At 36.5% G+C, this 49,539-nt stretch carries 42 protein-coding genes and 1 pseudogene; 18 read left to right on the forward strand and 25 right to left on the reverse strand.

Going from position 1 to position 49,539, the window contains the following annotated elements; genetic code table 11:
• Positions 1-717 precede the first annotated feature (717 nt).
• The 7 genes from PY093_RS16315 to PY093_RS16345 all read left to right on the forward strand — a co-directional run bounded on the left by PY093_RS16315 (position 718) and on the right by PY093_RS16345 (position 7,588).
• The gene (locus tag PY093_RS16315; RefSeq protein WP_275646917.1) at positions 718-1,794 is read left to right on the forward strand and encodes an iron-siderophore ABC transporter substrate-binding protein; all 1,077 of its coding nucleotides are present in this window, start codon (positions 718-720) and stop codon (positions 1,792-1,794) included.
• Positions 1,795-2,829 (forward strand): FecCD family ABC transporter permease, encoded by a 1,035-nt coding sequence (locus PY093_RS16320; protein WP_275646918.1) that lies wholly within the window; start codon positions 1,795-1,797, stop codon positions 2,827-2,829.
• A complete protein-coding gene (locus PY093_RS16325) occupies positions 2,826-3,857 on the forward strand; it encodes a FecCD family ABC transporter permease (RefSeq protein ID WP_275646919.1) in 1,032 nt (343 codons plus the stop codon). Before PY093_RS16320 ends, PY093_RS16325 begins: the two co-directional genes overlap by 4 nt.
• Complete coding sequence (locus PY093_RS16330; RefSeq protein ID WP_275646920.1) at positions 3,857-4,678, forward strand: ABC transporter ATP-binding protein; 822 nt, start codon at positions 3,857-3,859, stop codon at positions 4,676-4,678. The genes PY093_RS16325 and PY093_RS16330 overlap by 1 nt, the downstream gene beginning before the upstream one ends.
• Before the next feature lie 719 nt (positions 4,679-5,397).
• Positions 5,398-6,087 carry a DNA-binding response regulator gene (locus tag PY093_RS16335; RefSeq protein ID WP_275646921.1) on the forward strand — a complete coding sequence of 230 codons (690 nt, stop codon included), beginning with the start codon at positions 5,398-5,400 and terminating at the stop codon, positions 6,085-6,087.
• Between the two features lie 860 nt (positions 6,088-6,947).
• Entirely contained in the window at positions 6,948-7,211 is a 264-nt protein-coding gene (locus tag PY093_RS16340) for a hypothetical protein (RefSeq protein ID WP_275646922.1), read from the forward strand.
• Positions 7,208-7,588, forward strand: a complete 381-nt coding sequence (locus PY093_RS16345) for an aspartyl protease family protein (protein ID WP_275646923.1) — start codon at positions 7,208-7,210, stop codon at positions 7,586-7,588. The genes PY093_RS16340 and PY093_RS16345 overlap by 4 nt, the downstream gene beginning before the upstream one ends.
• 260 nt (positions 7,589-7,848) lie before the next feature.
• On the opposite strand, the gene PY093_RS16350 is transcribed toward PY093_RS16345, so the two are convergent.
• Positions 7,849-9,516 carry a glycerol-3-phosphate dehydrogenase/oxidase gene (locus tag PY093_RS16350; protein WP_275646924.1) on the reverse strand — a complete coding sequence of 556 codons (1,668 nt, stop codon included), beginning with the start codon at positions 9,514-9,516 and terminating at the stop codon, positions 7,849-7,851.
• A gap of 493 nt (positions 9,517-10,009) precedes the next feature.
• Positions 10,010-13,336 carry an SNF2 helicase associated domain-containing protein gene (locus tag PY093_RS16355; RefSeq protein ID WP_275646925.1) on the reverse strand — a complete coding sequence of 1,109 codons (3,327 nt, stop codon included), beginning with the start codon at positions 13,334-13,336 and terminating at the stop codon, positions 10,010-10,012.
• Positions 13,337-13,635: 299 nt separating this feature from the next.
• Here PY093_RS16355 and PY093_RS16360 point away from each other — a divergent pair, with 299 nt between their 5' ends.
• Positions 13,636-14,379: an HI0074 family nucleotidyltransferase substrate-binding subunit gene (locus tag PY093_RS16360; RefSeq protein ID WP_481769313.1), complete on the forward strand. Its 744-nt coding sequence runs from the start codon at positions 13,636-13,638 to the stop codon at positions 14,377-14,379.
• 266 nt (positions 14,380-14,645) lie between these two features.
• On the opposite strand, the pseudogene PY093_RS16365 reads toward PY093_RS16360, so the two are convergent.
• The 11 genes and pseudogenes from PY093_RS16365 to gloA2 (PY093_RS16415) all read right to left on the reverse strand — a co-directional run bounded on the left by PY093_RS16365 (position 14,646) and on the right by gloA2 (PY093_RS16415) (position 28,671).
• Positions 14,646-15,286: pseudogene (locus tag PY093_RS16365) on the reverse strand (tRNA-dihydrouridine synthase).
• Positions 15,287-15,787: 501 nt separating this feature from the next.
• Complete coding sequence (locus PY093_RS16370) at positions 15,788-17,269, reverse strand: plasmid pRiA4b ORF-3 family protein (RefSeq protein ID WP_275646927.1); 1,482 nt, start codon at positions 17,267-17,269, stop codon at positions 15,788-15,790.
• Between the two features lie 145 nt (positions 17,270-17,414).
• Positions 17,415-18,431, reverse strand: coding sequence for a Gfo/Idh/MocA family oxidoreductase (locus PY093_RS16375; RefSeq protein WP_275646928.1), 1,017 nt, complete (start codon positions 18,429-18,431; stop codon positions 17,415-17,417).
• 86 nt (positions 18,432-18,517) lie between these two features.
• Positions 18,518-19,597 (reverse strand): D-xylose ABC transporter substrate-binding protein, encoded by a 1,080-nt coding sequence (gene xylF, locus PY093_RS16380; RefSeq protein ID WP_275646929.1) that lies wholly within the window; start codon positions 19,595-19,597, stop codon positions 18,518-18,520.
• A gap of 272 nt (positions 19,598-19,869) precedes the next feature.
• Positions 19,870-21,411, reverse strand: coding sequence for a response regulator (locus tag PY093_RS16385; RefSeq protein WP_275646930.1), 1,542 nt, complete (start codon positions 21,409-21,411; stop codon positions 19,870-19,872).
• Positions 21,404-22,843, reverse strand: a complete 1,440-nt coding sequence (locus tag PY093_RS16390; protein WP_275646931.1) for a sensor histidine kinase — start codon at positions 22,841-22,843, stop codon at positions 21,404-21,406. Before PY093_RS16390 ends, PY093_RS16385 begins: the two co-directional genes overlap by 8 nt.
• Entirely contained in the window at positions 22,840-23,814 is a 975-nt protein-coding gene (locus PY093_RS16395; protein ID WP_275646932.1) for a sugar ABC transporter substrate-binding protein, read from the reverse strand. Before PY093_RS16395 ends, PY093_RS16390 begins: the two co-directional genes overlap by 4 nt.
• A gap of 172 nt (positions 23,815-23,986) precedes the next feature.
• A complete protein-coding gene (locus PY093_RS16400; RefSeq protein ID WP_275646933.1) occupies positions 23,987-25,162 on the reverse strand; it encodes a sugar ABC transporter permease in 1,176 nt (391 codons plus the stop codon).
• 12 nt (positions 25,163-25,174) lie between these two features.
• A complete protein-coding gene (locus PY093_RS16405; protein WP_275646934.1) occupies positions 25,175-26,695 on the reverse strand; it encodes an ATP-binding cassette domain-containing protein in 1,521 nt (506 codons plus the stop codon).
• Between the two features lie 86 nt (positions 26,696-26,781).
• The gene (locus PY093_RS16410) at positions 26,782-27,891 is read right to left on the reverse strand and encodes a sugar ABC transporter substrate-binding protein (RefSeq protein ID WP_275646935.1); all 1,110 of its coding nucleotides are present in this window, start codon (positions 27,889-27,891) and stop codon (positions 26,782-26,784) included.
• Positions 27,892-28,284: 393 nt separating this feature from the next.
• Positions 28,285-28,671, reverse strand: coding sequence for an SMU1112c/YaeR family gloxylase I-like metalloprotein (gene gloA2, locus PY093_RS16415; RefSeq protein ID WP_275646936.1), 387 nt, complete (start codon positions 28,669-28,671; stop codon positions 28,285-28,287).
• A gap of 345 nt (positions 28,672-29,016) precedes the next feature.
• Between gloA2 (PY093_RS16415) and PY093_RS16420 the strand changes: the two genes are divergently transcribed.
• The 4 genes from PY093_RS16420 (at position 29,017) to PY093_RS16435 (ending at position 31,816) form a co-directional block, all read left to right on the forward strand.
• Positions 29,017-29,487 (forward strand): DUF6978 family protein, encoded by a 471-nt coding sequence (locus PY093_RS16420; RefSeq protein WP_275646937.1) that lies wholly within the window; start codon positions 29,017-29,019, stop codon positions 29,485-29,487.
• 17 nt (positions 29,488-29,504) lie between these two features.
• Complete coding sequence (locus PY093_RS16425) at positions 29,505-30,296, forward strand: DUF1829 domain-containing protein (protein ID WP_275646938.1); 792 nt, start codon at positions 29,505-29,507, stop codon at positions 30,294-30,296.
• A 251-nt stretch (positions 30,297-30,547) separates the two neighbouring features.
• On the forward strand, positions 30,548-30,925 hold the full coding sequence (locus PY093_RS16430) for a hypothetical protein (protein WP_275646939.1): 378 nt from the start codon (positions 30,548-30,550) through the stop codon (positions 30,923-30,925).
• Between the two features lie 72 nt (positions 30,926-30,997).
• A complete protein-coding gene (locus PY093_RS16435) occupies positions 30,998-31,816 on the forward strand; it encodes a transposase (RefSeq protein WP_275646940.1) in 819 nt (272 codons plus the stop codon).
• 124 nt (positions 31,817-31,940) lie between these two features.
• On the opposite strand, the gene PY093_RS16440 is transcribed toward PY093_RS16435, so the two are convergent.
• From PY093_RS16440 to PY093_RS16475, 8 genes are all read right to left on the reverse strand, one after another.
• Positions 31,941-33,236: a hypothetical protein gene (locus PY093_RS16440; protein ID WP_275646941.1), complete on the reverse strand. Its 1,296-nt coding sequence runs from the start codon at positions 33,234-33,236 to the stop codon at positions 31,941-31,943.
• Between the two features lie 159 nt (positions 33,237-33,395).
• Positions 33,396-35,051 (reverse strand): LysM peptidoglycan-binding domain-containing protein, encoded by a 1,656-nt coding sequence (locus tag PY093_RS16445; RefSeq protein WP_275646942.1) that lies wholly within the window; start codon positions 35,049-35,051, stop codon positions 33,396-33,398.
• Between the two features lie 325 nt (positions 35,052-35,376).
• Complete coding sequence (gene gloA2 / locus PY093_RS16450) at positions 35,377-35,763, reverse strand: SMU1112c/YaeR family gloxylase I-like metalloprotein (RefSeq protein WP_275646943.1); 387 nt, start codon at positions 35,761-35,763, stop codon at positions 35,377-35,379.
• A gap of 149 nt (positions 35,764-35,912) precedes the next feature.
• Positions 35,913-37,586, reverse strand: a complete 1,674-nt coding sequence (locus PY093_RS16455; RefSeq protein WP_275646944.1) for an SWIM zinc finger family protein — start codon at positions 37,584-37,586, stop codon at positions 35,913-35,915.
• Positions 37,587-37,664: 78 nt separating this feature from the next.
• On the reverse strand, positions 37,665-37,994 hold the full coding sequence (locus PY093_RS16460; RefSeq protein WP_275646945.1) for a hypothetical protein: 330 nt from the start codon (positions 37,992-37,994) through the stop codon (positions 37,665-37,667).
• Positions 37,991-38,380, reverse strand: coding sequence for a hypothetical protein (locus PY093_RS16465; protein ID WP_275646946.1), 390 nt, complete (start codon positions 38,378-38,380; stop codon positions 37,991-37,993). Before PY093_RS16465 ends, PY093_RS16460 begins: the two co-directional genes overlap by 4 nt.
• Positions 38,381-38,771: 391 nt before the next feature.
• Positions 38,772-38,978, reverse strand: coding sequence for a hypothetical protein (locus PY093_RS16470; protein WP_275646947.1), 207 nt, complete (start codon positions 38,976-38,978; stop codon positions 38,772-38,774).
• A 214-nt stretch (positions 38,979-39,192) separates the two neighbouring features.
• Positions 39,193-39,813, reverse strand: a complete 621-nt coding sequence (locus PY093_RS16475; protein ID WP_275646948.1) for a DUF3298 and DUF4163 domain-containing protein — start codon at positions 39,811-39,813, stop codon at positions 39,193-39,195.
• Between the two features lie 583 nt (positions 39,814-40,396).
• Here PY093_RS16475 and PY093_RS16480 point away from each other — a divergent pair.
• From PY093_RS16480 to PY093_RS16505, 6 genes are all read left to right on the forward strand, one after another.
• Complete coding sequence (locus PY093_RS16480) at positions 40,397-40,738, forward strand: hypothetical protein (protein ID WP_275646949.1); 342 nt, start codon at positions 40,397-40,399, stop codon at positions 40,736-40,738.
• 267 nt (positions 40,739-41,005) lie between these two features.
• Entirely contained in the window at positions 41,006-42,457 is a 1,452-nt protein-coding gene (locus tag PY093_RS16485; protein ID WP_275646950.1) for a transposase, read from the forward strand.
• 169 nt (positions 42,458-42,626) lie between these two features.
• Complete coding sequence (locus PY093_RS21470; RefSeq protein WP_481769314.1) at positions 42,627-43,148, forward strand: DUF4747 family protein; 522 nt, start codon at positions 42,627-42,629, stop codon at positions 43,146-43,148.
• Positions 43,115-43,963: a hypothetical protein gene (locus tag PY093_RS16495; protein ID WP_275646952.1), complete on the forward strand. Its 849-nt coding sequence runs from the start codon at positions 43,115-43,117 to the stop codon at positions 43,961-43,963. Before PY093_RS21470 ends, PY093_RS16495 begins: the two co-directional genes overlap by 34 nt.
• A 224-nt stretch (positions 43,964-44,187) precedes the next feature.
• Positions 44,188-44,385, forward strand: a complete 198-nt coding sequence (locus PY093_RS16500; protein WP_275646953.1) for a hypothetical protein — start codon at positions 44,188-44,190, stop codon at positions 44,383-44,385.
• A 115-nt stretch (positions 44,386-44,500) separates the two neighbouring features.
• The gene (locus PY093_RS16505; RefSeq protein WP_275646954.1) at positions 44,501-45,544 is read left to right on the forward strand and encodes a restriction endonuclease PLD domain-containing protein; all 1,044 of its coding nucleotides are present in this window, start codon (positions 44,501-44,503) and stop codon (positions 45,542-45,544) included.
• A 21-nt stretch (positions 45,545-45,565) separates the two neighbouring features.
• On the opposite strand, the gene PY093_RS16510 is transcribed toward PY093_RS16505, so the two are convergent.
• The 4 genes from PY093_RS16510 to PY093_RS16525 all read right to left on the reverse strand — a co-directional run.
• On the reverse strand, positions 45,566-46,810 hold the full coding sequence (locus tag PY093_RS16510) for a DNA cytosine methyltransferase (protein WP_275646955.1): 1,245 nt from the start codon (positions 46,808-46,810) through the stop codon (positions 45,566-45,568).
• Complete coding sequence (locus PY093_RS16515) at positions 46,794-47,915, reverse strand: DNA cytosine methyltransferase (protein WP_275646956.1); 1,122 nt, start codon at positions 47,913-47,915, stop codon at positions 46,794-46,796. The genes PY093_RS16510 and PY093_RS16515 overlap by 17 nt, the downstream gene beginning before the upstream one ends.
• Complete coding sequence (locus PY093_RS16520; protein ID WP_275646957.1) at positions 47,908-48,129, reverse strand: helix-turn-helix domain-containing protein; 222 nt, start codon at positions 48,127-48,129, stop codon at positions 47,908-47,910. The genes PY093_RS16515 and PY093_RS16520 overlap by 8 nt, the downstream gene beginning before the upstream one ends.
• Positions 48,130-48,942: 813 nt before the next feature.
• Positions 48,943-49,539, reverse strand: a 597-nt coding sequence (locus PY093_RS16525) for a group II intron maturase-specific domain-containing protein (RefSeq protein ID WP_275644170.1), incomplete at its 5' end; no start/stop codon positions are given.

Here is a 49,539-nt window from a genome sequence, read left to right on the forward strand (position 1 = left end):
TATTGAAATTTGAAATACTGAGAAAAACAGAGAAAACAAGAGAAAAACCTTACTTTAATGAGGGAGTATAAAAATTTGTACCAAGTTTTAGTGTCAAGCTCCGGGCGCCATCGACTCTATGGTATAAGCGTGTCAAGCTCCAGCGCCTAGAAACGAGGGGAAACTTCAACTCCTCCTGCAGAAGCAAAGAACGCTTCTTTCGTCGGAGTCTCCGAAGCACACGATGTGCAAGTGTCGACAATGCCACAGGACGTGGCGTTCTTGTCGACCAGTTTTCTCGTTTCTACCAAGGCGCTTACGCACTTCGAACAATCCGTTCGGAAGGTAAAGAACAACCTTCCAGCCGGCTCGTCTTATGCTTGTCGCCGATAGGCGCGCGCCCTGCGCTTTTCTTATGATTCCCCCGCGGAGCGAAAAGGAGCGGTTCAAAGTTAAAAACAACAACCTTTTAGAAAAGATCCTAAAAAAATGCTCTATGAATTTTTTCAACTTGTTTCATTTGTCAAATTATTATTGAAAACAATTATTATTGTCATTATAATTGTTTATATTGAGAATTATTATCGGTACGTATTCTAGTAATCTTATATCAAAAAACTAATTGACATCCTTAAAAAAATACATTAAAGTGATAATGAAAATCGTTATCAGTTTGATGTTAATGAAGTATACAATCGACTGATAGATAAAATAATTATAGATAGGTAGGGCTCAAATATGAAAAACACAAAATCATTTCTACTAGTGCTAACGTTAATGATTATTGCTACATTAACATTAGTAGGCTGTTCTAGCCTGTCTTCAACAGATGAAGCAGAAAAAACAAAGTCAGCAACTACAACTGAAACAGAATCATCAACTGCAACTGCAACTGAAACAGATTCACAATATCCAATTACGATTAAACATGCTCTAGGTGATACTGTTATTGAAAGCAAACCTGAACGCGTTGCTACTATTTCATGGGCAAACCATGACGTTGTTCTTGCTCTTGATGTTGTGCCTGTTGGTTTCTCAGCTGCAAACTACGGTATTCTAGATGATAGCGGAATGTTACCTTGGACTGCCGATAAATTAAAAGAACTTGGTGAAGAAAACCCAAATATCTTTCAAGATACTGACGGTTTAGATTTTGAAGCAATAGCTGATGCTGATCCAGATGTAATTCTTGCAGCTTACTCAGGTATTACTCAAGAAGAATATGACACATTAAGTGAAATCGCTCCAGTTATTGCATATCAAACTAGCCCATGGGTAGCTTCATGGCGTGAGCAAGTTTTATACAATTCAATGGGTATGGGTATGGAAGAAAAAGGTAAACAACTTATTGCAGATACAGAGAAATTAATTGAAGAGAAAGCAAGTGCACACTCTGAAATTAAAGGTAAAAAAGCTGCATTCGTAAGTCTTAACGCTGCTGATTTATCTAAGTTCTACATCTATTCACCAACAGATCCACGTGGTGCATTCCTTACTGAGTTAGGGATGGAATACCCTGAAAGTATTACAAGTCAAATTACTGATGGTAGTTTCTATATTGAAGTAAGTGCTGAAAATGCAGATATGCTTAATGATGTTGATATTTTCGTATCATATGGTAATGATGATACACTTGCAGCTCTACAAGCTGATCCAATCCTTGGCAAAATTCCAGCGGTAGAGAGAGGTTCAGTTGTGATTATTGGAGATAATACTCCACTTGCAGCAGCAGGAAATCCAAACCCACTTTCAATTGCATACTCAATTGACGAATACTTAACTCTACTCTCAGAAGCTGTAAGCAAAGTTAAATAAATGAATACTACATCCGTTACAGAGAATAAGCAGTTACTTATACCGAAAAACTTCATAAAAATATTCATACTTTCTATTGTCTTACTTGGTATAAGTATATTGGCTTCTCTTGCTTTTGGGTCTCGTACAGTTGGATGGAATGAACTAATGAATGGTTTATTCCATCCTGAAGTACAGTCCCATGGAGCAAATGTTGTTCGCCAAAGGATTCCTAGAACTGTATTTAGTATTATGTGTGGTATAGCATTAGGAGTTTCTGGGGCTCTAATGCAATCAGTCACTCGCAATCCTATTGCAGACCCTAGCATATTAGGAGTTAACACAGGGGCTGCACTATTCGTCGTCTATGGAATTTCCTTTTTAAATATTGGTACTGCAAGTCAATACATTTGGTTTGCATTAGCAGGAGCGACCATAACAGCCATTTTTGTTTACGGAATTGGTTCGATGGGGAGTGGTGGTGCCACGCCCCTCAAACTCGTTTTAGCGGGTGCTGCTACAAGTGCTGCGTTATCCTCTCTCGTAATGGCCATCATGATTCCCCGCTCAAATGTTATGGATCAATTTAGATTTTGGCAGGTAGGTAGTGTTGGAGCAGGAAACTGGGAGTCTATCACGATTTTTATTCCTTTTCTTACGGTTGGAATACTAATTGCCCTGTTCTCTGCTCCAGCTCTAAATGCAATAGCATTAGGTGATGAATTAGCTACAGGATTAGGTGTACGTACAGGCACACTAAGACTTTTTGCTGCATTGGGAGGAGTGCTGTTATCCGGTGTAGCAACAGCTCTCGCAGGTCCTATTGGCTTTATAGGTTTAATAGCAACACACATGGTTCGACTCATTATTGGTCCTGATATACGATACATTATCCCGATGTCAGCGATATCAGGTGCAATTATATTAACTATATCAGATGTATTTGGTCGGGTTTTAGGAAGTCCTGGTGAGCTTGAAGTTGGTGTTGTTACAGCATTTATTGGAGCTCCTATCTTAATCTTAATAACTATGAAAGCGAAAATGCGTGCGTTATGATGAATAAATCAATGAATCTTATTATAGTAGGCATAACAAAGAGACGTCGTCGATATAAACTTGTGACTTCCTTACTTGCAATCATTTCATTTGCACTTTGCGTCACGATGCTTATGCTAGGGAACACGATCTATCCCGTTCAAGATGTAATACGTGTTCTACTTGGTGAAGACGTAAAAGGGGCATCATTTGCAGTGGGTACAATACGTTTTCCGAGAATGATGGCAGGTGTTTTTGCAGGATTTGCTTTCGGAGTTGTTGGTCATGTTTTTCAGACAATGTTACGCAATCCTTTAGCAAATCCAAATGTCATCGGAATAACAGCTGGTTCAAGTGCAGCCGCTGTCTTTTGTATCATTGTTCTTCAAGCAAGTAACATGGTTGTTTCTATTGCTTCTGTTGTGGGTGGGCTTGCAACAGTATTAGTTATCTTTCTATTATCAAAAGGAACCTCATTTTCTATTGGTAGATTAATATTAATAGGCATTGGAATTCAAGCCATGCTAAACGCTATCATTTCCTATTTATTACTTATTGGTCAACAACACGATGTTCCTACCGCAATGAGGTGGCTTAGTGGTAGTCTAAATGGTTCTAAAATGGAGAATATTTATCCTCTTATCATTACCGTTCTCATCTTTACACCAATTATCATCGCACTTGGAAAACGATTAGATATGTTGGAACTTGGAGAGCAAGCCGCAACAACGCTCGGAGTCAATACTGATAAGACAAGACTTATACTTATTATCAGTTCTGTACTTATCATTGCGTTAGCTACCGCTACAACAGGACCAATCGCATTTGTCGCATTCCTTTCCGGACCAATCGCAAAAAGACTAGTTGGTGTTGGATTTTCGACCATCATTCCAGCAGGTCTTGTTGGGATCATTTTAGTTTTAGCATCAGATCTTATTGGACAATTCGCTTTCGTGGCTAGATACCCTGTTGGTGTAATTACAGGCATCCTTGGTGCGCCTTACTTGATCTACTTGCTAATCCGAATGAATCGAAAGGGTGATTTATAATGAAACCAACACATACTTTTCAATCTGAAGGTATCACAGCAGGATATAATAATCGAACAATTCTACATGATGTGAGTGTTTCAATTCCAAGTAATAAAATAAGCATTATTATTGGAGCTAATGGTTGTGGTAAATCCACACTACTTAAAACGATGGCTAGGCTTATCAAACAGACTGCTGGTCAAGTTACCTTGGACGGAAAATCTATCCTTAAAATTCCACCAAAACAGTTGGCTCGTTTGTTGGGGCTTTTGCCTCAATCACCCATTGTGCCTGAGGGAATAACGGTTGCTGATTTAGTTGGGCGGGGAAGATTTCCACATCAAACATTTCTAAAAGGTTGGACTAAAAAGGATTATGAAGCTGTTGCTGAGGCAATGGACATGATGAATATCACTGAATTTGCCGATCAAAACATAGATGAGCTTTCAGGTGGTCAAAGACAGCGTGTATGGATTGCGATGGCTCTGGCACAACAAACAGACATATTGTTTCTTGATGAACCGACAACTTATTTAGATATTACCTATCAAGTTGAAATTCTTGACCTGCTGACAGATCTTAACCGAAAACACGGAACAACGATTGTCATGGTTCTTCATGATATCAACTTATCTGCACGTTATGCAGACCATATTTTTGCTCTTCATGAAGGAAAGCTGGTCGCAGAGGGTGAACCATCAAAGATTATTACAAGCAAATTGATTGAAGACATTTTTGGTCTCAATTGCACTGTAATAAAAGATCCAGTTTCAGGTTCTCCTACTGTGATACCAATTGGACGATATCATAATAATATGAGAATGTACTCTTTAAAATAAAGACAGAACCCCCTGCGAAGCAATCTTCCCCATGGGGCGTGGACAAATCCCTTCTCGATGAGGAGGGTTTTTTATAAGTAAGTGAGGTTTGTAGCCAAATGCCTCTCCTTAAGTTGGGGAGGCTAGATTATAATAAGTTTTCCTAACGGAAACATGGTATTGTCAAAATATAGAGAAAATAGATTGACAATTTTAATAATTCTATTAAACTAAGAATAGCTTTATCCTCAAATTCTTCCTTAATTATTCTATATTAGCTACCCTGCAAGTCTTTATTTGCCTTTTAATTTCTCCAATTTAATGCACATTCAACTTCTTTTTTTATCTCACATTACCACTCATTAATTTTAAAAATCTTTCCGAAGTTCAATTGAATATACGATGAAGATGATTCATTCGTGGCATCGAATATGTTTGCAGATTAAATGCCGATGTTGTGGATCTTTCTTATGAAAACGGAGTACATACCAACTTTATGCCAACCGACCAGAAAATTTTCAATTATCATTGAAGAGTATCAGGAAAAGCTGTGCCTGAATAGGACTTTATTGTTCCGATTCACTGAAGATAACATCAAAATTTGATAATAGAAATTATTGAGAAAGAAGTCATTTAGGCTAATTGCAGTTTTCCCACTAAGTTTGTTTAAATGATTATTTGGTAATAGTATATTAAGGGTCCTGTAAAAGACATGTCCATTGGTTAGGAGGAGAGATACTATGGGATTTGAAGAAGAATACCAGACCTTTTTAAATGCTCACTTGCAGGCAAGAACCGGCGAACGGTTGCGGCGCTTACAGGAAGGTCATAAACATGCTGAAATGTTGTTTTTGAAGCAAGTTTGGTGGCCCTTATTTCACCATTTTCGGTATCTGCATCCAGAATATGAGGTCAATGATTTCAAGGATGGCAAAAGGTACTTGGACTTTGCTTATATTCGTCCCACCATCCAGATTAGCCTTGAGATTGACGGGTACGGCCCTCACTTACAGAAAATAAGCAGATGGCAATTCTCCGACAGCCTGGAACGTCAAAACCAGTTGGTGATTGACGGATGGACCGTAATCCGCTTTTCATATGACCAAGTTAAAGAGAAGCCTCGTCGATGCCAACAAATTATTCAGCAAGTGAATGGCCGATGGCTGGGGGATGATCTGGATCAGACCACTCTGTCCTTAGTCGAAAAGGAAGTACTTCGGCTAGCGATCCGAAGCGGAGAAGCCATATCCCCTATAGAAGTCGAGAAGTATTTGAAGCTAAGTGGCAAGACGGTTAGAAAAGTACTTTCTCAACTAGTCGATAAAAAGATGTTGATTCCCGCATCTGGGACAGTAAGAGTTCGCTCTTATCGGTTAGGGGATCAGATTAGGCACTTTGATCTGATAAATAGAGGGAAAAATTACCCTTAATTAGCAAATGGCACTGAAAATAGCATAATATAGAGGGAGAGATTCCGCTTATTTGACTCGAAAAATGTGAAAATAGGTAATTTTTCTTTGTATAGGCGGAAAAACTCCCCCTATTTACCCCAAAACGAGTTCTAATCTGCATTTAACGGAAAAATCTCCGCTTATTTACCCCTAAACGAGCATTATTCTCCATCTAACCGGAAAATCTCCGCTTATTTTTACTATCGCTAGTTATTCAATTAAGGACAAGACTTCTTATTTAAAGGAAGTGAGATGAAAATGGGTTTTATAAAAAAGGATGCATTGGTGTAGCAATTTTTGTCATTCCAAAAAACTCCAATAGAACCTTATTTGGATACATTACGGTGAACTGCACCATAACAAAATGAGGTTTTTTAAAGCATAAAAAATAACAAGCCAAAATACCAAGTCGTGTACTAATTAGGTTTTTTATCATCTCCAATATTATCATAGTTAGTACAATAAGTATGAAATTTCAAAATTATATAATTTGTGCAGTTCTTGTTAAAGTACCCTACATCTTCACTACCATAATAAGGCATTCGCTTATGTCGAATTCATTCTTTTTATTTAGGCTGTTTTCGCATACTTTGTTATTATTAAATAGTTTTTCGTGAGTAATTAGTTCGTTCCATTTCGCTTCAGACACTTGCTTTTTCGCGGGGAGGAAAGCGAGCCTCCTCGGCTTCGGCTGTGGGGTCTCGACCTTTCCTCTATTTCCCTCAGGATTCAAGTGTCTTCCGCTCCATTTCACTAAAGTCAAAAGCAACAATCTTTAAGAAAACAGTCTATATTTAAAAGTGATATACTATTGATAATAGAATTAGGAGGTGTTACAGGTGAAATGGGAACAAATTCGTGAACAATACCCTGAGCAATGGGTACTAGTCGAAGCTATTTCCGCCTACTCAAAAAATTCAATACGTTATTTTAATGAGTTATCAGTCATTTTTTACTTCCCCGATTCAACTCAAGCATGGAAGGAATATAAAAAACTACATTTAGCTGAGCCTACCCGTGAATACTACATTTTTCATACTGATCACAAAACAATTGAGGTGAAAGAGCAAAAATTTATTGGAGTAAGGAGACGACTTCAATGAAGATTGAAATGTGTGATGGGCTACCTCTAGTCTCCGTTTTTCTCTCTTATAATGGAAAGACAATGCAATTAAATGATGTTCTTTTGGATACTGGATGTTTCACAACTATCTTCGATACCGATGAAGTAGAGGAAATTGGACTTATTATTGATCGTACTAATGGCAGACCAAGAAGAATGTATGGTGTTGGTGGGGAAAGCGAACTCTGCTATGAACAAATTGTATCTGATATAAAAATCAATAGCCATTTGTTCGACTCCTTTCAATTACAGCTAGGAATCACTAAAGAAACCTATGGATTTAACGGCATTCTTGGAATAGATTTTATGATTGGATCTGGTGCGTTAATAGATTTAAGGGAAATGTTAGTGAAATGAATATTTATATCAGCAAAAATAAAACCTTATTTGGATACATCACGGTGAACCTTATCAGACATAATGCTAAAGCAGAGAGCTAAGGAACTCTGCATAATAAAGTGTTAATAAGGTTAATTAAAATTGAAGGAGACGGTGCATGTTATTTAGACGGCCACCTTTTGATATTCTTAAACTTGTACTTCACTCATCAAATCCCCTCGTCCCGGTCCATCAAAAAAAGCGATTTACCTTCGTACAAAAGGCAAATCGCTTTTCTATTAAAATTCTTCTTTATCAATGGGATGAGTAGCTTCATAAACGAGCTGCTCAAGTTCCTTTTTATATTCTACTTCCTGCTCATCAGACCAGTTAAACTCTTTTTTCATAAACTGAGTTACTGTTTCTTTATGCTCCCGTACCCAGTTAATATCAAAGAAGATAGCTCCTGTACGTCTAATGAAGAAGTCTACTGGTTTATAAGCAAGCTCATGATCAATTGCATATCGTAAACTAGCATAAACGACTGGATTAAGGTTTGCTGCTTTAGCCTTTTCTTTTTCATCTCTGTAATTGTTAAAGACAATATCTACATTTGAGCCATAACGATAAATAAGCTGCTTAGTGGTTTCTTCTGATAAGCCAATTGCTTTACCAGCGTTCATTTTATTAATCACAAACGTTTTAAAACCTTCGGAGCCACCAACATCTCCACCAGAGATGCGCAAGTCCTTTGTATCGATCTTAGGAAAACTTTTTCCTTCTTCTTCATGAAGCTGCTTAGTTACTATATCAACTATACTTTCAGCCATTTTTCGATAACCTGTTAATTTACCACCAGCAATGGAAATAAACCCTGAATCTGAAACAAATATTTCATCCTTACGAGAAATTTCAGATGGTGACTTTCCTTCCTCATGGATCAAAGGTCTAAGTCCAGCCCAGCTTGACTCGACATCCTCTGCTGTAATTTTAACTTCTGGGAACATAAAGTCTATTGCACTTAGGACATAGTCACGATCCCAAGCAGTCATTTTAGGGTGTGCAATGTCACCTTTGTAGACTGTGTCGGTCGTACCTACGTAAGTTTTGCCCTCCCTTGGAATCGCAAATACCATACGTCGATCAGGAGTGTCGAAATAAATAGCCTGTTTTAAAGGGAATCGTTTTCCATCAAATACTAAATGGATTCCTTTCGTTAATTTCAATGTTTTTCCTTTTTTAGATTTGTCAATTTCCCTTAGTGTATCAACCCATGGACCGGCAGCATTAACAATTTTCTTAGCTCTTATTTCTTGCATAGAGCCATCTACTAAGTCTTCTGCTTTCACTCCTACCACTTTGCTGTTTTCATACACTAGATCCATAACCTTCATATAGTTAAGAGCATATGCACCTTTCTCTACAGCCTTTTTCATGACTTCAAGTGTTAGGCGCGCATCATCTGTTTTATATTCGACATAATAACCTGCACCTTTTATTCCATCACGTTTTAGTAATGGCTCACGCTTGATCGCCACTTCAGGTTTAAACATCTTTCTTCTTTCACTTTTTTTAACCCCAGCAAGGAAGTCATATACCTTTAACCCAATATTTGTTGTCAAAGGACCAAATGTTCCTCCTTTATAGAATGGAAGCATCATCCATTCGGGAGTTGTAACATGTGGGCCATTTTCATATACAATTGCACGTTCTTTCCCGACTTCTGCTACAACTCCGATATGAAATTGCTTTAAATAACGTAATCCGCCATGCACAAGCTTTGTTGATCTGCTAGATGTACCAGCAGCAATGTCCTGCATTTCGACAACAGCCACTTTTAATCCCCGTGAAATGGCATCTAACGCAATACCCGCACCTGTAATACCCCCACCTATAACAAGGAGGTCCAATGATTCCTTTTGAATGGTTTCCTTAATGTCCGATCTTACTAAGTTTGTAAATTGCATACCAACCGATCCCTTCATAATGACAATATTTAAATGTTTTTCTTTTTATCTCAAGATCACTGTCAGAAAAACAAAAAAAGAGACCACAAATCAACTCTAATTTCCAATACTGAAAAATAGTAGAGTGATGTGGTCTCTCAAAGTCTCCATCCACAATATTAACTTGTTTATAGTATAACACGATACAAATATCATTCAAAGTCTTTTACTTAAGAAAAGCGCAGGGCGCCCGCCTATCGGCGACAAGCATAAGACGAGCCGGCTGGAAGGTTGTTCTTTACCTTCCGGACGGATTGGCTTATGACCTCGAGTCGATGGTGCCCGGAGCTAGACACTAAAACTTAGTACAAATTTTTATACTTTCTTATCTTTTAAGAAAAGCGCAGGGCGCCCGCCTATCGGCGACAAGCATAAGACGAGCCGGCTGGAAGGTTGTTCTTTACCTTCCGGACGGATTGGCTTATGACTGGGACTCCCCTTGTCTCTTGATTTGCTAAATATTTAATATTTCCCTGATTTCTTGTTCAGTTATTGTTGATATTACTTGGTCTCCTGGTTGGACGACTGTTTCGATTAGTTCTTTTTTGTTTTGCTGAAGCTCATAAATTTTTTCTTCAATCGTACCTTGTGTGATTAATCGGATGACTTGTACGACATTTTTTTGGCCAATGCGGTGGGCTCTTCCTGCTGCTTGCTCCTCAACTGCTGGATTCCACCAAAGATCATATAAGATGACCGTATCCGCTCCTGTTAAGTTGAGTCCAGTATTTCCAGCTTTTAAAGAAATTAGAAAAATATCAGCATCCCCTTGATTAAACTGATCAACCATTTTGACCCGTTCTTTTGGAGCTGTTTGACCGTCCAAATAGAAGAAATTCAAACCAGAATTCGTTAATTGATCGCGAATAATCGAAAGCATACTCGTAAATTGTGAAAAGATCAACATCCGTCTACCATTCTCTAAGGCATTATTGACAATTTCCATTAATTGCTGAAACTTTCCTGAATCCCCTTTGTAATTTTCCAAAAACAAGGAAGGATGGCAGCACAACTGGCGGAGTCTCGTCAAACCAGCCAAGATTTTAATACGACTTTTTTGAAAGCCTTCCCCTTGAAGCGATTCTTTTGATTCCTTTTGGATTTTCCCCAAATAGGCCAAGTATAGGTCTTTTTGTTGGTTTGTAAGCTCTGAATAGTTGACTGTTTCAATTTTGTCAGGCAATTCCTTTAATACGTCCTTCTTAAGCCTACGCAATAAAAACGGGCGAATCATTCTTGCCACCTTTTCCGGCTCAAGCTGGCGAAACGCCTTCTGATTAGGAAAGAAGTCTGGCATAACTGTTTGGAAAATGGACCAAAGCTCATCAATCGAATTTTCTATCGGTGTCCCACTAAGGGCAAAGCGTGTTTCTGTTTGAATATCCCTTACCGCCTTCGCAGTTTTTGTTGTATGATTTTTAATCGCCTGAGCTTCATCCAAAATAAGTGTGCTAAATTCAAGCTGGTTATAGGAATCAATATCCTGTCTTAATGTCGGATAGGATGTAATCCACACATCCGGCAATATATCACTTTGCAGCCTTTCAATCCGTTCTTCCGGCTTCCCAATAATTACTTCAGCTGTTAATGAGGGAGCAAATTTTTGAAATTCATTCTTCCAGTTATAGACGAGTGATGCAGGTGCTACAATCAATGCTGGCTTAGCGTCTTTGTTCAAATTTCTCTCTGATAGTATAAATGCAATACTTTGCAACGTTTTCCCTAGCCCCATATCGTCTGCCAGGATGCCTCCGAGATGGTAAAACTTTAGAGTTTTAAGCCATTGGAAGCCGTAGTTCTGATAGTCTCTTAATTCAGCCTGTAGCAAATCAGGCAAATCGAATTCAAGCTCTTCTGGGTTTTTCAAACGGTTTAACAGCCTGCGAAACTGCTTTCCGTACTTGGCATTGCTGCCTTTTTCCTTATCTACCATTTCATCAAGCTGCATCCCTCTGTATATCGGAAGCTGAATCGTTTCCTTTTGCAGTTGCGATGATTTAATCTTAAACTCTTGAACCATGTTCTGAATGGCTTGGAACTCTTCAGATTCCAGTGATACGAATGCACCGCTTGGAAGCCGGTAATATTTTTTCTTTTCAACAACAGATTGAAGGATATTCCTGATCCCTTCCCGATCAATCCCTGCCATATCAAAGCTTACCTCCAGCCAATTGCCCGAAGAATCTACATCAATATTTGTAACTGGGGCATGATTGCCTGGTATAACTAATGACTTAACGGCATTCGTCAAGAGAATTTCCGCTTTATCTTCAAGTCGAGGGAGAATTTCATATAAAAACTCGAAAATATCATCTTCACCTTCTACATAAAGTCCTTTTCCATTCAACCTTAGAGAAGTGTCTTCAATCACATCCATTATTGCCTGTTCTTTCTCTGCATCCCTCATTAAAATAGGACCGCCTTTGTTAAGAGCTGTCTGTTCAAAGGGATTTATCTTTTCTTCACCGTAATGGAATTCCAATGAAACATGGAGAAGATCATCAACACGGTCGACATAAAGCCTTGCCAGCAGAGGATACTTTACAATTTTGTTTGAAACGTTATCACTAATCTCCAATTTACCGACCTTACCAATTCTCGGCACAACATGAGAGATAAACGATTCAATTTGATCCTTAGCGATTGGCAGTACAGGGTTGTTTGACTGGTCAATTAATTTCTTCAGTTCCTTAATAAGTAATTGCTGTTCATCTGAAATTTTGTAAAAGTTATTGTCTAAAATGATATATCCGTATAAGTCCAAATATTTAAAAGTAAGCAGTCCTGATAAGTCCAATTGAAACTCGTCTACTTTTCCTTTATCTAATTGAATAGAAAAGGGAAGTTCAGATTGATAGATTTTGATTTCATTAAAAGCTTCAGTTCCTATCTCAAAGCGAACCGAGCTGTTTTCAAGCTTTGTAAGAAGTTCATCTATAATCATCGGGGGTATACTAAGTGCTCGTTCATCCGATGATCCTGAGCCTCGATAAAAAGAAGCTTGGAATTCCTGGTAGATTTCCTCATATTTTATTGCATCCTGCAATAGATTGATAATCTCTTGATCATCCTGAGTAAACTCCTGATCTGTCGGATCATAGGTAAAGCTTTTTGTAAAAGGGTACTGCACCTGAATTTTAATCGCCTTAAGAAATTCCTTTATTCTCTTTACAACATAGGTTCGCTTTTGGCCTACCTTTATTTCCAATGATAACAACTGTTTTGATGAGTAGTAAGGCTTATGTAATTTAATAATCCATTCTACTAATAGAGGAGACTTTGAGATCCCTGTCTTCTGTTCCATTCTCCCCTGTGAAAAACTAGAAAAGGTTTGAATAAACTGATTAGTTAGCTGCTTTACATAGATGGCTTGTCTTTCTACCCTTTGCCTTTCTAGTTCCTGTTGTCGCAATTGCAAATCTTCCTGCTGTTTTTGTTTCCTATCAAGTAAACTCTGGTTAAATGTTTGAGAAGAACTGGATATTATAGATCTCCCCTGGGTACTTTCATGGATTTTAAGCATTACCGCGGCGATATGTTTGCAAGGTTCCCAGTATTTATCATATGCAGGACAGTTGCACTCTGAAGAAATTCCGATCCCATCGTCCTCAATTGTCACATGATAGGACTTTGACCCTTTTACTTTTGCACCCCAAATATTTCTAACGGGATCATGATATAATTCTCTAACACGGCCTTCACGATAGTAACCAAGCCCGCGGCGATAGACAGCATTTGTGAATATATCTTTTATGTCATCTTTTGTTAATTGATCGATCATAGGATTACCTCCATTAAAACATAAAATGAAATACTATTACTTTCATACTTTCCAATTATCTATAAATTTAGACTGTAATACTAGATTCGAAACTAAAATTAATGTAAGTAACAATAAGGAAAAACACGGGGACGGTCCTCGTGTTTCTATAATAAAAGTTCGGAGAAATCTTTGTCAACCTCTCAATAAGCCATACTTTTTCGAGTGTCTTTGACGATTACCATAAGAATTAGCAAAAATAGGTTTATAATAACCAGACATAAGTATAAAATGAGAATAACAGTAAATAAATCTAAGTGGTGGTAAACTTGAAGGAATCAAATATTAATGGATTAAGCAAAAGTAATTTTTACAAGATTATTAAAATATTTGAAAAATATTCAGACATTATTGAGGCAGTTCTGTTATTCGGATCAAGAGCAAGAGGTGATTTTAAATCAACCTCTGACATTGATCTAGCAATCAAATTTAGAAAAGACAATAATCAGCTTTACAAAATTAGCGATTCTCTTTCTGAAGAAAACATTATTTATACATTTGATATAATAGACTACGAAAAAATCAGTAATGAAAAATTAAAGGATTATATTGATAAGGAAGGAAAAATAATCTTCTTAACTTCCCCTACAGGACAGGTGATGGATAATATGAATAAAGTAAAAGATAAACTAGCCGATTTACAAAGGGCCTACAATAAACTTCATGAATGCCTTGAAAGAGATGCAAGCAAGGATGACCTTGTAATTGATGCAACGATTCAGCGCTTTGAATTTACCTATGAATTGTCATGGAAACTTATGAAGACTTACTTAGAATATAATGGCAACCTAGAAGTAACCAGTCCTAGGCGTACAATAAGAGAAGCATTCAAAGATGGAATTCTCTCAGATGGCGAGAAGTGGCTTAAAATGCTCGAAGATCGAAATAGAACTTCCCATACGTATAACGAAGACATTGCCCTAGAAATTTACAAGAATATTAAAGAAGACTATATAACGCTTTTTGATGCTTTGTTGAGTGAAATGAAAGTTCGTATTATTTAGGGTTTCCACCCGGTTAATCATGCTCAACAACAATGATTTCAAAAGAGGTAACAGCCCCTATTTTCTTTTGGGGTTGTTATCTCTTGTATTATCTCGTTTATTTTAGGGTGAGGTCCAGGGGGACAGGTTCACTGTCCCACCATTTTTAGTGGGACGCGGTACCTGTGATGATCGCTAAAGTAACTTGAAACTGAATAGAATAAGTACACATGAGTTAATGTTCTCTAACCTTTTGAGAGTTACATCATCTCACTGTCCCCGTTCCATCAACATTCTTTTCCAAAGTTATCAAGCAATGCACGCACTTCATCTGTTGATTTCGTGTTCATCAATTGATTTCTTAAGTCACCAGCACCACGTAATCCTTTGACATAAATTTTGAAAAAGCGATGAAGCCCTGTGATTGAACGTGGTAGTGCTTCCGCATATTGATCTTGAAGATCAAGCTGCAGTCTTAAAAGATCAAGGTATTCTTTACTGCTATGTTCTTTTGGCTCTTTTTCAAAAGCAAAAGGATTTTTAAAAATACCTCGCCCGATCATAACGCCATCAATACCATATTGCTCAGCAAGCTGCACCCAGTTTGACGGTCAGGAATGTCTCCATTGATTGTAAGTATTTGGTGCGATACGGTCACGTAATTTTTTGATTTCCGGAATTAGCTCCCAATGCGCATCTACTTGGCTCATTTCCTTTCTTGTAGGTAAATGAATAGAAAGGTTCGCAATATCCTTTTTAAAAATATGCGTTAGCCACTCCTCCCACTCATTTACATCCTCATAGCCAAGTCGTGTTTTCACGCTGACAGGCAGCCCATATTAATATCGATGCCTTTAAATCCTAGTTCTGCCATGCCAATACTCATTTGACGGAAATATTCGGGATTATCCCCCCAAATATGTGCCACAATTGGCTGTTCATCTTCTGTAAAAATCGACTGGTATTTTTATAAACAAAAAAGCAGATGGTATAGATTTTTTCTATATCAACTGCTTTTCTATTAAAGGGACAGAGGGACATACTGTGTCCCGAAAAGGTCTAACCCTTCGGTGAATAAACGTGACCGTGGAACAGGTTCCTTGTCCAGCTTGTCTATCAATTTTTATCATTCAATAACTATAGAAAAAACGTCAATCGTTGTTAAAAACTATAAAATCTATCTAAATTATTGTTGCGCGAAACTTTTTTCATCCGGAAATTTTATGGGGTAATATTTCTTTACTAAAAGTAACCCCTAACTTTAAATCTTAGGTGGTCACCTATTTTCCGTTTTTTTAAATTTAAATTTTAATTGTAAAAATGTTTTGGGACTAGCAACCTCGTCCCTTTAGGCGTTTTTTGGTGAAAGTACTTACTATAAAAAAACAGCTTTATACCCCTAGAAAATTAAATCCATCCAAACTACTTTTCACCAATACTCTTCTTCACCATACTGATCAGGTGCTTTCCCTTTACTTTCTTTCACATATGGTTGAAATGGCTCTGAAACCGTCTCGCGAATGCTGTCCATTTCGACTATAAACGACCACTCATCTCCAAAATCATACAAATACAAGAAACGCTGGCCTGATACCAATCCTAACCCACCAATCTGAACCTTATTTGACTTAGGATGCTCATCAAAGTCATGTGGCGAAGTAATGCAGTCATTTGACCACTTTTTACCGTCCATGAAAAAAGAATAAAGATGATCATCATCAAAATCAAAGGAATTTATGATCATATAGTGTAAGTGTTCCATTGTATGTTTGCCAGATAAGACTACTTTTCTCCAAACTCCACTCGATAATGAAACTCTAAAAGTATAGATACCTTCGATAAATTTCCTCCTATTTCTCGGCAGAGTTCTATGTAAGCTTTCATTGGGATAAAGACTCTTAAACGGCAAAAAAAACGGCTGTGAGCTTTGATCCACTTCCATCCTCTCGAATATTGCATTAACCACCATATCTGGTATTTCTCCATACATCATATCTTCTAATTCAGCACCTGGAATTGGATTAACCTCTCCACTTACTCTTCTTTCAGGAATATTCCAAATTTGTAAATTTCGATCAAGGAGTAAAATTGGAATTACTTTTGACCCAAAATCTGTTAACATAATTGACTTAGCGAAATATTGATTCTTTCTATAATATGTGTCTACATGCTCCTGATCAATTTCGCACTCCCAAAAACCGAACCATTCAAAGTAAAGTAAAAAATATCCCCATTTATCAAGGCGATCTGCTAATATCCTCTCCTTCAAGTTTCCACTTTCTTGAAGAAATATTTTGTACCCTTCCTTTTCTTCGCTAAGCATGAAAAATATTTCCTGTAGTGAAAATGTAAGAGAATTGTATCTTTCATTCAGAAGCCTTGCCCAGTTTACATCAACCCATAATATTTCCAGTAAAAAGAAATATTTTTCTATATCCGTTAATTCCTTGTACAACTGGAGTCTATCTGCTTGCTCTAATGTAAATTTCCCTCCTTTCCCAGACTCCTTTTTCAGCAATTGGCCACTTAGACCAAGAAAATAGAATAAATGTATATATGGATAGTATTCTTGCTCCGTATGACTTGTTGCTGCTTCATTTCTAACAGTCATCCTATTGTTAATCTCCGGCAAATGCCTCCTAGAAATGTATTCCATCGTCTTCGTTAAATGTATTGGATGATTTTCGACATAGCTGATAAATTGCTCGAAATCCCTCACCAGAGTTATAGGAAAAGGTTCCTTTTTAAAAAAGTTATCCGTTTCTAATTCGATCTCCTTTTTTCCATTCTCATACTTCTTTCCAATATCCTCAGACACATCCCAAAGCTCATCAAATGATAGCTGTCCATTATTTTTACTCTTCGAATTTAGCCCATTATTATTTTTCATTTCATTATGGTCTTTTGTCATATTGATTTCCCCTCAAGTAATTTCTTCTTAGTCCGCAAATAGACTAATTTTTGCATAGAAAACAAGTATAGAACTTGCTCGGTCCTCCCCCAACTGCAGGACAGAGGGACAAACCTATCCGCTCGTCCCTTAATTCCCTATGTTCTCATTTCATCCACTCTTCTTTTCTCATCACTCTTCCTTTGTCTGAAGAAATACGCGCTAATTCGATAAACCGTGTCACTTTAAGTGCTTCTTCCAACGAGACAACTGGCTCCCTTTTCGCTAAGCCATCTGCTAGCAATGAAAAGAAGTGGTCGTATCCTCCAGACTCTATCATAACCTCTTTTGTTTCTTCTATATAGATTGTTCCAACCTCTTTTTCTTTCCCTTGATAAAAAGTACCATCTATTAGTTGAGGTTCTTGTTTGTCTAGTCCATATTTCACGAAACTACCTTTTACTCCATGCATTTCAAAACGAGGGTAGGTTGAATTAATAAAGGAACCAGAGCGTAAATAGACTCGTTTTTCCCCATAATGGAGCACGACGAAAAAGCCATCATCCGTTTGACCGTTCTCTCGTTGCGTCATTACTTCTGCATAAATTGCATCTGGTTCACCAAATAAAACAAGCGCCTGGTCGATTAAGTGGGATCCTAAATCGTATAAGATACCAGAGCCTATCCCTGGTTGTTCTCTCCAACGATCACGTGTAACTGGTCGGAATCGATCAAACCGTGATTCAAGGACCTTCCAGTCTCCTAACGTTTCTTCTTGTAGCATTTGTTGTATCGTTAAAAAATCCCCATCCCAGCGACGGTTTTGGTGTACAGACACAACAGAATCGCTCTTTTGGGTAAGCTGAATTAATTCATTTCCTTCTTCAACTGTTAAAAACGCTGGCTTTTCGACCAGCACATCTTTTCCAGTAAGAATACATTGTTTTAGCATGTCATAGTGCATATCAGATGGCGTTGTAATGATATACAACGTTGCATCACTTTCTGAAAGTGCCTCATCTAACGTTCTATACACCGGCACATGACTTACATCACCATATTCCTTGGATGCTCCTGACCTTGAAACAACTCCCACCACTTCATATTTATCAGAATGAACTAAGTGCGGTAAGTGAAACACCTTTGCAGCAAAACCAAACCCAACAAGTATCGTTTTTATCACGAAAAAACCTCCCCAAATCTATTTATTCCATGCCCATGTAATATCTAACTTTTTAAATGTATCAAGTATACCAGCTAGCATACCTATCATTCCCCTATGTTTCTATATACCTCATCCCTCATATGAAACCCATCCGCAATAATGGTTTCATCCATATTATTTTTATCTACTGCAATTGGCCGAAGGAGGAGAGATGGTATTTCTAGTTTTCCGTTGTTAACTTTTCTATCGGTTGGAATGGTTTCTCCTTTCGCCATTTTGATAGCTACTTTTGCTGCTTCATACGCTAATGCCTTAATAGGTTTATAGATGGTCATAGTTTGTGTGCCTTCAACAATACGCTGGGCTGCAGCTAAATCTGCATCTTGGCCTGCAACCGGAACTTTTCCCGCAAGGCCTTGTGCTGCAAGTGCTTCAATGACCCCGCCCGCTGTTGCGTCATTTGCAGCGATAACTGCATCAATCTCATTTTCATTTATTTTCAAGGCAGCTTCCATGTAGGCACGCGCATTTTCAGGATCCCAATTTTCAGTCCATTGATCATATACAATCTGTATGTCCCCACTATCTATAAACGGCTGGAGGACATTAAACACTCCTTTTTTAAGTAAATGTGCATTGTTGTCTGTATTTGCCCCACCGATATATACATACTTTCCTCCCGGCACTAACTTTGTAATCGCCTGAGCTTGTAGTTCCCCTACTAACTCATTGTCAAAAGAAATGTATAAATCGACAGATGAGTTTTTCACTAAGCGGTCATAAGATATAACTTTAACGCCAGCAGAATGGGCTTTGTTGACGATGGTTGCTACAGCCTCTGCGTTATGTGGGACGATAACAAGTAAGTCAATGCCTTCGCTTATTAACGTTTCGGCCTGAACGATTTGTAAGGCATCATCACCTTTTGCTTCCCGTATCACGACTTCCGCTCCTAATGCTTCCACCGCTTCTTTAAATAGATCTCTATCCCTTGGCCAGCGTTCCTCTTCTAACGTGTCCATCGAAAATCCGATTTTAATCCTTTCTTCTACAGGTTTAATATTTTCTTTCTCGGGTTGTTTACTCTCTATCTGTTTTGGAGCAACATTCGCTTCACAAGCTACCAAAAATAGGAAGAGGAAGATAAAGTTTATTAACGCTATTGTCCTTAGCTTTCTTACCATCGTTTTCCCCTCCCTTCGTCTACTGAACTTCTATTTAACTTTGACTCTTTTTAAAATTATTGTTTTGAACTTTGAACCATGATCGTTCCTTTCCGCGGTGAGGAAATCGAGCCTCCTCGCCGTTCCACCTGCGGGGTCTTTACCTTTCCTCTCCTACTGAGCAGGAGTGAAGTGCCTTCCGCTCCAATCCACTTAGCGTTTTAAAGGTTGTTATTTAGACAACACTCTTTGCGAAAAGGTTCCCAATAGATTGAGGGTTTTTATAAAAAAATCTAATCTTTTATCCCAAGCAAAGTCTTACGATATTCTCTCGGTGTTACATTACACATTTTTTTAAATACTTTGCTAAAATAATTTGGTTCATGATAGCCAACTTCTAATGTAATTTCCTTAATACTCTTTTCTGGATCCGCTAGCATTTTCTTCGCCTTTTCAATACGGCACTCTGTTAAAAAATCAATGTAGTTAATGCCTAGTTTTTCTTTAAACATTTTACTAATATAAATTGGACTTAACCCTACTTTAGTACTAAGTGTTTCTAGTGAAATATTCTGCTCAGAGTTTTCCATGATATATTGTTTAATTTGATGGATTGTATTCGCTTCCAAGTTTTTATAATGTTTATCATAAGAACCTTTTATATCCAGCAGTAGATTGGCAGTTTCAGAACGTAATTGACGGTAGTTTGGTGCTTGATAATTGTAGATGGGGGTTGTTGTCTCAATTCCCATTTCACTCATAATCGACCAGATTGACCACAGTGCTTCTAACACTAATTGTTGTACTTGTTGCATTTCTACGCCTTCCATCTCGTACGCTTGGATAAGATGGCTGATGTTCGATTTAATTTGGTCCCACTGTCCAAGCCGTACCCGGTCGGAAAAATCTTTCTTTAAATACTTCGCCTGTTTCAGACTTTCTGTTTCATTCAAAACAGGAACATCATGATAAAATCGGTATTTTACAGGAAGTGTAGTATTGCTAGAAGCAATGATTGCCTCCTGATATGATTGACGGATTTCCTCTAAGGATTTGCACTCATTACCTATACCAACGAACCAACCAGCTATCTGTTCCGTGTTTCCTACTGATAAAATGTCTCTTGCTAGTGAAATCGCTTGAGAGCGATAAGATTGGCCCTCGTCTCGAAATATAATAATTGGAAGCTGTCCATTGTAAAGGGCACCCATCCATCCGCTTCTCGTTTTCCTAACTTTCCCTTTAATCCGAGAGTAGTGATGTTCCATTCCTTCTGGTACAATCACGTTCATGACAAATACTTCACTCGCCCGGCGAATATCGAGCATCTCCATTAGCATATTTAAGTGAACTTCATGGACATGATCAAATAATAGTTGCGTGACAACATCTGTTTCAACGAGAGCTAACGTTCTTTGAAGCATTTCTCGTTGCATGTTACTTTCTGCTTGCAACTCCCTTTCGTCTTCTATATCCTTTAAAACCTTTCCAACCGTTGTTCTAATTTCACTCACCTTACTTGGTTTTAAAATATAATCTTTTGCCCCAAGTTTTAAGGCTGACTGCACATAATTAAACGTATCAAATGCTGTTACCATAATGAATTTAATATGAGGAAAATCTACTAGAATCTGCTCTACCGCTTCCAAGCCATTCATTCCAGGCATTTGTATGTCCATTAACACTAAATCTGGTCTAAAGCTTGCTGCTAATTCTACCGCCTTATTCCCGTTATTCGCTTGTTCGATGATTAGATCCGGGAATGCTCTATCGAAAATGGCTTTCATCCCTTCCCGTTCTATTTGTTCATCATCCACAATTAAGAGCTTAATCATGTTTCTCGCCTCTTTGTTTTGGAATTTTTAATAGGACGGCCGTGCCGCTACCTATTGTACTTTCAATCGAAATGACGTCTTCCCTCTCATAAAAAAGACGCAAACGCTTTACAACGTTACTAAAACCTATACCTGTTGAATGTCCTTCTGTTTGTACTTGACGTTCCATTAAAATCTGGGTAATCTTCTCCTCAGACATGCCATTTCCGTCATCTTTAATTAGAATCCTCACATATTCATTCATATCTATCACTCGGATAGTAATGACACCCCCATCAACATTAGGCTCTACTGCATGAATGACAGCATTCTCAATAATTGGCTGTAGGGTGAGCGCAGGAATAGCCACGTCTATACATGATTCATCAATATCTAACTGTAATTGAAGTCTATCCGTAAAACGTGCCTTTTGAATCTCCATATATTGATTCACAATCATTAATTCCTCCCGTAATGTAACGGAACGGTCAATTTGCTTTAAATTGTAACGCAAAAGGTCTGCCACACTAACGAGCAAATCACTAATTTCTTCCGACCCTTCTAAATATGCTTTTTTCGACAGTGTATTTAGTGTATTAAACAAGAAATGCGGGTTAATTTGACTTTGGAGACTGCGAAAATGACTTTCCTGCAGCAAAATTTTATTCTGCTGCAGCTCGTTTTCTAGCTTTGCCTTTTCCTTTGTTTGCTGAAATAAGTTATTAATATTTGTCCGCATATGATCAAACGTTTTAGCAAGAAAGGCAATTTCATCATTCGTTTTGACCGTTATTTCTTTATCAAATCTACCTTTCGATAATTCACTAGCAGCCTCTGTTAATTGCTGGACTGGCCTTGTGATGCTTAATGAGAACCAATAAGAAGCTAACAATAGTAATAAAGATGTTAATAGAATCATCCATATAGCAAGCTTCACTAATTCAATCGATTGCTCCATAATGCCACGATAGAATGGCTCATGTGTTTTAAGCTCCATATCGATTAACGTGAGCGTCATATCCGAAATATAGTTACTAATACGAGTTGTTTCCGCAAGGTCTTTTACCGCTGCCTCTGAATCTCGTTCAAGTCCTATTAATCGGTCAGTTGTTTCGATTAAACTATCCATTAAATTAATGTAATTTGTTAATGTAAAATTATTTTCTTCATTTCTTACATTAAACACTTCATATCTAGCAGACTCCATCATCTTTTTGCTATTCTCTAATCTCTGTAAGTTTTCTGGTGTAGACTGGATCATATAGTTATTTAAGTCTGTGATTACTTGATTACTAGACCTTGAAACATCATTTAATACTAAGTAACGGTTTAAAATGTCATTGTATTTTACTTGTGATTTATAATTGTAAAAGGTCAGCGTAAGCCAAATAATGGACATAATGACGATGACAACGGTTGTAAGCGTTAATATTTTTCTTTGAATACTAATCATTGCTGCTCGTCCTTCAATATACGAATATTGGTGAAGTAACCGTTAATATCAAGCGGCACTGTCTCCCCGTTTAGCCATTTAATAAGTTGTTGGACACTGACTTCGCCCATCTTTTCTGGGTCTTGCTCGATGACACCGTCAATTTTTCCTTCTTCTAAAAGCGGTAACGATTCTGGTCCATCATCAAAGGAATAAATAAAATAAGGATCAACCTGAGACCTTTTCCCTATTTCCTGAACCATTGGACCAACCATATTCGCATTTACGGCGATAAATGCATTCACATCTGGCATTTGATTTAACATATCTCTCATCGTAGAGATGACTTGATCTCTTGACTCAGATGTTTCCGCATATAGCGTCTTAATATCTGGGTATCTGTTTAATATGGCATTGATTCCCTTTAATCTCTCACTCTGGTAATATTCTTGCTGTTTGTCATAAATGAGCACCACATTCCCTTTTTCCCCCATATCATCCAACAACTGCCTTGCAATTAATTCACCAGCACGAAATTGATTGGAACCAACATATGTTCTTCTTAAACTTTCCTTCATTGGCACATCATTTGCTACCGTAATAATCGGGATACCATTAAACGAGGCCTTTACTTTTGTCAGCTCTTTAAACTCATCTGTACCTAGTCCTTGTACGATAATTCCATCCACTTTTGAATGGATAGCTAGTTCTAATTTTTTTAGAAATTCTTCTGAATTATTACTGTAGCTACCCCATATTTCGAGACTAGCTCCTTCTATTTCTGCCTGTCTCAATGCTCCACTACCAACCTTATTCCAAAACGTAGTGTCCATGTCTCTTGTGATGAAGACTAACCGGTATTGAGAGTCTGTTTGCTTTTTTGCTTTAGGTAAGGCTAAGTCGTTGCTAAAGACAATGTTGGCTGAGACAAAAATGAGATAACAAAGGGAGACAAATACGATTCCTAGTACGATATACATATATTTTTTCATGTACGCTTTCTCCCCCTTCTCTCTTAAACATTATTATATGTTCATTCACTTTGATTCTATCAGCCCAGCAACTAAACTGCATTATAATAATATAGGTAATTATGCAAAAAGGCTTTCCCAATTTTCTTGGTGAAAGCCCGCTTGCTGCCATACATAAGGATATAAGTGATCGTTAGTTTCCTTTTCTTCTTGTCATAACATCGAAGATTACGGCTAAGGCTAATACGCCACCTTTAATCATATATTGATAGGAAATTCCTACACCTAGTAAGTTCATCCCACTCGTTAAGGATGCCATTACGATGGCTCCGATGATGGCTCCTGTTACTTTACCTACCCCACCTGCTGCAGATACACCGCCAACGTACGCAGCTGCAATTGCATCAAGCTCGAATAGTGTACCAGCTGTTGTCGTTGCTGCTTGAAGACGAGAGGTAAATAGAATACCTGATAAAGCAGATAGTAAGCCCATTGAACCGAATACAATATACGTAATCTTGTTCACGTTAATCCCACTTAAATGTGCAGCTTCTGGATTACTACCGACTGCATAAATATGCCTTCCCAGTACTGTCTTCGTTGTGAAAAAATGATAGACAAGGACAACTAATAAGATAATAATCACTGTCCAAGAAAAACCGTTATAGCCAGCTAAAATCCACGTGATTGCAGCGATGATAGCCGACACGAACACAAGCTGTAAAATAAAAATCTGCTTTGAAACGACTTCGAAATTATACTTAATTTTATTTCGACGAGTAGAAACTGCACTATAATTGTAAAAAAGTATTCCAAGTCCACCAATTAATAAAGATAGTAAGTGTAATCCACTGATTTGCATAATAGAAGGAATGAATCCATTTCCAATTGCATTAAATGCATCATTTTCGACGATGATTGTCCCAGACTTTTCTGTTACTTGTAGAATCGCACCACGATAAATTAACCAACCAGCAAGTGTTGCAACAAAGGCAGGAATACCTACTTTTGCAACAAGTAAGCCTGTGAATAAACCAGCAATTGTTCCAAGTACTAAAATAATGGGAATTACGATATAAACAGGTAGCCCATACTGCATTAAAAGAATTGCTGCAATCGCCCCAAGGAACCCTGCTAAAAATCCGATCGATAAGTCAATATGTCGAATGACAATGACAAGCATAACACCGACAGCAAGAACCGCAATATAACCAGCAGAATCTAGTAAGTTACTAATATTACGAGAGGAAATAAATAAGCCATCTGTTAAAATAGTAAAGATTAGAAAGATGACAAATAAGGCAATGTACATCCCGTAATCACGAATATTTTTACTAATTAACGTTTTCACGTCATTAATTAAAGTCATTGGTTTAGCCTCCTATTGTGTTGCAAGTTGCATTATTTTTTCTTGATCGGCTTCTTCTATTGGTAATTCGCCTTTGATTTCACCTTCGGCCATGACATACACTCTGTCACTCATTCCCAATACTTCACCAAGCTCAGAAGAAATCATAATAATACTCATTCCCTCTTCAATCAGCTTGTTCATTACCGTATAAATTTCAAATTTTGCGCCCACATCAATACCACGAGTAGGTTCATCTAATATAAGGAGTTTAGGGCCGACAAACAGCCACTTACCTAGCGAAACTTTTTGTTGGTTACCGCCGCTTAATTTGCCAACAAGCTGTTCTAAAGATGCAGCTTTGATGTGTAATGAAGTTTTATATCCATCTGCTACTTTAATCTCTTCGTTGTCGTTGATTACTCCATTGATAGCAATTCCATGTAAATTGGCGGCAGAAATATTGCTTTTAATATCTTGCGTTAAAAACAACCCATCCCCCTTACGATCTTCCGTAACGTACGCGATACCAGCTTTAATTGCATCACTTGTATGTTTCAATACCTTTGGCATTCCATCCATCAGTAAGTCACCTTGCAATTTATACGATTTCGCATTACCAAAGATACTAAGGGCAAGTTCCGTTCGGCCAGAGCCCATTAAGCCTGCCAAACCAATAATTTCACCTTTTCTAACGTGTAGATTTGCATTTTTCACAACATGTCTACCAAGTTTTTGGTCGTAAGCAGACCAATTCTTTAACTCTAAGACCTTTTCTTCTGATATATTTTTAGCGCGTTTCGGATAAATATCTTGAATTTCGCGTCCAACCATATTTTTAATTATCGTATTTTCTGTTATTTCACCTTTTGCGGCATCCAGTGTTCCGATCGTTTGCCCATCACGAATTACGGTTGCATTATTAGATATCTTAATAACTTCCTTCAATTTATGAGAAATCATAATACAGGTAATCCCTTGTTTTCTGAGACCACCTAGTAAGTTTAATAAATTTTCACTGTCGTCCTCATTTAAAGCTGCAGTCGGTTCATCGAGAATGAGAAGCTTTACGTCTTTACTTAACGCTTTGGCAATTTCAATTAACTGACGTTTCCCTACTCCTAAGTCTTTAACGAGTGTCTCCGGGTTTACATCGAGGTTTACTTTTTCTAGAAGTTTTTTTGCTTCAACAATCGTTTCGTTCCAGTCAATTAAAGCTCCTTGCTTAATTTCATTGCCAGCAAATATATTTTCATAGACTGTGAGATCAGGAAACAAAGCTAACTCCTGGTAAATGATAACGATACCTGAATTCACACTATCGTTAATTTTATTAAATTGTTGTACCTTACCTTCGTAAACAATATCCCCTTCATAAGTTCCATAAGGATACACACCACTAAGTACTTTCATTAGAGTCGACTTTCCAGCCCCGTTCTCTCCAACTAGACAGTGAATTTCACCCTTCTTTACTTTAAAATTGACATTGTCGAGCGCCTTAACTCCTGTAAACTCCTTTGTAATCTGCTTCATCTCTAGAATATATTCGCTCATCCTGATTCCCTCCAAACAAAACAGCTATAATAATTGCGTGATAGTAATCTAAGTTGATTACTACCACGCAGCATTTATTTCTATTTTTATAGTCCAGTAAACTCACTAGCTTCATAGTATTTTGAATCAATTAGTTCTTGCTTAACGTTCTCTTGGTCTACAACAATTACGTCTGTTTGTTTTGCTTTTACATCCACTTTTCCATTGTTGTAAGTACCAGTTGTTTCAGGTGTTTTACCATCTAAAACCTCGATTGCCATACCAATTGCATCTGCAACTAGTGTACGAACATCTTTAAATACTGTCATAGATTGCTTGCCGTCAATGATGTATTGAATAGAAGCTTTCTCAGCATCTTGACCTGTTACTACGAAACTAGAAATGTCGGAATCACTTCCGAAAACATCTGCAATAGAACGAGCTGTTCCATCGTTTGGAGCTAAAATCGCTATATCACCTTTTAAGTCAGCACCTGCTGCTGTTAAGTGGGTTTGCGCTTTGTTAATCGCTTCGCTTGGATCCCAGTTAGTTGTAACCTGACCTAGAATTTTCCCTAACTCATCACGAGTAAGATCTTGCTTATCTTTTAATGCTTCTGCTTCACTAGAGTTAGCGATTACAAAAGTACCATCCGCAATTTTCGGTTGAAGAACTTTCCAAGCACCTTCAAAGAATAAATATGCGTTGTTATCAGAAGAAGCACCTGCATATAGGTATAAAGGAACGTTTGTACCTTGTGCACTATCAACTAAATATTGAGCTTGAGCAGCACCTACTGCTAAACTATCGAACGTTACATAATAATCAACTGCATCTGTTTCAGTAATTAAACGGTCATAAGAAATAACTGTTACTCCTTCTTTTTTCGCTGCTTCAACTGCAGAACCAGCTGCTGCACCATCGTGAGGAGCAATAATTAATACTTCAATTCCTTTATTAAGTAACGTTTCTACGTTTTCTTTTTCTTTCGCAGAAGAACCTTGGCTGAATAAAATTTCAGTCGTGTAATCAGACTCAGAGATTGCATCTTTAAAGCGTTGCTCATCTTGCACCCATCTTGGCTCATCTTTCGTTGGTAGAACAATACCTACACTCACTTTACTACTCCCACCAGTTGTACCACTACATGCTGCTAATATACCAATTAACACTGTAGCTAAGATTAAAACGGAAAATAATCTCCATACCTTTTTCACTAAATTTTCCCCCTTTGAATATGAAACTAATTTCTACATTTCCATCATATCGCTGTTTATTCATTTTGAAAGCGCTAACATAGGGTAATCTTTTACTATCTTCTATACTTTTTTTGCTTTTGTGAAAAAAAGTACTAGTCCAACCATCTCTAAAAGAATAAAGAATAAATGGTGTGGCGTACTTTGAACATTGTCCGTTCCTTTCCGCTGGAGTCAAGTGGCTTCCGCTACAAGTCACACTTTATATACACAAAAAGTAACAACCTTTTCTTAATGAGCCTTCTAGAGAAACAAAAAAAGCATGAGCTAGGTGAAATACCATGCTCATGCCTTTTATACCGCTTATAATATTCGTTGGAGATTCAACTAAGCCTGCCACCATTGTTGCTTCTTTTAACGTTCGTATAATTCCAAAGGTAGTCCATCTGGATCTGCAAAGAATGTAAATTTCTTTCCAGTCAATTCATCTATACGGATGGGTTCAACCTTGATACCTTGTTCCTCCAATTCCTTCACAGCCTCTTCAACATCTTTCACCTTGAAGGCTAAATGACGTAAGCCTTGTGCTTCTGGGAAACTTGGGCGAATTGGTGCGTTAGGGAAGGTAAACAGTTCAATCTGTATTCCTCCGGGGACTTGTAAGTCTAGTTTATAAGAATTGCGTTCCGCTCTATATGTTTCTTGTATTATCTTGAATCCTAGAATTTCTGTGTAAAAATGTTTTGATGTTTCGTAGTTAGAGCAGATGATTGCTATGTGGTGTATTCCTTCGATGTTCATTTACTTTTCTCCTTCTCTACTAGTCTATGAATGGAAGCAGGTAACCCTTATTGGGTGCCTGCTTCTTCTTTTAATGCTAACTACGTCACACACTCCACATGTCTAGAGTGTATTTGGCAACACATGGGTGCTGGTGAGTTAGGTTACCGAATACAACTTTACCTATGGAAGGTTTACTAAATACACAGAAAATAAATAAGTAAATATGTATAGTTGTACCATAACATTCAATACTGACCATTTAATATCAAATTAAGTCTATTAAATTGTTGAATAATTTGATTTAATAGAATTATAAACTGCCATGTTCATACTGTTTATGTTTATATAAATGGGGGAATTAATTTGGAAGAATTAAATCTATCAAATGAAGAAGCATATTCTTTAATTAAAATTCTAAAGGTATTTTTAAAAAAATATAACATTGATCTGCGACCTGGTAATAAAGGAATTTTAAATCTACAGTCATCAAATGGCGAATGGGAGTTTCTATTAGATTATTTTACCCCTTCCCATAGAGATGATAAGATTTCTATTCATCTTAGAGAAAAGGAAAACAATCTTTCTTTATTAAGAGTCAATATTGATCCAGTTGGCTTCCATAATAATGCCAACAATAAAATCTGCGGAAATCGTATGCTAATCTTTTCAAGTGATGAATGGTTAGAAAAAAATGATGGTAGTACTTATGTAAAAGCATTTACCCTACCCTCAGAGTTTTCTAACCCAGATAATATTGAGCAGGTATTTTTAGACTTTTTATTGTATATAAATGTTAAGAAGGAAAACAAAATTAACTTTCCATCATTATTTTGATAAAGGCGGTGAGAACCATGGCTTTAGATACAATTAAAGATTCTTACTTAAATTGGATAAAAAACAATACTACTTTTACTGAAGTCTTAAACAATTCAGTTGAATTATCATCTCCATATGTAGATTCTTTAAATGAAAATATTAAATTATATATTGAACCAAGCCAATCTAAATTCAAGATCACAGATGATGGTTACACTTTATGGAGTTTAGAAACAGCTGGTACTGCTATCAGGAAAGGTTCTTACCGCGAGAAAATGCTTTATAATGTTATAGATAGACATTGCATCTCTATCAATCCTTCAACAAATGAACTCTTTATATATTCTGATAAAGATTCTTTAGGTAGCTCTATTCACTCTTTAATCCAAGCTACCCTTACTATTTCAGATTTTTTAAAGCTAAATAAAAAAAGTATAAAAAACTTATTTATGGAAGAGGTAAGTAAGTTTTTTAGTGAAAATGAGGAAATTTTCGATCCTTTTCCTGATATAGAAATACAAGGAAAATCAAAATTATTGCATCGTTTTGACTATTTAATGACTGTTAAGAACAAACATAAAAAGTTAGTAAAATTGGTCAATCATTTAGACCAAGTCCAGTTAGAACGAATCTTATTAAGTTGGCAAGATACGAGTCAGCAAAGAACCACTAAATATAAGGAAAACTTAGGTATGGTTGCTCTAATAAATGATTCCCAAAAACCAATAGCTAGCAAGTTTGAAGAAGCTTTTTTACAGTATGGGATAGAAGCTATAGGCTTTACTAACAAAACAGAAGTTAAACGATCACTTTCATTAGTTGGATAAAAAACAACTCTAACGGGACAGATCAACAGGTTTTCTGTCCCCAGTTCCAATCACTTAACGATCCACTTTCCCTTAAAAGCTGGGACAAGGTCCAATGTCATCAATCTAAAATGTAAAAATATGCAAAATAATCAAAGAGTCATAAAATTGTTATAAAAAACCTCGAAAACCACTTGACTTTTAAAAAAGACCCCAATAATCGACTTGAATACCGGTTTTTGGTATATCTCGTACGAAGTGGGGTTTTTTTGTTGGAAAAAAGTAAGTTTCTAGGGGCGATTGAAGTATGCAGAAAAGTATTGTACGATTTCCATTTCATGTGCGATTCCCGCACGAAAGCAACCTACTTTACGCGTGAAGGGGGTAAACTGACTTTCCCAGAAATCATATTGTTTGTGCTAAATCTTGTATCGAAAAGTTTGCAGATTGAGTTGAATGACTTTTTTGTCCTTATTAAGAAAGAGGGGGAATCTATAAGTAAACAGGGATTTTCACAAGCGAGGAAAAAAATAAAACCAGAAGCGTTTAAGGAGTTATTTGACACCATTACGAAGTGGTTTTATCAGGCAAATAACTCCTATAATTTCATGGGCTTTCGGTTGTATGCTATTGATGCGTCTATCATATAAATAGCCAATTCCCAAAGACTGAGAGACACCTTCGGCGCATCAAAGGGCAATGGCAAAGAACTTGCCAGAGCTATGGTATCCACTATCTATGATATCGGAAATGATCTATTTGTAAAGGGGATAATTACAAAGTGCACAGATAGCGAGCGTACAGTAGCTATGGAATTAATTAATAGTTTCCTAGAACTGCGTTCTAACAATGATCTTTTTCTCTTTGACCGTGGGTATCCAGCAAAATATTTCTTTCACTATCTCTTGGAGAATAAATTGAATTTCGTTGTTAGAACGCCAGTTAACTTTTACCGTTCCATTATAAAAGAAAAGGTTTCGGATCAGATTTTTGAACTCGTTTATAAAGGCAAGGTAATGCATTTACGTGCGGTCCGCATCCCAATAGGATCTGGTGAAGAAGAACTACTTATCACGAATATATTTGACGAATCATTTGATATACCAACCTTTAAAGTGTTGTACTTCAAGCGCTGGTCCATTGAAATCAAATACGATGTGTTAAAAAACAAAATACAGATTGAAAAGTTCTCGGGGGCTACAAAACAGACGATTGAACAGGAATTTTATGCGGCTTTATTTATGACAAACATGGCTTCCTTACTCAAGAGTGAATCGGATGCGGTCATTGCCAAAGAACAGAAAGACAAAGTCTTAAAATACGAATACAAGACCAACAATAATATTTTAGTTGGTGTGCTAAAGGATAAACTTATTTCTTTAATCTTTGAACCAAGTCCAAGACGGAGAAAAAAGTTATATAAAGCCCTACTGAACGAAGTTCAGCGAAATCGAGTCCCGATAAGACCTGGAAGGCAATTTAAACGTTCCAGAGGGTTGAATGCGAATAAACACGGATTTGGACAACGATCAGCAATCTGACAAAGTGGAAAAATAAGACAGTAAGGGAAATGCCAAAAAAAATTAAAAGGCACTTCCTGGACATCCTATGGACTTTTTTAGTTATCTGAATATTTAAAATGGTGATTCCGACAATTTATGGTAATTACTGGATTATTAACTTAATGACATTGGGGCAAATCCCCCTTAAATTACTTGAAGCCACGCTTCCGCATTTATCACAAATATACAACTCTTCTGGCTTTAATACTTGCCACTTTTTATAATTAAGTTTTAATACCGTTCCTTCTCTTGGAAGAGGAGTTTCAGTAATATAGTCTTCTTTTGCCCAGAATGCTCTAAATAGTCTTCCAGCAAGAAGTTCTTTTAGTAAACTTCTAGCTCTAATAGAAGCATCTTCCTTTGAAAATCCTTTTGCTTTATATAGCTTTTGAATATAATCGAGTCTTCTATTGTTGAAATTCTCCTTCGGCAACCAACCTAAAATAGTATTGTTTAATGCACTTTTTTCAGATTCTAATTTAAAATATACTTCCTTATTTCTTGGTGCAAAGGTTGGATCATCTATTGAAACTAAATCTGGAAACGTAATCGCATTCATATCTCTCAAGGAATTCAACAATATTTTATATAGCTCCCATAACTCATCATTAGTTAAATCTATATCTGAATCAATTCCAAGAGCACTTATTTTCAGTTTTGACCAGTTATCTGGTTTAACAGGAACAAAAGAAATTAGACCCAATCCTTCTAGTCCAATTTGCCGCTCTGTGTTCATGAACTCCTTAATTAACACGGTTTGTATCTGTTTCTGTTTCTCAATATCATCTATTCCGGGTTCAAAGAGATTTTTGTGTTTTCCGTATTTCACAACAGCATTAACCAAACTATCTATTCGAATATCATCGTATGCTTGTAAATTCCCAAGTTGGTGAATTATTGCATTCCTCCATAGTATGTTGTTATATTTTGACTGTAAATATGATGCAAAAAAAGCAGCCTCTTGTCGGCTATCAGAAAAAACTAACAACTTCCTCCCTAATAATTCTTCATCTATTTCTTCGCTATCACCAAATAAATCATCTTCAATTACCTTTTGTTTATTTGGAGGAATACATTGATATAAAGACCTCGTTAATACTTCAGTTGCTGGGTCATCAGCAGTTCTAAATTGCTTAACAATGTTGTTTGAATGGTTCCCACACTTTATACATGTATTAACTGAGTACTCAGGCATCTTTATTTTAAGTACTCTTATATATTTTTCACTTGGATAATCACAACAATTAGTACTTCTCTTCTTACCTTCTGGTTCAATACGTCCACAAGCTGTACATAGGATATATTCATCACTATCTATTGAAATATCCACACCTTCAACAGTCGATTCATCACCATCTATCAAAGAGATATCTATATCATCTTCTGCTGAACTAAGCATATGGGAAACACGGGGACGGTCCTAGTGTTTGCTTCGTTTAGCGAAACGAAAGAAACATGAGGACCGTCCCCATGTTTAATGTTTAATATTTAGTTTTTAGAAGCAATAAATAGGGGCGGTTTTGTGCTTCATTAGCACAAAAACCGCCCCTTAGTTACTTTATGGAATCTGTAATTGTTGCCCCACCCATATATATTGAGTTGGGTCTAGGTTATTCTTCTCGATGATTGACTGTACGCTTATATTGAACTGGTTGGCAATTTTCCATAGTGTGTCGCCTGACTGTATCTTATAGGTTTGTCCTGCTTGGTCTGGGATTATTAATCGCTGTCCAACCAATATATAAGAACCTGGATCAAGCTTGTTTTCTTCTATAATTGATTGAACAGTTACTTTGTGTTGGCTAGCAATTTTCCATAAAGTATCTCCAGATTGCACCACATATGCTTGTTGTGGTTTTGGAACATTTATATTTTGCCCGACCCATAAATAACCATTTGGATTTAAATTGTTTAGTTCGACGATTTTTTGTACTGTCGTTTTAAACTCCATCGCAACTTTCCAAAGTGTATCACCTGGTTTCACGACATAAATCATTTGTTCCTCTTGAGGATCTGGATCTGGAGCTTGTGGTTGTTCAGGTTCAATTCCACCATCAGGTTCTGTATACTGTTCATCAGCTGGTGGTGCAAATACAAAGATTTTTTCCCAGTTTGCAGCTAGTAAATATTTATCTGTGATAAGAATGGGTTCTAATTTATAGACTCCATATTCTAGCGTGTGCTCGTGGTTACCAGTTTGAGAATTAAAAAATTTTAGCTTCCCTTCATTTTCGAGGACCAGTTGATTATTTGTTACCAGAATGGGACCCCTTGAGAATTTACTACCGTATTTATTATCCATAAAACTGGTTTTAAAATGAAAATTCCCCGTGTTTGGATCTATACCAACTATATTTCCTTCATCAGTCCGAGCAAAAACACTTTCATTATTTGCACTTAAGGTGTCATTTCTGATCGTGATAAAATACTCAGTCTCACTTATCGTTTTGTTAAATGCGTAAGCTCCATTGGTAGTGTGGAACGCTGCGATTTTATTTTGATACGCCAAATAAACCTTTTCATTTAAAATCATTGGGTCCCCAGTAATCGGGGTGTTTGTAGTCCATTGTATCTGTCCATTTTGTTTATTAAGCTTAAATAGATTATTCTCTCCTTGAGTACGGTTATGGGTTAAGAAAAATAATCCGTTAGGAGAGTTCGATAAGGCGCTTGATACTTCTGTTCCATTTGGTAAATTGTAAGACCATAAACTCTTCCCTGACTGGATATCAACCGCATGAATGGACGTTACAGTAGCTAAGTAAATAGTTGAATCATCAAAATTGACATAGTTGCCCCAAGAGTCGCTCTCCCATAAAATTGTTTTATCAAATCCATCATCTTTAAGGAGATAGGTTTTTCCGTATGTGACAACAGCTAAATTCCCATTCACAATAGCAATTGTACGGATATCCTTACCGTTTGGTGGGGTGAATTCCCATTTAACCGCCTTCGTATCAAGAGATACTGCTGTTACTTTCGAAGATGATTTTACCATAAACAGTGAATCTCCATTAACCAAAGGCCGCCCATAATTAGTTTTGTCAATTTCGTGTTTTAGAAAGAGCTCATTGGACATGTTGATTGGATTGAAGTTTGATAAAGAAGCTGCCCCTTGTCTGAGTGCCCAAGTATCATTCGCATGTGTAATACTTGAGGAAAAAAGGAGCATAAGTACGCTCACAATCATAACTAAAGTAGTCTTTTTAAACATTCTCTTTCCTCCTATATTTGTTCTACAATACTAGGATGAATTAAAATGCTTAGAAAATGTAAAAAGAACCAATTCCAAATAACACAAGGGATGCAAGGGGACGGGTTGCTGTCCCAGTTCCAATCACTTAACGATCCACTTTTACCTTAATAGGTGGGACAAGGTCGCTATCCCCTCGTCCAATATATAAAAACCAATAATCTTCACGAAAAGCGCTCTAGAAAAGCAAAAAAGCATAAGCCTGGTAATTTACCGTGCTCATGCTATGGATACAACTTATACTATTATTAGGGGGCAACTGAGCCTTGCACTAGTGTTGCTTCTTTTAACTCTTATACAATTCCAAAGGTAGTCCATCTGGATCTGAAAAGAAGGTAAATTTCTTCCCAGTCAATTCATCTATACGAATTGGTTCAACCTTGATACCTTGTTCCTCTAATTTCTTCACAGCCTCTTCTACATTTTTTACCTTGAAAGCTAAATGACGTAAGCCTTGTGCTTCCGGGCAACTTGGGCGAATTGGTGCGTAAGGGAAGGTAAACAGTTCAATCTGTATTCCTCCAGGAACTTGCAAATCTAGTTTATAAGAATTACGTTCTGCTCTATACGTTTCTTCTATTATCTTAAATCCTAAAATTTCTGTGTAAAAATGCTTTGATGTCTCGTAGTCAGAGCAAATGATTGCTATGTGGTGTACTCCCTCGATATTCATCTACTTCCCCCATTCCTGGCTCCTCTAATGAATAGAAGCAGGTAATCCTTTATTGGGTGCTTGTTTTTTCTTTTAATAATAAAACAGCGCCACGCAAAACACGTGTCCAGAGTGTACGTGGCAACACATTGGGTGCTGGTGGGTATAACTTATTTTATTTTTCCTAATTCGTCTATAAATGCCGGTCTTTTTTTATATAAGGCCAATAGTTCATCTATCAATTCCATTTGTTCTCGCTTACCTGCAATCTTTTTATATCTTGTTAATTTATGACATACACCTTGATAGTCCCTTCGATTGGATGAACTGCTTGCTGTAGATTTTATATATTTCTTATATATATTTATAACGTCCTCTTTAACATGTTTGGCTAGCTTCTCGGCGTAATCTTCTATATATCTAGGATTGTCCCTGACAAATTCCAACATTTCTTCTAGATCATTTTCTTCCTCTATCAACTTGAGGAATATACGACTGGTATGCCATCCTTTCCCTGTTTTTAGTTCTTGTTTTAGGTTTGTATATAATACCTCTTGATTTTCTGATGCTAATTCTTTTAGAACGTGATAATAAGTAAAGTCCCCATCAAATAATAATTCCTTTGCTAAGTTTCTTTGTTCTTCATTTAATTGAAGGTATTTGTAAGCTTCATGTCGGAATTTTTTCCATTTGGATATTAAACCTGGATATTGTTGATCCTGCTTTTCTCCTTCTTTAGCTAATTCTAAGACATTGTGGTAGTTTTTCTCTTGAAGGTACTTATTCAGTAACTTCTCTCTAAAGGATGAAAACTGAAGATGCTGGTGAATAAAATGTTCCGCTTCCTCTTGTGTACCATATTGCTCAATCAACCGAAACAATAGTTGAAGCATCCTTTCATTCCCATAGTGTGTATATCGATCGTTTGATTTTTTATCATACATGGACTCGATTTTAACCCTTAACTGTTCTCTAAGCGTTTCATCATCTGCAAATTCAAAACAAATATTTAGCAAATCAATCTTGTAATCCAACCAACCATCGAATACCTCGTTATCGATCTGATCTAATAGTTTCTCAAACATTGCTTTTCTTTGATGACCTATCTCTTTACACTTAATGGCAATTTCTCCTATTAATTCTAGTGTTTCGGTAACAAGGGAACCAATGTCTCCACCAGAATCATCTGCATATTGGAATGCATCCATTGCTTCCTCAAGTAATAGCAGTGCTATATCCAATGCTAAAAGTACATTTTCAGTACTTTTTGCCTTTTCGACTACATCTTCCAGCTCAATTACAAAATCCCTCGTATTTCGATACTTAATAAAGCCTTCTCTGCCTGTATATTTTCTAACAATCGAATTGATTAACTCTTGACATGCCTCAAGCTCCTGCTGATTGTCTCCTTTTGAGAATTTAACCATGAGGCTGTTTTCTAACGTAGCATTATTATGCGTGATATTTATGATAATATTTATCAATTCTTCTTTTGAAAGATTGTTTAAGACCTCTTGAATCGTCGATTGCTTATAAGTCTTGTTTCCTACCTTGTTGTCATTTACGGTAACTTGATTCAATATTTCATATAGTTGAAAATATGCTGCCACCTCGTGTTTACATACAGGTCCAAAATCATAGGGACAATCACACTCGGAATATAAAATGTCTCCATTATCCCTGATCTCAACCAACACTTCGTAGTCATCGGTTCCTTCAATATGAAAAAGATATTCGTTTTCGCCCTGTTTATAAGCTTTTACAACATTTCCTTCAATGTAGTAGATGTAGCCCCTGTCTAATATCGTTTTGTCTATATATCTTTTAAAATTAGTAATGTTCATTTCTAGTCCCTCACAATTAAGAAATTAATAATTTAGAAAAAAAAACAGGAACATGATCCTGTTTTAAATAGTACGAAATTAAATTACCTCTCTATGCACAAAGGAAGTCACTCCAAATGGTAAATTCCCCTCAGCAATTTGATCCAAATGCCACCACCACTCTTCTCGTGGATTTTTTGATGTAGTGAAATCATATACCTCGTTCATATGTTTCACCATCTTTTGTGCATTTTGAATTAATTGCAAGTCATACCTAGCCAACTCCAATTTTTCTTGAAAGGTTAATTCATCAAAAATCTTATGCAATTCACTTCTATCATGCAGCATTCGGATGCTTTCGAAAGGACTAGCTTCAAAATCATTTACATCTTGCCCATAATTTTCAACTTCCTGTTTATATCGGCTCATTCAAAAACCTCCCTCACCTTTCCTAAATAATTGTATCCATCTTCACTTTTTAGATAACTACTGGTGTTTTTTCTGAACATACAAGTTTCCATCACTTTGTCTTTACCAACGATGACCATCCATTTTCCATCATCAAAAACAATGTATTCCTGCATAAAGCCAATCAAATAGTAAAGATGAATTTCATTTTCTAGATTATTCATTATTTTTAATATTAGATTATCATAATCCCTTAGATCCCAATCTTCAGGTATTTCATTTCTTCTTTTGCGTTTTACCAAATGGTATTCACCGCTATGGAACGAATCGTTACTTTTCCAAACAGGTCCAGTCACATTATAAGAGTCAATAATTCTTCTAATTTCTTTCTTTGTCAAAGAATCCAATTCTACTCCCCCTTATTTTACTCCAACTCCTTTTAAAATCATAATCATAAAATTATTTATTGGAGTAAAGGCAAATATCAACTCGAAATTTACCTGCGATAAAAGATATCACAAAAAATGGTTCTATAAATTACTCAAAATTCCTTCCCAAGGATAGAAAAAGACATCGAATTTTCAATAATCGATGTCATAAAAAAATCATGTCTCATTACTCAACTTTCGCAGAGTGAAATTGGCAAATAAGCCTTGATATAACTAGGAAGGCCCTCAATCCATTGCTGAAGTTACTCCGGACAAGGTACCTGTCCCCTCGTCCCTGCATTTTGCACTCCAAAAGAGTACCGGTTACTCCTGAAGAATGGCCCCCGTTTCAAGCAAGGTATGTGTAATTTTATTCTTCCAATCCAAACGGTAAAGCACCGTCCACAAAATAGTTCCCAAAAACATTATCATTTGGAGAATGATTTGTTCCTTTACGGTGTAACTCTTTTCCAACTGTATCAATATGTGCGATCAGTTTCTCATTGTTTATTTCTTCATAGTGCAGGATATCAAAAAAGTAAGGAAGTGGATATTCCTCATTTAATAATTCATCCAACAGCACTCGCAAACGCAACAGGACATGGGAAGGATTTTGAAGCAATAAAAGGCAGCTCTTTAAGTAAGTAGTTCAAAAATTTAAGCGGACAGGCGTTCCGTTATTGGTCATTCAACTTTTTAAATAGTACTTTAACAAATAAGTGTATAAATACAGAAAATACCCAGAGTTCTCTGAGTAATTTTTTGATTACTATTTTTTACACTTAGAATCACTAATTATTAACAGCCATTCGTCCGAGGGCACCGTTTTCGTCAATTATATCTTGAATATCATATACCGATATTGGAAACATCGGAAAACCAAAAACATATGGAGTGATTTCATATAGTTGAAAATAGATAACAAGAGTTTTATCTGCGATGTAAAAATCTTGATCAGGACGAATGGTAGTAAACTCATCTAGCGTCTGGATATTCCGTTTTTTCATTTGCATTTTAATCAAGTCTGAAAGTCTTTTAATATAATCACTGCCAGGCTTAAACAAGTATTTAAGGGTACAAAGCTTTCCTTTCTTGAGGTCAAACGTTAAAGATTTTATAACCGTCATACCATGAGCTGCTTGATAGTGATACGTATAATTGGATTGTGATAAGCTTAAAACTTCCCGTTGATTATTTTTAATTTCATAGTATCCAATTATTTCCTCAACACTTGAGGGCATACTTCCAATTTGTTCATTTATGAGCTGCTGGGTTTGTTCAACGATCGTATAATTTATAAAAGATTCTAATGGTTGATTCTGCATGCCGAAAACTTGCGGATAAAAGACAGTTTTTTTCGGTCCACTACTAATTTTTGCCGTTTTAATACTTACCGGTAACGAAATGGGCATAGAATTCATCCTCACTCATTGAGTTTTTACTCATTGTATTCTTGAGGATGCAAAAGTGACAATGCAAAAGAAACACCGGGATGAATAGCCTCCTTTTAGTAGTGTATTTAGTTATTGAAATGAATGGTTTATAGATTAGACTGGAGAATAGAAAAGTGGTGAGTTAAGTAATGGTCTTGAAGAAAAGAAGAATTTGCGGTTCTTTAATTGATATTCAACAACTGGTTCTAAATACCTTCTAGGTTTTCCAGAAAAAAGAGAAAATACTTTGTAAATTGGGAAAATGGGAATAATTAGGTAAATGCGAGGACCATCCCCGTGTTTCTTTATTATCTTCTATACTTTTTTTGCTTTTGTGAAAAGAAGTACTGATCTAACGTTTTGATATTAAAGTCTGAATACTCGTTTAAGAATATAACATCAAAATTGTTCCTACCAAGTAAACATGATCTCAGCTGCTTCTCCTTGCTTTGCTACAATCTTATCTATTGTACTTAATTAATATCATAAAAAGATAAAGGAATTTACTCAAAAGATGTCGAAAATAAGAAGTCATCCATTAAATTACAAAGGAGCTAAAATATTGAAATCAAAAGTTATAGCTTATAAAGTCTCTTTAAATAGCGATAATATTTTTATATTAAGAAAGAATCCAGAACTCTTAAAAGAGACTGTATATAATAATATAAAAAAAGTTCACACCGTTGTTTATCCACAAAGAACATGTTCATTTGCTCTACAAATAATCGAAGAATTCCCTCAAAAAACTACCAATATTCTCTTAGGAAGGATGGTGAAGTATAGAAAGATACATGAGGTAGAAAAGTGTGATGAGGTTAATCAAAATATAAAAGTAGTTGATGAAGAAAACAACATCTTAGAGAAAGTATATTTTTATTACGAGCCATCGGACAAAAATCCCTAACCCTTGGTATTATTAACCTAATTTAATGGTTAACCAAGATTGTGTTCCCGCAGCTACTGCTTGGAACGAATCCAATGTGATTTGTCAAATTCCATTTTGGACTAAATAAGCCCAAAATCGAGCATTTTGCAATATATACACCCTAATTTTTCACAGGGTTTTTGTGGAAAATAGAATCATTGCCCGTTTGGGCAAAAATAAAAGCCATAATGAGTTTCCTCTGGTAAAATAGAAGTAACGAATCAACTATCCCGAAAGGAGTTCATTATGGCTACCTCTATTATACCAAAATCTTATTCTAATGTAATCTACCTTCAACCATCATTTTCAATTATGCAAGAAGACTTTTCCTCTTTGCGCCACCTCCCTTATGTAAAACTGGCGCTCGACTTCCCTTGGGAGAAGGTTTTCGCTCCCATTGAACAAGAATATGTTAGGGCTCGATTTGAGCGCTATCGGAACAAGAAAAATCAAAAGAGTTTATACAACAACCAGGAAGAATTATTTTCCGATCTACCACAAAATATGAGTATTCAACCTGAGAAATCTTCTAAAGGACGAAAAGGCATTAACTTTTATGCTCTATTCAAATCGTTCCTTTTAGCTCCTCTTCTCTATGTTGAAGTTATGGTCTCAAGTGTTCATCTTCAAGTTGCCGGAAACTCGGATTTTCGAACTGTTTGTGGTTTTACACAGGTTCCATCCCTCAAAACTTTTGAGCGATTTGATCAAATTATGATTGAAAACGGACTATGGGAAAATGCCCGACAACTGATGGTTCAGTTTAATATCGAACAAGGAATTATTGAGAAAGAAGAACAATTGGCAGTTGATACGACACATGTCGAAGCTGAAGCTACTCTTCACGCCCATCGTAAGTGCGGCCACTCCGAGCCATGCGACTGTCCAAAAATCCCTACAGATGACAATGTCGGACTCATGAGAAAAAGCAACACCGTTACATATATCGCCCACAAAGTAGCACTAGTGTGTGGTGTAAAATCAGAACTACCTTTATCTAGAAGCATTTTTAAAGGTGGCGAGCATGATGGTACAACTCTTAAGACCACTTTAGAAAAAGTAACGCAAGATCTTCCGGAAGAATGGTTGAAAAATGTTCAATACGTGAGTGCAGATGGAATCTATCAAAATAAAGACAATCAAGAACATACAAAAGGGATTCTTCAGGCTAAACTGCTATCTCCTATAAATCCAAGAAAAATTAAGGACCAGGAACTGAATTCTCCTGGAATGACTAAGCTTGATAAGTATGGTGTTCCGCACTGCATAAGCGGCCACCGATTAAAACTAAAAGGATTGGATGCAACAAAACAACAATACATTTGGACATGCCCAGTATTTGATCCCAAGTATAAGCAAGAAGGACTTTCTTGTACAAAGGCTTTTCATATTCAATGTTGTAATGGAGCTAAAACAGGAAGAACGGTGCGCATACAACAATCATTAGCTCCACAAATTGATTCAGAATATCCACAGCACCTTCAATCTTTTAAAACCAAATATGCGGAGAGAACTGCCATTGAACGGGTAAACGCACAGGCCAAAGAAGGCCTTAGTATGCGAAGAGTTCATAAACGGGGCCGAGTAGCAGTCGAAGCACATGTAGATCGATGCATCTTAACTGCACATACCTTGGCTTATATGTCTGTTCAAGAAACAGGGCAGCTATACCGTGGTTGGACAAAATTATCTGCGTAAAATTACCAGTTTTTTGTAAATTCAAAACTGATGACAGGATAAGTCTGCCCTTTTTTAGGTTCATTTCCATAGAAGGGAAAAATTAAACCGAAGGTTTGACCAAATCAGCTTTCAAGCCCCTTCTTCATTCCATAATTTCAAATTATTTCATTCGAATTTTAATTTTGTCCTGTGGCTCTACGATAAAACTACGGAATATTTAATTTTTGAAGAAAGAAGTCAACTAGATATAGAAACCTTTATTAAGGCATTTCAATACATCATTAACTTCAATAACTATGAGATTCAAATAGATATAAATCCAATTCTTCACACGAAGAAATTAATAGAAAGAATCAACAGATTAAGAAAAATAACATGGGCACACTTTGAGGTAATACCAAACAATCCAGATCAGCGTATTTGGAGTATGTTTGAATCGATAAATGAAGATTTAGCCTCAACTAGCTCTGAATATGACTTTAAAAATCCTGAAGGACTAAGTAGAGAGGGTTCATTGACCGAATTAGTAGACGATGTTAACTCTGGAAAAAGTAGAAGGTATATTATTGGTGGTTATACAAGGAATAATATATATGATGAAGTTAGGTCACACGAACATATTAAAAGGCACTATGTGAAAATTGAGCCTTCAGATGAAGGGAGAAAAAAGGGATTGTGGATGATAACAAAGGAACTATTAGACCTATAAAAAATAAAGAGCTTAATTTTATTTCCCTTTTAAAGTCCTATACTCAAGAACAGGAACTATTTTCTTTTTTTAGTTTTATTTTGTCGCTTTTACTTTCTCTTGTTGTTGTATTAATGTTCCATCATTTTAATTCCTTAGATCTGACACATAAAATTGTGAATAATATATTTATTGCTTCTTCAGCAATATTTGGAATAATTATTGCCTCTTTTGGTTTATTCGCTGCTATTACTGATAAAAGCTTCCTGAAATTAATTAATAATCTAGGACAGATAACAAATGTATTATTTCCATTCTGGTTTTGTTCTTTATTATGGAGCATTCTTTTATCTTATTGCTTAGTAACTAGCGTTTTAGAACTTGATACTGAAAATTACAGATACCTAATATTTCAATTATTCTTTGTACTATTCTTATTTTTTCTATCTATTGGTTATACTTTATCTTTAATTGGTGATATTCTTAAACTTACGATACATAAAGCTAATTTAATCGATGTAAACATATCTACTATTGATGCTAAAAAATGGAATACACAAATAAACATTAATAAGTCTTATCTTATATATTTACGTTTCATTTGTGTTATTGGGTTTTTATTAATTACCTATGACCTTTTTTGGTTAAAATTTCTTAAAGAATTTATAGTTTTAACTTTAGTCACTGGTGCCTTCAATCTTTCTTACATATATCTCTACTACAAATTTATAAATAGTTTAAAGAAAGAAAAACAAATTGCTCTAAAAGTACATGCTAAAGATATAGTTAAACTTCAATTACTCTATATTGTAGTTCTTACTCTTCTTAGTATATAATTTCAAAATTTTTAGGGGCAGTGTAAGGAACAAGCAGGGGAGAGCGCTAAGCTGCATCGTAGCGGTCAGGGGTTCAAGCCCCCAATGACTGAGAAATGGGTTCTTAAAACATGGTGACGGTTCTGGTGTTTAGAAACACTAGAACCGTCACCATGTTTCCTTAGCGAAACGAAAGAAACATGACCACCGTCCCCATGTTTTTTTACAAGGAGAAGGGGCAAAGTATGTTTATATGCGATTGCGGAGGAGTCATGGTGGTAGTTGCTATTGAAGAACCACCTGATCACTTGTCAGAAAAAAAGAAATTAGTTTATAATCGAGTTTGTGATGTTGAATCCCAAAAATGCGGCAAGGTTGTCTATTCTCAAGCATATGATGATGGTTCGACAATAAATGAAGTAAAGAATTCAAAACCCTTATAAACTTAATCTGTTATTATCAAATCGATTTTAACGATACAATACGAATAGTTAAAGACAAATAAAAGTAATTCAACGACTTAGTCAGCGTTAATCAAGCATAAGAGGAGTGAATAAAATGCTTTATTATACGGGAATTGAAGAAGTTATTTTTTCAAAACATGAAATACTTCCAGAAGAACCAGATGAACTAATAATTATTAGTGGTTATCTAGGTCCTGCCCCAATTAAACGTTTATCGGAATTGAAAAATATGAAAATCACTGTGATAGGCGGAATGTATCCTTCAGGTATAGATGCTAGATTGTTAGATTCATTAGAGCGAATAAAGGAATCTAACGACTCATTAACCATCAAGTTTGCTGAACAAGAAATACATTCAAAAATTTACATATGGAAACATAAAGGGAAAATTTTATCTGCACTTATCGGTTCTGCAAATTTCTCGTCTAATGGGTTACGCACTGACTATAGAGAATCTCTTGCTGATGCTACACGAGATACTTTTAGTCCGTTAGAATTATATTATCAATTTATACTTGAACATTCATCCGAAATTCCAACTGTTAGGTCTAAGCAGAAAATTATTGATTTTACAACTCCAATAGTTGCTGAAACTAAAGAATCATATAATATAAAATATAGTCTTGATATTCCACTATTCAGCTTAACAGGAGGAGAAAAACAAGTCCCTCTTTCTAGTGGGCTAAATTGGGGAAGAGCCCGTTTAACAAGCAATGCCCATGTCGCTGCTGGCGATGCGTATATTAGATTACCTAAAGATATATTAAAAAGTAATCAGTCTTTATTAAATCCTTTTGATCCAGAATTCACCACACCGGATGGGAAAAGAAAACGAAATTCAGATCCTATCGAATTAATTTGGGATGACGGAACCATTATGGAGGCCTCCCTAGAGGGAGTACAAAAATTTAAAGGTAAAAAATATCCCAAACAATTAGCTTCATTTTCATCAAAACAACCGATTTTAAATGGACAACGTATTTCTAAAAAAAGTATTCTTGGGCGATACTTACGAAGCCGCCTAAACATAGAAATTGATGAAGCCATTACTATGGAAATACTCAGGAATTACGGAAGAGATACAATAACCATCTCTTTAATTGAAGGTGGTATATATTACGCTGATTTTTCAGTGTAAAAAAGACAAACAAGAACGTGCTTAAATTGCAAGTTCTTGTTTGTCTTTTTCTACTTGTTCTATCATTTTAAATAAGATTGGCATAAGTTCACCTAACTTTTTAGCAAATAACGGTGGGACCGCATTACCAATCATCTCAAAGTTTGAAACCTGAGATTCATTGAATTCATACTCATCATCGAAAGTCTGTAACCGTGCAGCCTCACGAACAGTGATAGAACGCATCTGTTCTGGGTCAGGATGTATATGACGTAATCCATCTTTTTTTAGATGAGCCGGAATAGTATTACTCGGTTCATCCCAACGAAGAACATGATACTTATGAACGTTCGTTCTTCTTCCAGTCTTTTGATAATATAATTCGATTAGTGCGTCAGCAGAATTATACTGAAAACATCCATCTTTAATATCTTTTGCAAGGCTGTAAAATATTTCTTGATCTCTTTTGCTATGAAAACGTGAAGTGTGTCCATTAATCTCACACTTATTATCATAAGCCTGCCGATTAATAGGATTTTCCAATGGATAAATGGGTGGTAAATCAAAAATAGCATCCCGAACTGTACGCTTCTTGGCTACCTTTTTTGTCGATAGCATTTCCAAATAGAAATTCTGTAGTACTTCTTGATAGTCTACTTCTGTTGAATCACGGCGAATACCAACAATAATAACCCTTTTCCTTCTTTGAGGTACTCCAAATTCAGTCAAATCAAGCAAGGCATATTTCCGTAAATCATTTATAATTTCATACCCTGCTTCATTAAATGCTTTTTTAATCAAATCTGTAATCTTTTCCCCTGTCGGAATGGCGGACAATATCCCTTCAACATTTTCAAATACGACAAGTTTAGGTTTATAGTGGTTAACTATTTTTATATATGATTCAAATAGAAAGTTCCTATAATCATCTTTCATGCCATTTTCATCACGTATACGTCCAGCTAAAGAATAGGCTTGGCATGGTGGTCCGCCGGAAATTAGATCTACACTTTGTCCCTCTGTAAGTGAATCAAGCCCCACTCCCTTGCCAAACTCAGTATCATCCCAACCATATAACAATTCATCTGTACGCTGTATATCAAAGTTTAGCACTTTGTCTACCGCATATTCATCATTGTATTTCATTTCTAATCTTTTTACCAAAGTACGAACTTGTGGCTTTAACCATTCGACTGCCGAGAGAAGATTAAAATTATCTGTTTGTTCAAACCCATCCAATAAGCCACCTGCTCCAGCAAATAACTCAATATTATTTAATTTTCTCATTAGCTTCCTCCACCAAAATTTTAGTACTAGTATTTAAATGCTTTTTCATCTTCTCTCCAATTACTTGAGCTAACAAAGGAGGGACAGCATTACCAACCTGTCTATTCTGCTGTGTTTTTGTTCCCAAAAACTCAAATGTATCCGGAAAGGATTGTAATCTAGCATTCTCTCTAACTGTCGGTACACGATTCCATTTATAGTGAAAATGATTACGGTGACCTGTGTCAATTGTTTTTGAAGGTTTTTGACTATGGTAACGAGTCCATGCCTCATTAAATTTTCGAGATTCACCTACCCCTGGAGGTAAATCTTTATGGTTTCCACCTTCAGGCACTTGACTGATTACCCGCTTTACCTCGTCGGTATGCTTTGTTCCCAGATGATTGTATATAACATTAGAATTTTTACGCATCATTTCTTGATAACTACTTTTTGGCTGACAAGTGTATGACATCACATTTTCCCCAAGCGTATCAACTAAGGATGGTAAATCTGATATAGCCTCAGATGTACTTACATAATGATTAGAATCTAGAATAGGTTTTGGAAAAACAAAATAGTCATATCCCAAATCTTTTCGATATCCAACAAAAAACATTCTTTTTCTTTTTTGCGGTACACCATAATCTGCCGCTAGTAAGGGAGAATCCGTCACACTCACAGCATAACCCATATCTTCAAAAGTATTAATAATCTGCTGTTTCACAGTCCCTTTATATAATGTCGCCATTCCTGGCACATTTTCAATCAAAAAGACTTTAGGCTGAAAATGTTTAACAGCATGAACTACAGCAACATAAAGTTTGTTTCGTGAATCATTAAGGTCTCTGGCCCCGGTTAAGCTAAATCCTTGACAAGGGGGACCTGCTATAATAACATCAACCTTTCGATTTCCAATAGCCTTTTCTATACTATTGATAGATTTCTCTTCATCAAACAAATCTTCTTTTAAGGCTATAGCGCCTTTAATATTATGAGCATATGTGCGCAAAGCAGCTTCATCAAAATCTATTCCAGCTAATATATCATATCCTGCTTGCACAAACCCCTGACTAAGCCCCCCAGCTCCCGAAAATAAATCAATTACTGTATATTTCTTAGTCATCTATAATCACCTTGTTTTCTATAAATTCAACAATATCACCTATTTCACAATCCAACGCTCGGCAAATACGCTCTAAGGCTTCAAGTGAAACACCTTGGTTTTTACTTAATCTAGCTAGGGTAGCGGATGTAATTCCGGAGCAATCTCTCAGTTGCGTTTTATTTAACTTTTTGTCTATGGCCAACTTCCAAAGCTTGTCATACGAAATAGACATATCAAAACCCCTTCTATATTTGTAGACTAAAATTCTACATATATGTAATTTCACTAGAGTGATTTTAACATATCCCCTTTATTTCGTAAACAACATTCATGTTTTTTCTTAGTACAACTCTTTATCGTCCAATTTTCAATCAAAAAAAATGCAAATACATTCGTTGTAGGTGCTCATTTATCACTTATACTATTTTTTTGTCAAACCGTTCTCCCTTTTGCCAAACGGTTAAACCCCTTCCGCAAAACTGCACCTCGTTTTTCTACTTCTCCTTCACTCACAAAGCCATAATCCCCTAAAGACACATCTAACATTCTGCCTACATCTCTATTCCTAACATAAAAACAACCCTCGAAAATGGCCTCAATAAGCCATTTCCGAGATTATCTATTCTGTTATGGATTCTCATCCCCTTATAGAGCCTTAGTATCAGTTTTCTGTACGTCGAGCCAAGATTTTATTCCACGCTTCCTCCAGCCCTTACCTCACGCTAAGTACCTTGCGCTTCCTTAGTGGTTGGTGATGTGTACCCCCACAGTGGACTTTCACCACCTAGATAGTTGCCATGCCTGCCACACACAATAAAGGGCTTGCTACTCAGGCAAGCCTCTTCAGGGACGATATCTAATATTAATGAGGCAAAAAAAACCTCATTTATTTATGATAATGTTCACCTTACTATAAATAGCTTTTCCACAATCTGGCCCAATTGCTTCAAGACAGCTATCCTAAATCGAGTAGAGTGAACGAATCAGAAGATTGATTCGTTCGACCCTCTCACACCACCGTACGTACGGACCCGTATACGGCGGTTCAATAATTTGAGTGTACAAACTGGTATTTTGCGGATATATCCATATATCCGAGTTGTACCAGTTTTCTATCTGTTAAAGACCTATGAAGGATATAACTGGCAGAAATCCTCCAGTAACCCTTTCGGGTATTTGACCATTCATAGGCTTTTTGCTTTTCGATACCTAGTTGAATGAGATTCCTACGTTTGGTTCGTGGGTTTTTCCACTGTTTCCAAATGTATTGTCTGATTCGTCGTTTCAACCAACCATTCAAATCATTCATAAAGCTTTTCATTTCACCAATGCCGTAGTAGTTTATCCACCCTGTCATTAGCTGCTTGATTTGTTTGAAGAGGACTTCAATGCTCTTCCCTCTGCTCCGCTTTGTTATTTTCTTCAACTTTTGCTTCACGGTAGACTTAGCCTTATGATGTGGTCGGATTTTGACACCGTTTCTAGTTGCCAGTAGGCAAAAACCCAGGAACTTTCGTTTCAGTGGACTTCCTACCGCACTTTTCTCACGATTCACGGTTAATTTCAGTTCACCCTCTAGGAAATTGATTGAGTTCTCCATCACTCGATAACCTGCCCGTCTACTTTTGACGTAAATATTGCA

This window comes from Cytobacillus sp. S13-E01 (genome assembly GCF_029193815.1).
Lineage (GTDB): Bacteria > Bacillota > Bacilli > Bacillales > Bacillaceae_L > Bacillus_BV.

Bases quoted from the DNA above. Each gene is read 5' to 3' on its own strand.
- PY093_RS16315 (WP_275646917.1), top strand. From the start codon at position 718: ATGAAAAACACAAAATCATTTCTACTAGTGCTAACGTTAATGATTATT.
- PY093_RS16320 (WP_275646918.1), top strand. From the start codon at position 1,795: ATGAATACTACATCCGTTACAGAGAATAAGCAGTTACTTATACCGAAA.
- PY093_RS16325 (WP_275646919.1), top strand. From the start codon at position 2,826: ATGATGAATAAATCAATGAATCTTATTATAGTAGGCATAACAAAGAGA.
- PY093_RS16330 (WP_275646920.1), top strand. From the start codon at position 3,857: ATGAAACCAACACATACTTTTCAATCTGAAGGTATCACAGCAGGATAT.
- PY093_RS16335 (WP_275646921.1), top strand. From the start codon at position 5,398: ATGGGATTTGAAGAAGAATACCAGACCTTTTTAAATGCTCACTTGCAG.
- PY093_RS16345 (WP_275646923.1), top strand. From the start codon at position 7,208: ATGAAGATTGAAATGTGTGATGGGCTACCTCTAGTCTCCGTTTTTCTC.
- PY093_RS16350 (WP_275646924.1), bottom strand. From the start codon at position 9,516: ATGCAATTTACAAACTTAGTAAGATCGGACATTAAGGAAACCATTCAA.
- PY093_RS16355 (WP_275646925.1), bottom strand. From the start codon at position 13,336: ATGATCGATCAATTAACAAAAGATGACATAAAAGATATATTCACAAAT.
- PY093_RS16370 (WP_275646927.1), bottom strand. From the start codon at position 17,269: ATGACAAAAGACCATAATGAAATGAAAAATAATAATGGGCTAAATTCG.
- xylF (WP_275646929.1), bottom strand. From the start codon at position 19,597: ATGGTAAGAAAGCTAAGGACAATAGCGTTAATAAACTTTATCTTCCTC.
- PY093_RS16385 (WP_275646930.1), bottom strand. From the start codon at position 21,411: ATGATTAAGCTCTTAATTGTGGATGATGAACAAATAGAACGGGAAGGG.
- PY093_RS16390 (WP_275646931.1), bottom strand. From the start codon at position 22,843: ATGATTAGTATTCAAAGAAAAATATTAACGCTTACAACCGTTGTCATC.
- PY093_RS16395 (WP_275646932.1), bottom strand. From the start codon at position 23,814: ATGAAAAAATATATGTATATCGTACTAGGAATCGTATTTGTCTCCCTT.
- PY093_RS16400 (WP_275646933.1), bottom strand. From the start codon at position 25,162: ATGACTTTAATTAATGACGTGAAAACGTTAATTAGTAAAAATATTCGT.
- PY093_RS16405 (WP_275646934.1), bottom strand. From the start codon at position 26,695: ATGAGCGAATATATTCTAGAGATGAAGCAGATTACAAAGGAGTTTACA.
- gloA2 (WP_275646936.1), bottom strand. From the start codon at position 28,671: ATGAACATCGAAGGAATACACCACATAGCAATCATCTGCTCTAACTAC.
- PY093_RS16425 (WP_275646938.1), top strand. From the start codon at position 29,505: ATGGCTTTAGATACAATTAAAGATTCTTACTTAAATTGGATAAAAAAC.
- PY093_RS16435 (WP_275646940.1), top strand. From the start codon at position 30,998: ATGGTATCCACTATCTATGATATCGGAAATGATCTATTTGTAAAGGGG.
- PY093_RS16440 (WP_275646941.1), bottom strand. From the start codon at position 33,236: ATGCTTAGTTCAGCAGAAGATGATATAGATATCTCTTTGATAGATGGT.
- PY093_RS16445 (WP_275646942.1), bottom strand. From the start codon at position 35,051: ATGTTTAAAAAGACTACTTTAGTTATGATTGTGAGCGTACTTATGCTC.
- gloA2 (WP_275646943.1), bottom strand. From the start codon at position 35,763: ATGAATATCGAGGGAGTACACCACATAGCAATCATTTGCTCTGACTAC.
- PY093_RS16455 (WP_275646944.1), bottom strand. From the start codon at position 37,586: ATGAACATTACTAATTTTAAAAGATATATAGACAAAACGATATTAGAC.
- PY093_RS16460 (WP_275646945.1), bottom strand. From the start codon at position 37,994: ATGAGCCGATATAAACAGGAAGTTGAAAATTATGGGCAAGATGTAAAT.
- PY093_RS16475 (WP_275646948.1), bottom strand. From the start codon at position 39,813: ATGCCCATTTCGTTACCGGTAAGTATTAAAACGGCAAAAATTAGTAGT.
- PY093_RS16485 (WP_275646950.1), top strand. From the start codon at position 41,006: ATGGCTACCTCTATTATACCAAAATCTTATTCTAATGTAATCTACCTT.
- PY093_RS16500 (WP_275646953.1), top strand. From the start codon at position 44,188: ATGTTTATATGCGATTGCGGAGGAGTCATGGTGGTAGTTGCTATTGAA.
- PY093_RS16505 (WP_275646954.1), top strand. From the start codon at position 44,501: ATGCTTTATTATACGGGAATTGAAGAAGTTATTTTTTCAAAACATGAA.
- PY093_RS16510 (WP_275646955.1), bottom strand. From the start codon at position 46,810: ATGAGAAAATTAAATAATATTGAGTTATTTGCTGGAGCAGGTGGCTTA.
- PY093_RS16515 (WP_275646956.1), bottom strand. From the start codon at position 47,915: ATGACTAAGAAATATACAGTAATTGATTTATTTTCGGGAGCTGGGGGG.
- PY093_RS16520 (WP_275646957.1), bottom strand. From the start codon at position 48,129: ATGTCTATTTCGTATGACAAGCTTTGGAAGTTGGCCATAGACAAAAAG.